51 protein-coding genes, 1 pseudogene and 1 riboswitch (2 of these 53 running past the window's edge) are annotated in these 57,671 nt (G+C 53.8%); of the genes and pseudogenes, 17 read left to right on the top strand and 35 right to left on the bottom strand.

Features of this window, described 5'->3' with window-relative positions; translation table 11 throughout:
- The 6 genes from IM700_RS15140 to IM700_RS15115 all read right to left on the bottom strand — a co-directional run.
- A protein-coding gene (locus IM700_RS15140; protein ID WP_193415357.1) for a carbohydrate ABC transporter permease crosses the window boundary here: on the bottom strand, positions 1-840 show its 5' portion. It extends 123 nt beyond the left edge of the window; only the first 840 of its 963 coding nucleotides appear in the window; it begins with the start codon at positions 838-840; its stop codon lies off the left edge, out of view.
- A 110-nt stretch (positions 841-950) separates the two neighbouring features.
- Positions 951-3,026: an alpha-glucuronidase family glycosyl hydrolase gene (locus tag IM700_RS15135; protein ID WP_193415356.1), complete on the bottom strand. Its 2,076-nt coding sequence runs from the start codon at positions 3,024-3,026 to the stop codon at positions 951-953.
- Positions 3,027-3,040: 14 nt separating this feature from the next.
- A complete protein-coding gene (locus IM700_RS15130; protein ID WP_193415355.1) occupies positions 3,041-3,823 on the bottom strand; it encodes a Nif3-like dinuclear metal center hexameric protein in 783 nt (260 codons plus the stop codon).
- Between the two features lie 80 nt (positions 3,824-3,903).
- Positions 3,904-5,217, bottom strand: a complete 1,314-nt coding sequence (locus IM700_RS15125; protein ID WP_193415354.1) for an ABC transporter substrate-binding protein — start codon at positions 5,215-5,217, stop codon at positions 3,904-3,906.
- Positions 5,218-5,363: 146 nt separating this feature from the next.
- Complete coding sequence (glsA, locus tag IM700_RS15120) at positions 5,364-6,128, bottom strand: glutaminase A (protein WP_239483927.1); 765 nt, start codon at positions 6,126-6,128, stop codon at positions 5,364-5,366.
- Positions 6,129-6,153: 25 nt separating this feature from the next.
- A complete protein-coding gene (locus tag IM700_RS15115; RefSeq protein WP_155608154.1) occupies positions 6,154-6,444 on the bottom strand; it encodes an alpha/beta-type small acid-soluble spore protein in 291 nt (96 codons plus the stop codon).
- 146 nt (positions 6,445-6,590) lie between these two features.
- Between IM700_RS15115 and IM700_RS15110 the strand changes: the two genes are divergently transcribed.
- The 4 genes from IM700_RS15110 to IM700_RS15095 all read left to right on the top strand — a co-directional run bounded on the left by IM700_RS15110 (position 6,591) and on the right by IM700_RS15095 (position 11,484).
- Entirely contained in the window at positions 6,591-7,700 is a 1,110-nt protein-coding gene (locus tag IM700_RS15110) for a GerAB/ArcD/ProY family transporter (protein ID WP_239483926.1), read from the top strand.
- Positions 7,701-7,718: 18 nt separating this feature from the next.
- Positions 7,719-9,266 (top strand): spore germination protein, encoded by a 1,548-nt coding sequence (locus tag IM700_RS15105; protein WP_193415352.1) that lies wholly within the window; start codon positions 7,719-7,721, stop codon positions 9,264-9,266.
- A gap of 4 nt (positions 9,267-9,270) precedes the next feature.
- Complete coding sequence (locus tag IM700_RS15100; RefSeq protein ID WP_193415351.1) at positions 9,271-10,491, top strand: Ger(x)C family spore germination protein; 1,221 nt, start codon at positions 9,271-9,273, stop codon at positions 10,489-10,491.
- 120 nt (positions 10,492-10,611) lie between these two features.
- A complete protein-coding gene (locus IM700_RS15095) occupies positions 10,612-11,484 on the top strand; it encodes a YitT family protein (protein ID WP_155608150.1) in 873 nt (290 codons plus the stop codon).
- Positions 11,485-11,490: 6 nt separating this feature from the next.
- Here IM700_RS15095 and IM700_RS15090 read toward each other — a convergent pair whose 3' ends face one another.
- Positions 11,491-12,531, bottom strand: coding sequence for an ABC transporter substrate-binding protein (locus tag IM700_RS15090; RefSeq protein WP_193415350.1), 1,041 nt, complete (start codon positions 12,529-12,531; stop codon positions 11,491-11,493).
- Positions 12,532-12,722: 191 nt separating this feature from the next.
- On the opposite strand from IM700_RS15090, the gene IM700_RS15085 reads away from it, so the two are divergent.
- Both IM700_RS15085 and IM700_RS15080 read left to right on the top strand, forming a co-directional pair.
- Positions 12,723-13,703, top strand: a complete 981-nt coding sequence (locus IM700_RS15085) for a FecCD family ABC transporter permease (protein WP_193415349.1) — start codon at positions 12,723-12,725, stop codon at positions 13,701-13,703.
- The gene (locus tag IM700_RS15080; RefSeq protein WP_193415348.1) at positions 13,703-14,752 is read left to right on the top strand and encodes a FecCD family ABC transporter permease; all 1,050 of its coding nucleotides are present in this window, start codon (positions 13,703-13,705) and stop codon (positions 14,750-14,752) included. Before IM700_RS15085 ends, IM700_RS15080 begins: the two co-directional genes overlap by 1 nt.
- A gap of 58 nt (positions 14,753-14,810) precedes the next feature.
- Here IM700_RS15080 and IM700_RS15075 read toward each other — a convergent pair whose 3' ends face one another.
- From IM700_RS15075 to IM700_RS15030, 10 genes are all read right to left on the bottom strand, one after another.
- Positions 14,811-15,596, bottom strand: coding sequence for an ABC transporter permease (locus IM700_RS15075; RefSeq protein WP_155608146.1), 786 nt, complete (start codon positions 15,594-15,596; stop codon positions 14,811-14,813).
- Between the two features lie 6 nt (positions 15,597-15,602).
- Positions 15,603-16,406 carry an ABC transporter permease gene (locus IM700_RS15070; RefSeq protein WP_155608145.1) on the bottom strand — a complete coding sequence of 268 codons (804 nt, stop codon included), beginning with the start codon at positions 16,404-16,406 and terminating at the stop codon, positions 15,603-15,605.
- Positions 16,399-17,451: an ABC transporter ATP-binding protein gene (locus IM700_RS15065; RefSeq protein ID WP_155608144.1), complete on the bottom strand. Its 1,053-nt coding sequence runs from the start codon at positions 17,449-17,451 to the stop codon at positions 16,399-16,401. Before IM700_RS15065 ends, IM700_RS15070 begins: the two co-directional genes overlap by 8 nt.
- A 216-nt stretch (positions 17,452-17,667) precedes the next feature.
- Entirely contained in the window at positions 17,668-18,360 is a 693-nt protein-coding gene (locus tag IM700_RS15060) for a response regulator transcription factor (RefSeq protein ID WP_155608143.1), read from the bottom strand.
- Positions 18,357-19,880, bottom strand: a complete 1,524-nt coding sequence (locus IM700_RS15055; protein ID WP_193415347.1) for a sensor histidine kinase — start codon at positions 19,878-19,880, stop codon at positions 18,357-18,359. The genes IM700_RS15060 and IM700_RS15055 overlap by 4 nt, the downstream gene beginning before the upstream one ends.
- Before the next feature lie 24 nt (positions 19,881-19,904).
- On the bottom strand, positions 19,905-20,654 hold the full coding sequence (locus IM700_RS15050) for an ABC transporter permease (RefSeq protein ID WP_193415346.1): 750 nt from the start codon (positions 20,652-20,654) through the stop codon (positions 19,905-19,907).
- Positions 20,635-21,384 (bottom strand): ATP-binding cassette domain-containing protein, encoded by a 750-nt coding sequence (locus IM700_RS15045; protein ID WP_193415345.1) that lies wholly within the window; start codon positions 21,382-21,384, stop codon positions 20,635-20,637. The genes IM700_RS15050 and IM700_RS15045 overlap by 20 nt, the downstream gene beginning before the upstream one ends.
- Positions 21,385-21,458: 74 nt before the next feature.
- Positions 21,459-22,403, bottom strand: a complete 945-nt coding sequence (locus IM700_RS15040) for a hypothetical protein (RefSeq protein ID WP_193415344.1) — start codon at positions 22,401-22,403, stop codon at positions 21,459-21,461.
- Positions 22,404-22,555: 152 nt separating this feature from the next.
- Positions 22,556-23,551, bottom strand: a complete 996-nt coding sequence (locus IM700_RS15035; protein WP_193415343.1) for a glycerophosphodiester phosphodiesterase family protein — start codon at positions 23,549-23,551, stop codon at positions 22,556-22,558.
- Positions 23,552-23,583: 32 nt separating this feature from the next.
- The gene (locus IM700_RS15030; RefSeq protein ID WP_239483925.1) at positions 23,584-24,294 is read right to left on the bottom strand and encodes an FHA domain-containing protein; all 711 of its coding nucleotides are present in this window, start codon (positions 24,292-24,294) and stop codon (positions 23,584-23,586) included.
- 175 nt (positions 24,295-24,469) lie between these two features.
- Between IM700_RS15030 and IM700_RS15025 the strand changes: the two genes are divergently transcribed.
- Positions 24,470-27,811 (top strand): DEAD/DEAH box helicase, encoded by a 3,342-nt coding sequence (locus tag IM700_RS15025; protein WP_193415342.1) that lies wholly within the window; start codon positions 24,470-24,472, stop codon positions 27,809-27,811.
- A gap of 62 nt (positions 27,812-27,873) precedes the next feature.
- Here the strand turns inward: IM700_RS15025 and IM700_RS23510 are convergent, their stop codons facing one another.
- Entirely contained in the window at positions 27,874-28,260 is a 387-nt protein-coding gene (locus IM700_RS23510; RefSeq protein WP_239483931.1) for a discoidin domain-containing protein, read from the bottom strand.
- 36 nt (positions 28,261-28,296) lie between these two features.
- Positions 28,297-29,454, bottom strand: a pseudogene (locus IM700_RS15020) (glycosyl hydrolase family 8); the annotation flags it as partial.
- 308 nt (positions 29,455-29,762) lie between these two features.
- Here IM700_RS15020 and IM700_RS15015 point away from each other — a divergent pair.
- Both IM700_RS15015 and IM700_RS15010 read left to right on the top strand, forming a co-directional pair.
- A complete protein-coding gene (locus IM700_RS15015; protein ID WP_167521278.1) occupies positions 29,763-29,939 on the top strand; it encodes a hypothetical protein in 177 nt (58 codons plus the stop codon).
- 145 nt (positions 29,940-30,084) lie between these two features.
- Positions 30,085-30,942 (top strand): SDR family oxidoreductase, encoded by an 858-nt coding sequence (locus tag IM700_RS15010; protein ID WP_193415405.1) that lies wholly within the window; start codon positions 30,085-30,087, stop codon positions 30,940-30,942.
- A gap of 41 nt (positions 30,943-30,983) precedes the next feature.
- On the opposite strand, the gene IM700_RS15005 is transcribed toward IM700_RS15010, so the two are convergent.
- From IM700_RS15005 to IM700_RS14985, 5 genes are all read right to left on the bottom strand, one after another.
- A complete protein-coding gene (locus IM700_RS15005; RefSeq protein ID WP_193415340.1) occupies positions 30,984-32,090 on the bottom strand; it encodes a GerAB/ArcD/ProY family transporter in 1,107 nt (368 codons plus the stop codon).
- 24 nt (positions 32,091-32,114) lie between these two features.
- Entirely contained in the window at positions 32,115-33,356 is a 1,242-nt protein-coding gene (locus IM700_RS15000) for a Ger(x)C family spore germination protein (protein WP_193415339.1), read from the bottom strand.
- A gap of 11 nt (positions 33,357-33,367) precedes the next feature.
- Positions 33,368-34,927 carry a spore germination protein gene (locus tag IM700_RS14995; protein ID WP_193415338.1) on the bottom strand — a complete coding sequence of 520 codons (1,560 nt, stop codon included), beginning with the start codon at positions 34,925-34,927 and terminating at the stop codon, positions 33,368-33,370.
- A 105-nt stretch (positions 34,928-35,032) separates the two neighbouring features.
- A complete protein-coding gene (locus IM700_RS14990) occupies positions 35,033-36,328 on the bottom strand; it encodes an MFS transporter (RefSeq protein ID WP_193415337.1) in 1,296 nt (431 codons plus the stop codon).
- A gap of 29 nt (positions 36,329-36,357) precedes the next feature.
- A complete protein-coding gene (locus IM700_RS14985) occupies positions 36,358-36,819 on the bottom strand; it encodes a MarR family winged helix-turn-helix transcriptional regulator (protein ID WP_155608130.1) in 462 nt (153 codons plus the stop codon).
- Positions 36,820-36,994: 175 nt separating this feature from the next.
- Here IM700_RS14985 and IM700_RS14980 point away from each other — a divergent pair, with 175 nt between their 5' ends.
- Positions 36,995-37,765 (top strand): YheC/YheD family protein, encoded by a 771-nt coding sequence (locus IM700_RS14980; RefSeq protein WP_155608129.1) that lies wholly within the window; start codon positions 36,995-36,997, stop codon positions 37,763-37,765.
- Positions 37,766-37,832: 67 nt separating this feature from the next.
- Here IM700_RS14980 and IM700_RS14975 read toward each other — a convergent pair whose 3' ends face one another.
- From IM700_RS14975 to IM700_RS14945, 7 genes are all read right to left on the bottom strand, one after another.
- The gene (locus tag IM700_RS14975) at positions 37,833-38,912 is read right to left on the bottom strand and encodes a glycosyltransferase family 4 protein (RefSeq protein WP_193415336.1); all 1,080 of its coding nucleotides are present in this window, start codon (positions 38,910-38,912) and stop codon (positions 37,833-37,835) included.
- A gap of 84 nt (positions 38,913-38,996) precedes the next feature.
- Positions 38,997-39,413: a PaaI family thioesterase gene (locus IM700_RS14970; RefSeq protein WP_155608127.1), complete on the bottom strand. Its 417-nt coding sequence runs from the start codon at positions 39,411-39,413 to the stop codon at positions 38,997-38,999.
- An 82-nt stretch (positions 39,414-39,495) separates the two neighbouring features.
- Positions 39,496-41,184 (bottom strand): AMP-binding protein, encoded by a 1,689-nt coding sequence (locus tag IM700_RS14965; RefSeq protein WP_193415335.1) that lies wholly within the window; start codon positions 41,182-41,184, stop codon positions 39,496-39,498.
- A 26-nt stretch (positions 41,185-41,210) separates the two neighbouring features.
- The gene (locus IM700_RS14960) at positions 41,211-42,995 is read right to left on the bottom strand and encodes an acyl-CoA dehydrogenase family protein (protein ID WP_155608125.1); all 1,785 of its coding nucleotides are present in this window, start codon (positions 42,993-42,995) and stop codon (positions 41,211-41,213) included.
- 17 nt (positions 42,996-43,012) lie between these two features.
- A complete protein-coding gene (locus IM700_RS14955) occupies positions 43,013-44,200 on the bottom strand; it encodes an acetyl-CoA C-acyltransferase (RefSeq protein WP_193415334.1) in 1,188 nt (395 codons plus the stop codon).
- A 23-nt stretch (positions 44,201-44,223) separates the two neighbouring features.
- Entirely contained in the window at positions 44,224-46,620 is a 2,397-nt protein-coding gene (locus IM700_RS14950; RefSeq protein ID WP_193415333.1) for a 3-hydroxyacyl-CoA dehydrogenase/enoyl-CoA hydratase family protein, read from the bottom strand.
- Between the two features lie 29 nt (positions 46,621-46,649).
- On the bottom strand, positions 46,650-48,836 hold the full coding sequence (locus tag IM700_RS14945) for a (Fe-S)-binding protein (RefSeq protein ID WP_193415332.1): 2,187 nt from the start codon (positions 48,834-48,836) through the stop codon (positions 46,650-46,652).
- A gap of 254 nt (positions 48,837-49,090) precedes the next feature.
- Between IM700_RS14945 and IM700_RS14940 the strand changes: the two genes are divergently transcribed.
- From IM700_RS14940 to IM700_RS14930, 3 genes are read left to right on the top strand one after another with little or no spacing between them, the layout of a single operon-like run.
- The gene (locus IM700_RS14940; RefSeq protein ID WP_155608121.1) at positions 49,091-49,675 is read left to right on the top strand and encodes a TetR/AcrR family transcriptional regulator; all 585 of its coding nucleotides are present in this window, start codon (positions 49,091-49,093) and stop codon (positions 49,673-49,675) included.
- Between the two features lie 45 nt (positions 49,676-49,720).
- Positions 49,721-50,488: an electron transfer flavoprotein subunit beta/FixA family protein gene (locus IM700_RS14935; RefSeq protein ID WP_193415331.1), complete on the top strand. Its 768-nt coding sequence runs from the start codon at positions 49,721-49,723 to the stop codon at positions 50,486-50,488.
- Positions 50,489-50,509: 21 nt separating this feature from the next.
- Positions 50,510-51,502, top strand: a complete 993-nt coding sequence (locus IM700_RS14930) for an electron transfer flavoprotein subunit alpha/FixB family protein (RefSeq protein WP_193415330.1) — start codon at positions 50,510-50,512, stop codon at positions 51,500-51,502.
- Positions 51,503-51,550: 48 nt separating this feature from the next.
- Here IM700_RS14930 and IM700_RS14925 read toward each other — a convergent pair whose 3' ends face one another.
- A complete protein-coding gene (locus IM700_RS14925; RefSeq protein ID WP_155608118.1) occupies positions 51,551-51,733 on the bottom strand; it encodes a hypothetical protein in 183 nt (60 codons plus the stop codon).
- A gap of 159 nt (positions 51,734-51,892) precedes the next feature.
- Here IM700_RS14925 and IM700_RS14920 point away from each other — a divergent pair, with 159 nt between their 5' ends.
- Entirely contained in the window at positions 51,893-53,692 is a 1,800-nt protein-coding gene (locus IM700_RS14920; RefSeq protein WP_193415329.1) for an ABC transporter substrate-binding protein, read from the top strand.
- A 100-nt stretch (positions 53,693-53,792) separates the two neighbouring features.
- Here IM700_RS14920 and IM700_RS14915 read toward each other — a convergent pair whose 3' ends face one another.
- The 3 genes from IM700_RS14915 to IM700_RS14905 form a co-directional block, all read right to left on the bottom strand.
- Positions 53,793-54,389, bottom strand: a complete 597-nt coding sequence (locus IM700_RS14915; protein WP_193415328.1) for a nitroreductase family protein — start codon at positions 54,387-54,389, stop codon at positions 53,793-53,795.
- Between the two features lie 101 nt (positions 54,390-54,490).
- Positions 54,491-54,808 carry a DMT family transporter gene (locus IM700_RS14910; RefSeq protein WP_155608512.1) on the bottom strand — a complete coding sequence of 106 codons (318 nt, stop codon included), beginning with the start codon at positions 54,806-54,808 and terminating at the stop codon, positions 54,491-54,493.
- Positions 54,808-55,152, bottom strand: a complete 345-nt coding sequence (locus IM700_RS14905; RefSeq protein ID WP_193415327.1) for a DMT family transporter — start codon at positions 55,150-55,152, stop codon at positions 54,808-54,810. The genes IM700_RS14910 and IM700_RS14905 overlap by 1 nt, the downstream gene beginning before the upstream one ends.
- Positions 55,153-55,209: 57 nt before the next feature.
- Positions 55,210-55,318: riboswitch (guanidine-I (ykkC/yxkD leader) on the bottom strand.
- 168 nt (positions 55,319-55,486) lie between these two features.
- Between IM700_RS14905 and namA the strand changes: the two genes are divergently transcribed.
- The 3 genes in view from namA to IM700_RS14890 are tightly spaced (at most 60 nt apart) and all read left to right on the top strand, a layout consistent with a single transcriptional unit that may run on beyond the window.
- A complete protein-coding gene (gene namA, locus IM700_RS14900; protein WP_193415326.1) occupies positions 55,487-56,497 on the top strand; it encodes an NADPH dehydrogenase NamA in 1,011 nt (336 codons plus the stop codon).
- Between the two features lie 60 nt (positions 56,498-56,557).
- Positions 56,558-57,238, top strand: a complete 681-nt coding sequence (locus tag IM700_RS14895) for a futalosine hydrolase (RefSeq protein ID WP_193415404.1) — start codon at positions 56,558-56,560, stop codon at positions 57,236-57,238.
- Positions 57,235-57,671, top strand: the 5' portion of a protein-coding gene (locus tag IM700_RS14890) for a 1,4-dihydroxy-6-naphthoate synthase (RefSeq protein WP_193415325.1). It continues 400 nt past the right edge of the window; 437 of the gene's 837 nt are visible here — the first part of the coding sequence; the start codon lies at positions 57,235-57,237; the stop codon falls past the right edge of the window. The genes IM700_RS14895 and IM700_RS14890 overlap by 4 nt, the downstream gene beginning before the upstream one ends.

Genomic DNA, 57,671 nt, shown 5'->3' with positions numbered 1-57,671 from the left:
ACCAAGCTGGTACCGGCTAAACGCCCGCTCGTACAAGTAGAGCGCATAAACATAAGTCGAGTTCATCGGGCCGCCGTTCGTGATGACAAACGCCGAAGTAAACATTTGGAACGCGTTGATGACGCCCATGACCAGGTTGAAGTACAGGACCGGGGACAGCATCGGCAGCGTGATGTTGAAGAACTGGCGAACCTTGCCGGCGCCGTCCACGGCGGAAGCCTCGTACAGATCGCCCGGGATTTGCTTGAGGCCTGCCAGGAAAATGACCATCGACGAACCAAATTGCCAGACCGTAAGCAGAACCAACGTGCTTAACGCCGTATCGGGACTGGTAATCCAGCCTTTCCCCTCAAGGCCAAACGCTCCGATGATTTTGTTGAAGATGCCGTCCACGCCAAAAATATTACGCCATAGCAACGATACGGCGATACTGCCTCCGATCAGCGACGGGAAGTAAATCGCCGTGCGGTACAACCCAATTCCCCGCACCGCCCGGTTCAGCACGATGGCGACAAGCAGCGCCGCGATCAGCTTTAATGGAACCGAAGCCAAAACGTACAGGAACGTAACCTTGACCGAGGTGACGAACTTGGAATCCGCCGTAAAGATCAGTTCGTAATTTTTGGTGCCTACCCAGTTGATCGGCTCCAACAGCGTGTAATCCGTAAACGAATAGTAAAGCGATAAAATCAGCGGGTACGCGGTCAACCCGAGAAAACCGAGCAACCACGGCGAAATAAATAAATAGCCGGCGACCGGGGCATTCCATCTTTTCAGGAATTGCCGGCGCTTCTTGATTCCTGGCGCGTCTTTGACGGCCAAGGCCGCGGAACTTTTCATGCTTGCTTCACCTCTGCAGTTTCTGAGTGCTTATAACTCAAGTATAGGGCGGGCCCGCGGCCGGTTGTAGAAGAGGAATCCTCGAAATCTTATAAAATATCACGAAAAAATCAATACATCCGTCGACCCTGCTGATCGGGAATGCCGCTTTTACGGTAGAAGTACGTGTTGATTTGATCTCTCCATTCCTTGGCATGCTCCGCCTGCTCCGCCAATCGCTCAGCGACCTGCCGATGCAGCGGTTCTTCGATCAGGCCGGACAATCCCGCCCACAGCTCCGCCAGCTTCCCGGCTTGCTCGACCCCTTCGAAATGGGTATCGTAAATATGCTGGATGACCGTCTTGCCGGATTGCAACACGTGGGTGTAGGGAACGTGATGGAAGAAGAGCAGCAGCTCGTCCGGACAAGTCTCCAGCGTTTCATAGCGGCTTTGATTCGGCTCCGCATATTGTGACGTGTAACCCGTTCCCGTCGCGATCGTCCGATCAACGCCGATACCGCGGCAATCTGCGAAATGATACGTCCCCCACATCGAGTATTCATAACCGTCCACATTAGGACCGTAATGGTGGTTCGGATTCACCATAAAGCCGATGCCCAGCGGGGCGGTATACTTTTCGTAAATGCTCCAGGAATCCATGAGGATGCCGCGAATGACCTGGATCACCCGCTCGTCGCTGCCGAATACCAGCCGAATCCATTCATCCGCAATGCCTTCGGCGCTAAGCTCCGGATTCCAAGCCAGCCGCCCGTACCCGTAAAGGTTGGCCTGTGCCAGTAAATGCCCGGTCCAGTTGGCGTCGCAGCCGATATTCGATACTGCGGCGAATCCGCTGTAACGGGAGGCGTGCAACGTACCGTCCACGATCCGTTTGACGGTCGATCCTTCGCCTTTCAGATGGCTGTCAAAGTCCAGTACTTCCTTCCACTGGGGTACGAGATAGCAGACATGGTGTTGCTGCCCGGTATATTCTTGGGTGACCTGAAACTCGATCATTTGGTTCGTCAACGGCATCGCGCCCAGCAGCGGCGATACCGGCTCGCGCACCTGAAAGTCGATCGGACCGTTTTTGACCTGCAAGATGACGTTCTCTTTGAATCGCCCGTCCAGCGGGACGAAATGATCGTAGGCGGCCCGTGCCCGATCCGTCTTGCGGTCTCTCCAGTCCTGCTTGCAGTTGTAAACGAAGCATCGCCAGATCACGAGCCCGCCGTAAGGCTCCAGCGCCTCGGCCAGCATATTGGCGCCGTCGGCATGATCCCGCCCATAGGTGAACGGTCCCGGCCGGTTCTCCGAATCCGCCTTCACCAAGAACCCGCCAAAGTCCGGGATCGTTCGGTAAATCTCCGCTGCGCGTTCGCGCCACCAGGCCGCAACCTCCGGTTCAAGCGGATCGGCGGTAGATAACCCGCCGATTTCCAGCGGGGCCGCGTAATTGATGCTGAGGAACAGCTTGATGCCGTACATGCGGAAGATTTCGGCCACCTTGGCTACCTCTGGCAATAACGCCTCTGTAATCAGCTCGGTTTCGATCCGGTGCACATTCACGTTGTTGATGGCAATCGCATTGATGCCCGTCGAGGCCAGCAACCGCGCGTAGTCGCGAAGGCGCTCCAGGTTCTGCGTGAATCGGTTTTTTTCGTAAAAAATCGAGGAACCGGCATACCCACGCTCAATGCTTCCGTCCATATTGTCCCATTGATTCAGCATCCGGAGCCCATTCACCGGACGTTCCACGATATTTAACCCTTTCAGCGATTGTCCGGTACCGATGCGGCGCAGCACATCAAATGCGCCATACAGCAAACCGGCGTCGCTATCTGCGCCGATGGCGATCCGCCCGGAACCGGGCTCATGCCGTAGAGCATACCCCTCCCGTCCCAGCCCCAAGCTAGCCTCCCCTTCCGGGAACATGCCATCGATGATCGGACTGCGTCCCAACCGCCCCAGCACAAAGCAAGGAGCATCCCCTGCGTGCTCCAGGACAGAGACCTCGCGCCCCAGCATCCCGCTTAATCCTCTGGACAACTCCCGGGCCGCAGTATGTGCCAACGGTTCATCGGTTCCCTCGACGACGATGCCGCTAAATCGGTTGAACTCTTCACGTCGCTCACCCGGTTCGATGCTTCGGTACCGTAGCCAAGCGTCATATCCATATTCCGCTTTTGCGGTTGTTTTGTTCATGGTTTCTCCCCCTGTCAGATCCAATGAAATAACGGTTCATTCTCGATCACATGAACCAGAAGGGATGGAAAGGCAACGCGGAGCACGCGGGCCAGCCGTTTCATTCCGGGCGTTTCGCTCGGACCATGGCCCAGGAAGATGATCGCTTTGCTCTTGCCTTGATAAACGGCGTCACGTACGTACTCCGGCGTTTCCCATTCCGGGCCTTCCCCGGCGATGATCAGGTCAACTTCCCTGAGCAGCGGGATCGCCAGTTCGCCGCCGCCCCGGTAACCGACCAGCACTCCCACCTTGCGGCACAGCATCAACGGATCGCCCGTGAACCGTACATATGGGAGGTTTAGCTTCACTTTCAGCAAGCGAGCGACCTCACCAAGCGTTGCGGCTTGGAGTTCCAGTACCGCGGAAGCTGGTTGGTATTCGCACACCGCGTCCTGCCAGCCGAGTTCCTCGATCAGCCCGGACGTGATGCCGTCCGGCGTCTCCCGGTGAATACCGTCATGGTACCGTAGCACCGCGAGACCCAGTTCCTCCAGCCGATGCTTCTTATGCCAGACGACAGGGTCCTCTTTCAACGTATTTCCGTCTGAGCGATGGCTGTAAAATACCCCCTCGTGCGAAATCAACAAGTTCGCTCCAAGCGAAACCGCCTGTTCAATGGCCGCCTGCGTCGCCATAAACGTGACGGCGATCCCTCGCACTTCCTCATCCGGCCTGCCGATAACGAGACCGTCGACGGTTTGCTCTATCGATTCCGCCGGCATCAGCCGATCCAGAATATCCTGAATCCGGTACATGATCTCCGCGCCCCCTTCCCCTCACCTCGGTAAAAATCAGCCCGGAACGGGAATCCGGTTCCGGGCTGGGATCGAACGTCTTATTCGTAAGCCGCAGCCGCTTCTTTCAGCTGCTTGTAGGCTTCTTCCGGCGTGATCTTGTTAAAGCTCAATTGATCGTGCACCAGCGGGAAATCCTTATCGATGTAATTCGTCCAACCACCTGCACCGGCAGTCCAGGTTTGACCGTCGATCTCGGTCGCGCGGAGCAGCCCCATGCCGACCTTGTCGACGTCGCTCATGCTGGATTCCAGCGCAGTTGCATTGTCCTTGTTGACCGGCAAGCCCCGAGATGTCTTCAGAATTTGCGCCACTTCAGGATCATTGACGAACCAATTGATGAACGCTTCCGCCTCGGCTTTATGCTCAGAGTTGTCGGAGACTGACAGATACATCGACGGTTTCAGCCAACCGCCGGCTTCTTCCGCCCGCGGCATCGTTACCAACGCGTAAGCGCCTTTCTTAATGCTGTCCCATGCGCTGTAGTTGTTGGAGAAGCTATAACGGAACAAGATTTTCCCTGCGACCATCAGGTCCATTTGCGGGTCAAACTCTTTGTCAGAAGAGTTGACGTCCGCTGGCGGTACCAGCCCTTCCTTGCGAAGCTCCTCGAAATGCTTGGTCCATTCCAGGAAGGACGTTTCATCGATGTTGAACTTCCCGTCTTCCGTAATGACCATGCCTTTGCCTTTACTGTACTGATAAGCCGAGTACATAAAGTAGTTGGCCGCATAATCCTTTGTGAAATATTGACCGTCTGGCAGCTTGCCTTTCAACTCTTTCGCCAGCGCGAAGAAATCATCCCAAGTCCAGCCGTTCTCCGGATTTTTGACGCCCAGCTTATCCAGCGCCGCTTTGTCGTAAATCATCCCGAAAGCAACGGAACCCAGAGGTACGGCGTATTGCGTGCCGTCCAGCTGTCCGCCGGCTAACAGTTTTGGGTCGATCTTCGACACATCAACCGCATCCAGTGGAGCGAGTTGCTTGCGGTTTGCCCAATCCGGCGCCCAACCTGGATCGAGCTGAACGATGTCCGGCGCGTTTTTCGCTGCCGCTTGTGTGGACAGCTTGTCCAAATAACCGTCCATACCGGAGTATTCCGGTTCGAACGTGATGTTCGGATTGTTTTTCGTATACAAATCAAGGGCAGCCAAAGTTGCTTCATGCCGTTCCTGAGACCCCCACCACATGATCCGTAGCTTGACGGGTTCATTCCCCGATCCTGTTGCCGCATTGCCTTCGGATTTTGCTCCCGTCGGCTCTGCCGCATTGTTGTTTCCGCCACCGCAGGCAGCCAGCGACCCGACCAGGGTAACTGCCACCAGCGCCGTCAGTAAACGCTTCCATTTGAACATTGATAACCCTCCCATTTGAATCGTAAGTATCTGCTTTACAACCTTTATAGTAACGACTCCGAATGGAAGTGGGTATGAGAGCAATGCACGATTTGTTTTAAAATTACCCGATAATGTCGATTCACCTAAACCTGCCCTTTCCTTATTTAAAATAAGCTCCAATCCAAGGTTCGCGACAGCCGCTCGATCAACTGCACCCCCGCGATGCTGTTGCCTTTGGGGTTTAAAGCCGGGCCTACGACTCCTATCCCGTATCGTCCGGGCACTAGCGTCAATATCCCGCCGGACACGCCGCTCTTGGCCGGCAGCCCCGCGCTGATGGCAAATTCGCCGGAGCCGTTGTACATCCCGCAGGTGACCATAAACGTTTTGGCAATCTGCACGTAACGCCGCGGGATCAGCGTCTTTCCCGTCAAAGGATCGGTTCCGTCTAATGCCAGCACCAGAGCCATCCGAGCCAGATCCTCGCAGCAGACCTTGATCGAGCAGTGGCGGAAGTAGATGTCCAGCACCTCTTCCACGCCGCAGCCCAAGATCCCTTTATCCAGCAAAAAATAAGCCATCGATCGGTTCAAATGTCCCGTCTCCGACTCTGAGCGGTAAACTTGTTCATCGTAATTCAAACCGGAATTTCCGGCCAATTCCCGAAAAAAATCCAGAATGCGCGCCGATTTCTCCTCCGCATTCGCCCCCTTGATCATCGAGGAGACCACGATCGCGCCGGCGTTGATCAACGGATTAAACGGTATCGCCGGCTGCGCCAGCTCCAGCTTCATGATCGAGTTGAAATGGTCGCCAGTTGGCTCCATCCCTACTTTGGAAAATACGGCGGCTTCCCCATGGTCCATGAGCGCTAGAATCAACGTAAACACCTTCGAAATGCTCTGCTTCAGTTGATCCCATTCGTTCATGACCATGGCGAACCCCCATTCTAAATTACGGCTGATCGTTCAAGCGTTGCTTCGCTAAGCGGATCATCTCCTTGACCATCGAACCGCCGATCGCGCCGCCTACCTTGCCGGCTTTCGCCGAAGTCAAATCGCCATTATCGCCTTCCCTGAGCGTCACGCCTAACGATTTGGCCACTTCATACTTCACGTCATCCGGCCGCTCCGGGTTGATGTTGTACCCCTCGCGCATCATCACTTCCGCCTTGAACCGGCTAAGTCGAACCGCCGGATCCGAATCCTGCTGGCCATTTCCGCCGTTCCCTTTTGTTTGTACCATGGATATCCCTCGCTTTCAAGTGAGAATTATCCAATAGGATTCCCTGTTTACTGGCCCCCCATCCGGTGAACCTTTCTTCATAAATTTAGCGGAATCTGGTAATAGTAGGATCATTGTTTATGAGTTGTGTAGGAGGTGGAGTTATTTTGCACGAAAAAATTAGCGTTGGCCAACTTGCTTCGATTGTCATCTTGTTTCAAATCGGTAGTTCCTCATTATTTCTGCTGGCCAGTGAAGCCAAACATGATGCGTGGATCTCTGTCGCCATTGCGATGATCCTTGGGATGGGCATCCTGATATTTATCACGATGCCGATTCAGAGTCGCGCCCCACATTGGGATCTGATTGAAATACTGACTCGTTATTTCGGCAAATACCTCGGTTTTACGGTAGGCTTGGCTTACGTCGGATATTTCATTTACAAATCGGTTCGTAACGTGAGGGAGTTCGGAGATTTGGTCATTTTGTACCTGCTGCCCGGAACCCCGCTGGACGTCGTGATGATTGTGCTGTTGGCCGTTGGGGCTTACGCCATTATCCAAGGCATCGAAGTATTCTTTCGGGTAGGACAATTAGTGCTTCCCTGGCTGCTGTTGATCTATCTTGTGTTGTTTGGCCTTATGATCGTCTCCGGTCTTGTTAATCTCAAGCAACTGTTGCCCCTAATCGAACAGGGATGGATGCCGATATGGAACGCCGCCGTCCCTGAAGTCATCTCTTTTCCTTTCGGGGAAATGGTCGTATTTCTTATCTTCTGGAAACATGTCACCCAGTTTAACGACTTCAAAAAGTTTACCCTGATTTCCTATACCTTCTCCGGCATTTTTATCGTTCTTACCAATGTGCTGATTATCGCCGTACTAGGTGATTTGTCAGGGGCCTATATCATCCCGTTCATGTTTGGGACCAGCTTGATCGAAATCGGCGGCATTCTGGAACGGATGGATCCGTTCGTTAGCTTGCTGCTCTTCGGAGGTGTTTTCTTCAAGCAGGCGACTTATTATTTGGCGGCGGTTCTGGCCGCGGCGCAGTTGTTCAAAGTAAAACGCCAAGTAATGGTCGTTCCCGTAGGTATAGCTATCTTTGCCGGAGCCAGAATGTTCAAAAGCTATATGGAGCAAATCCAATTTGGCTTTGAACACAACCTGAAATTTCATTTTCCGATTTTTCAGATCGTTTTGCCTATCCTCCTGTTGCTGGTCATGCTCCTTACACAAGGGTTCAAACGCAAACGGGACGCTCCTCAAAATGAATGAAAAGGAGAGAACGACGTAATGCAAAAGCGCAAGGAGAAACACGCCTCGCCTCATCCATTAGCTTTGCGGCTGGAAGATAATCTGGATAGCCTGCGGGCCGCTGCCACCAAACGTTCGGATCTTGTGATCCGTTCTTTTCATGTTCCTGGAAACAGGAACCAAATGGAATGCGCACTAGTATATATCGATGGACTTGTCGACCTCACATCGATCAACGAATCGCTGCTTCACCCACTCATGAACGTCCTATCCGCCCATGCCGGGGATTCGGCGGGAAGATTCGCTGCGATTCAAAACTGCGCTTCTGCTGCAGGGCCTGCTGTTATCGTGGAGGACATGGAATCGCTGTGGCAGCAAATCATGCAGGGGGATACCGTCATTCTCGTGAATGGGTATCCACAAGCCGTCGCGTCAGGCACATCCGGCGGTGAACGAAGAAGCATCACAGAGCCAACAACGCAAAATGTGATCCGCGGTCCAAAGGAAGCATTCACGGAAAGCCTGCGTACGAATACGTCTTTAATCAGCCGCAGGCTAAAATCGCCGAATCTCCGCATCCAAAACAAAGTTATCGGAGAGCAAACCCAAACCAACGTATCTGTTTTATATCTTGAAGGCATTGCGGACGAGTCCGTTGTCCGTGAAATTCAAGAACGCCTCGACCGGATCCAAACCGACGGTATCCTGGAGGGAGGATATATCGAAGAATTTATCGAAGATGCGGCGTTAAGCCCTTTCCCTACGATTTTTAACACGGAACGTCCCGATGCTGCGACGGCTGGCTTGTTGGAGGGACAAATCGCTATCGTCGTTGACGGTTCTCCGTTCGTGCTGCTTGCCCCCGTCACCTTCTTTACTTTTTTCGATTCCAGCGAGGATTATTATCAGCGGTTTTACATCGCTTCGTTCCTGCGTTTGCTCCGTTTCGGCGCTTTTTTCGTCTCTCTGTTGCTGCCCTCATTATATATCGCCGTGACGACGTATCACCCGGAAATGCTGCCCACAACCCTGCTGGTTAGTTTGGTCGCCCAAAGAGAAGGCGTTCCTCTCCCCGGCCTGATCGAGGCGTTCTTGATGGAAATTACGTTCGAAGTGCTAAGGGAGGCGGGAATTCGCATGCCGAAAGCGATCGGCTCAGCGATATCGATCGTGGGGGCGCTCGTACTGGGTCAGGCGGCTGTGGCGGCTGGCCTAATTTCCGCCGCTATGGTCATCATCGTCTCTTTTACGGCGATCTCGAATTTCGTGATCCCGTCCCCGAACCTGTCGGTCACCGTGGGACTTATCCGTTTCGCGTTGATGTTGCTGGCAGGAACCTTGGGACTGTACGGTGTCATGGTCGGGTTGATGCTGCTTTGCATTCACCTTGCTTCCCTACGCTCGTTTGGCGTGCCGTACCTCATGCCGGTCGCTCCCTTGATTTGGACGAATATGAAGGACGTATTCATTCGCTTTCCATTATGGAGCATGCGTACCCGTCCCGACGGCATTGCCGGTAACAACCGGCTACGGCAAAAGAAGTCTCTCAAACCCCAACCCCCCCGGCAGAAACCGGAAAAGGAGTGAAATCATGATTTTTCCACTCAACAGGTTGAAGATGATCTTCGCGTTTGTTATATGCCTTTTCCTTAGCGGATGCTGGAGTCACAAGGAACTGACGGATTTAGCGATCGTGTCGGCAACCGGCGTTGATCGAAAAAATAATCAATGGGAGTTGACCTACCAACTCGTTACTCCGGCTGCCTCCGCTTCAGGCACATCAGGGGGCAATGCGAACTCCGGTCCGCCGATCAGTGTGCTATCGATTCAAGGAGACACCTTGCGGAAGGCACTGGCTAACAATGAATTGGAGAACACGCGTCAGTTACATATCGGGAACAATCGCGTATTCGTAATCGGCGACGAAGCAGCTAAATATGGGCTTTATTCGCTGATTGACACGTACTTGCGGAATCCTCAAGCTAGGGAAACCGTCAACCTTTTCATAACCAAGGATAATCCCCGGATCGTTGTGTCCCAATTGATGTATCTTGAAAAGAACACCGGTGAAGGCATCCACAAGTTGATTGATAGAGAAACCAAAAACGACTCCATCCTTCCAAAAGTCAATATGTACAACTTAGCTTCTCAAACGGCGGGAGCGTCCAAATGTGCCGTGATCCCTGAACTGCTGGTCTCCGGAAAAGGCGAGCCAGGTTCAACAAAAACGCTCGAAAACACAATAACGGCCTCCAAAGTAAAATTGGGTGGGCTGGCTATTTTGAAGAAAGGCAAACTGGTCGGATGGGTCAACCAAAATGAGGCACTTGGAATCGCCTTTATTCGCAATCAGGTGAATAAGGCCGTAATTTCCTTCGAATTTAGCGGAGACAAGGAAGGTCACAAGTCGAAATCCACGTTTGAGATCTCGGACTCCTCCACCCGGCTAAAGATGATTCGCAAGGAAGGGCAGGTCATCGTGACCGCAAACCTGAAAGTGAAAGGCACGATCACGGATACCAACTCCCCATTCGATGCGATTGATCCGGGAGTGGTGAGAGAATTGGAACGTGCTATTGGAGACAAGTTGCTGCGTATCGTTCAGGAGGGGTGGCATGCCGTTAACCGCATGCAGGCGGATGTCGTTGGGTTCGCCGACATTTATCACCGCAAATATCCGCGGAGATGGCAAGCGATCAAAGAGGACTGGGCTGTTGAATTCGCTAAGATTCAATTCGAACCAACGATCAAGGTAACGATTGAACGCGTGGGATTGATGAATCAATCCTATCAGAAGCTAGTAGAGGAATAACGTTTGTTTGACATGAGGTTGACAAATGTCATAGTCCGGCAGACTGATAAAAAAGATAATTTAATCCGATAAATATATTTTATGAAACTTCCTACACTCAAATGAAAAGAAGGCATAGACATGAATTTGGATCAGTATCGCCCGATCATCGAAAAACCGCTTCGAGCTTCCTTGAAACCCGCACAGGAGGTTGGTGTCATCCTGCTATCAGCCTTGTTTGTCGCCGCTGGGCTCGACTTGTTCTTGATCCCACATAAATTGCTGTCCGGGGGGGTTACGGGCGTTGCCTCCATCATCAGTTACTTGACAGGGTGGAATATCTCGATCGTTTACTTTCTGCTTAACGTTCCATTGATATTATGGGGCTGGAAAGCGGTTGGGCGACGTTATATCGTGCTTAGCTGCATCTCCGTCGTCAGTACCACCTGGTTTATCTCAATCATCCCCGAGGTGCAAGTCACCCATGACCCGATTCTTGCGGCGGTATTCGGCGGTATTATTTCAGCGGCGGGCATCGGATTTTCGCTTCGCGTTGGGGGCTCTACCGGAGGCTTCGATATTCTCGGATCCATCGTAACGCGAAAAAGGGACGTTCCCATGGGGAACATCCTCTTTCTGCTCAACGGACTCGTCATTTTGGCGCTCGGCTTTTTTCAAAGCTGGGACTTAGCTCTGTATTCGATGTTATCCACCTTCGTGAAAGGCAAAGTCGTCGATATGATCCATGTTGGGCATATCAAGGTGACCTGCTTCATCATAACGAAGCGCAAGGAAGAGATGCTCTGCCAACTGCGCAAGCTGCATCACGGCATCACCTGCCTTCATTCCGAAGGTGGATACCGTGAAGAGCAGAACTATACGTTGATGACCGTAACGACCCGGTACGAACTGGCGGCCGTCCGAAAAGCCGTGGTTGACACCGACCCTCACGCATTCATGAATGTGGTCCAATCCATTGAGATTCTCGGACGGTTCGCCAGACCGGTCAAATAACTTGGCTTATTTATCTAGCTCATAGATTTGATAAAGTTCGTCAAGCATCAGATTAGCCGCTTTAATACCGCCTGCCGTGTTCCAGATGGCATCGTCGACTTTGTAGGTCTTTTCGTTCTTGACGACGTTCAAATTTTTCCACAAGGGGTCATTTGTCCAGTCCAGCTCGGTCTGATTCGCTTTCCCGTCGCCCGTTTCATAGGTGAAGTAGAACAACCGGTCAGCATCCACTTCCGGCAGCCGTTCCTTGGTGATCTCATCGACAAACGTATCTTTGGCGTTTAGCGTCATTGGATTTCTGGCAATCCCCAACTGTTCAAAAATAATGCCTGAGAACGTGTTCGTGTGGTATACGCGCGTTTTGCCATCCATAAACCGGACAACGGATACGGTATCTTTCAGCTTATCGCCGGCTTTGGACTTAAAGTCGTCAATCCGCGCGTCATAAGCGCTCAACAGCTCGTCGCCTTTGTCGCTCAAGCCCAAGGCTTCCGCATATAATTTGAAATTGTTCATCCAATTTCCCCGCAGGTCTTCGGACATCACCGTAGGAGCGATAGCCTGCAGCTGCTCGTAAACTTTCTCCTGGCGCATTTTGTTGCCGATAATGAGATCGGGCTGCAATCCGGCGATGAGCTCCAGGTTTGGCTGGCTTTCTTCGCCTACGACGGTAACCCCCTCCATTTCATCCTTGATATGGGGGTACCAGGGGTCCCCTGTCCAGGAACGAACCGCTCCAACCGGTTTAACGCCCAATGCGAGCAGCGCTTCCGTTCCTTCGTTGGTCAAAATCACGACCTTTTGCGGTGTCCCCACGATTTCGGTCTCGCCCATCGCATGTTTTACGATTCGTTTGCCATCAGCGGTCGCGTTACCGCTCCCTTTCGCGTTCTCCGCAGCCGCGTTCCCCTCTGTTCCGTTATTGCTAGACGGCCCTTGACTCCCGTTCTTCCCGCAGCCCGCAACTACGAGCGCAAGCACAAGTACAACAAAGGCCCACCAGATGGAACGACCGCGATAAGTGTAAGCCTTACGACTATGATTCATGATTCATTCTCCCCTTCAAAATGAGTCTATCTCTTATCACTGATAATGATTATCATCTTCAAAAATATAGGGCATTACCGTCCGATTGTCAATACATTAAGAATGATTCTCAACCTCATTGACAGTCTCCTCCCCATCTTCTAAGATTTAATGGACATGATCTATTCGATCGGAAAGTGGGAAAATGCCTCATGAAAGGTTTAGGCTTGTTGATTTGTGCTTTGATCTTGACCGCAGCCCTTGTATGCAGCATCAGCTTTGGCGTGACGGACATCCCTTTCCCTACCATTTGGGAATCCTTTGTCCATCCGAACGGCAGTAACGAACACTTGCTTGTTCAAACGGCCCGTGTGCCGCGCGCTTTTATCGCTGCAGCCGTCGGTGCCTGTCTCGCCGTGGCCGGTGCGCTGATGCAGGTGATCACACGTAACCCGATCGCTTCGCCCAGCACACTGGGCGTCAATTCCGGGGCGGCCTTCTTTATCATCCTGGCATCGGGATGGCTTGGCCTATCGGGCATGCAAGCCTTAACTTGGGTTGCTTTGGTTGGAGCGGCCCTTAGCGGTGCGGTGGTTTTCCTCTTAGGAAGCCTCGGACGAGACGGCATGACGCCGCTTAAGATTACGCTCGCTGGCGCTTCGATGGCGGCGTTCTTTTTCTCGTTGACCCAAGGCTTGATGCTGTCCGACGGCAAAATGTTCGATCAAGTGCTCGTCTGGTTAGTCGGTTCGGTAGCGGGACGAGGAACGGAGCAACTCCTTAACGTCTTACCTTATATGGGGGCTGGGTTTCTCCTTGCCCTTCTGCTGGCTCGACAACTTAACGTACTGGCGATGGGAGATACCGTGGCACAAGGGCTCGGCCAACGTACAGGCTTCATCAAGACGATGGCTGCAATCGCAGTCATCCTGCTTGCCGGAGCCTCTGTGGCCGTGGCCGGACCCATCGCATTTGTCGGAATTATCATTCCGCATATCGTTCGCCACTTCGTCGGCACGGATCACCGCTGGATTCTACCTTATTGCGCTGTATCCGGAGCTTTGCTGCTCGTTTCTGCCGACATCGGCTCCAGATACATTGCCATGCCGAAGGAAGTCCCGGTCGGCGTCATGACCGCGATTTTGGGCGTACCGTTCTTCGTATACATCGCCAGAAAAGGGGTGAAGAACTGATGGCCAAACCTGGTAAAACCTCATCAACCCACATCAATTCATCCCTGCAGGCGAAGAAAAAAAGAACCCTTTGGATTTGCCTGCTCCTGTCCGCCCTTTGTCTCGGTATGATGGTCATCAGTGTGGGGATCAGCAGCCACTATCTTCCTCCCCTGACCGTCATGAAAGCCTTGTTTGGCATGGCCGAACCCGGCGAACAAGTCATCGTCATGAATCTCCGCTTGCCGCGAATCTTGGTAGCCGTGCTGGTCGGGGCTTCCTTGGCTGTGGCCGGAGCCATTTTGCAAGGCGTCATCCGAAATCCGCTCGCTTCGCCAGACGTTGCCGGGATTACCGAGGGCGCCTCGTTGGGAGCAATCCTGTTTATTTACCTATTCCAGGGTTCCATCTCGATTCACTGGATGCCGCTCGCGTCGATCCTTGGCGCGTTTATCGTCACGGGGTTATTGTACGTGTTGGCCTGGAAGAACGGTGCGTCTCCGCTGCGAATCATCCTCATCGGGATCGGCGTCTCCGCTGCCATTAAATCGGTATCGTATATGCTGATCATTTCCGGTCCGATGCAGCTGGCGAACCAGTCCCTCACGTTCATGACCGGCAGCATCTACGGCGTCTCCTGGGAAAACGACGTGCTGACGCTTCTGCCTTGGACAGCCTTATTGCTGATCCTGACCTGGCTGCAGGCTCGCCAAGTCAACATTCAGGCTTTGGGCGACGATATCGCCACCAGCGTTGGCTCGCGCGTACAACTGCAGCGGCTGCTGCTGATCGTGCTCAGTGTTTCGCTCGCAGGCGCTGCGGTGGCCATTGGCGGCGCAATCGCCTTTATCGGCCTAATGGCCCCGCACATGGCCCGCAGGCTAACCGGGCCATCCTTCTCCAGCGTGCTCCCGGTCAGCGCGCTGCTTGGTGCATTGATCCTGCTTGTCGCGGATCTGGTTGCGCGGACCGCCTTTTTGCCGCGCGACGTTCCAGCCGGCGTGTTGACGGCGGCGATCGGAGCACCGTTCTTTATGGTACTGCTGTATCGCAACCGAAATCGCTTCTAACGAACGAAAGCCGGCGCCCCATTTAAGGGTCGCCGGCTTTCTTTTCATCCTATATGATTTACGATCCTGCACCCCGGTACCGCTTAACCCCGTAATTCCAGGCGGTCAGGCCGATCGCCAGAAATACGAGGCCTACCAACGGGGTCAGCCAAGCCATTTGCCGCATCTCCTCCCGCTCCAGGAACAGCGAAGCCGGATAGACCCCTACAAAGGCAAACGGTAAAATCCAGGTTAGAAGCACTTGAATCGCCCGGTTGTAAATCGTTACCGGGTACCGCCCATATCCCTGAACGTTATACATCAACGGCAAGATGCCGGTTGGCGCGTCGGAGTAAAACGACAACGAGGTTAGCGTCGTATAGATTCCGGTATATATTGCTACTGCACTGAGCGTAAACAGCAGCATTGCGGGAATCGTCCACCACTCGAAGCTGAGACCTAACTGTCCTCCGCTGATCGCCATGATGATACCTCCGATAATCGAGCCGACTAGCGCCGGTGGGTCCACGTTTTCCAGGAAGATCTGGAACAAGTTATACGCCGGACGTGTCATAATCCGGTCCATTTCGCCTTTGACGATATACCGTTCGCTGAAATTCCATAGATTGACGAAGCAGCTAAACACGCCGAACGGAACCATAAAGAAGCCGTAAACGAACACCACTTCGCTCTCGCTCCAACCGCCCAGGCTGTTGGTGTGCATAAAGATGACAAAGATAAAGATCAGGTTTGTTGCCTGAAAGAGTAAATCGGAGATCACCTCCACCCAGAAGTCGGCGCGGTAGGTCATTCGGGTTTTCATGTAATTTTTTAAGTATTCGCCCATGAGGCCCAAGTAGTACATGCTTCCTTAACCCCCTTGCACGAACAGGCGCTTCCGCGAGGCACGGTACAGCCCAATCATCGGTATGAGTAGGATGACGAACCAGATAACCTGAATACCAAGCACGTTCCAAATCGACGACCCTTGAATCCGACCTGTAAACACCGAACCCGGCAAATACGTGATCGCCTGGAACGGCAGGAACGACATGATGCCGCCAAGCCAAGCTGGGAACAGGCTAATCGGAATGATCAGGCCTGAGAACAAATCAACGACAACCCGTTTCATTCGCATAAAGCCTTCGTTATTTTCCACGAAAAAAGACATAAGCCCTGTAATCACGTTCAGCTGCGAGTTGATCAGAAAGCTGAAGAACAGCATCACGAGAAAACCGATCCAAGCACTGGACTCGGTCGGCAGCTTGACCGGAAATAACAGCATGGCGATCGCCATGCCGGGAACCATCAGCATGATGAAACGGAACATGCCTTCGCCGAGGCCTTGCATCATTTTGACGAGGATATAGTTATAAGGGCGAATAAATTGGATGGCGATGCTACCGTCGCGGATGTCCGTGGAGATTTCCCGATCCAGGTTGTTGAAATAGAACGCACGGGCCATCCACGAAACGGCTAAGTAAGTCGTCATCTGCGAGGCAGTAAAACCACCCAGCTCGCCGCCGCTCCCGTAGATCGCCTTCCACGTAAAATAGTAAACCCCGATGTTGAGCGAATAGATCAAGATACCCGAATAGTAGTTCACCCGATACGCCAGCATCGTCAAGAATCGGATGCGGATAAAATCGAGGTACGCCCCCCACTGGTTAGACATGGATGACCGCACCTTCCTTACTCTCCGTTTCCGCGTCCGCCGGTTTATCCGCCGAACCGGATTGGTAAATGCTACGGACGATTTCGTCGGTGTTGGTTTCGATGATTTTGATGTCGGTGATGTCCGCCTGGCCAACAACCTGTCCCAGCACCTCAGAGACACCAATATCCCGCGGGATCCAGACTTTGGCGTTCAGGTCGTTCTCCGCCGTCCAGATCACAGGCAGCGCTCCCGTCCAGCCCCGCAACTGCTCGAGTTTGGTAGCCGTCCCGAACTGGAACAGCACCTCCTTACCCGTACCCCAACGGTCCTTCAGCTCTTCGAGGCCGCCATCATAAATGATCCGTCCGTCGTCGAGCATAATAACCCGGGAGCACAGCGCCTCGATATCCTGCAGATCGTGAGTTGTCAACAGAATCGTCGTGCCGTACTCGCGGTTCATATCCTTCAGGAAATCGCGAATTTCCGATTTGACCACGATGTCTAAACCAATCGTCGGCTCGTCCAGAAAGACGATCGAAGGATTGTGCAGTAACGCCGCAACCAGCTCGCAACGCATCCGTTGCCCCAAGCTCAGCTTGCGTACCGGGCGGTTCAGAAGTTCCTGAAGCTGAAGGCGTTCCACCAGTTCGTCCAACCGTTTCTTGTACTCGGACTGCGGCACCCGGTAGACCTTGCGCAGCAGCTCGAACGACTCGATCACGCCGATGTCCCACCAGAGTTGACTGCGCTGTCCAAAGACGACCCCGATATGCTGCACGAACTTCTCGCGCTCGGCGTGCGGCACGAATCCGCCAACCTTCAAATGTCCCGATGTCGGTACCAAAATGCCGGTGAGCATTTTGATCGTCGTCGATTTGCCGGCCCCGTTCTCCCCGATATATCCGCAGATCTCCCCCTCCGGAATCTGAAACGAAATATCTTTCACGGCGGCCACTTCGTTGTATTCCCGCTTAAATAAATCAAGAAAGGCCCCTTTGAGGCCTTCGCGGTTTTTCTGCACCTTAAATGTCTTGCGCAAATCGCGCACTTCAATGGCAGCCATGGGTATCCCTCGCTTTGAATCAATTTATAGTCCGCTAAAAATTATATAGTAACTTCCATCAAAGCACCATACCCTCTTTCCACCATTATCCCTTTTGATCAGAGAACAAGAGTATGCCCGTACGCCCCTTGTCCTTGCTCCCTTAACGAAAGGGATAATCGTGCAAAACAGCAAATAGAAGCACTATGCGATGAACCTGGGCCTATCGCTTTACACTTATAGGTTGAAGCGATAACCGACGCCCCAGATCGTTTCGATATACTGTGGCTTTGACGGATCGCGCTCAATTTTCTCCCTTAATTTGCTTATGTAGACGGTGACGGAAGCCAGGTCGCCCAGCGAGTCCATCCCCCATATCCTTTCGAATAAATCATCCTTTGAAAATACCCGGTTCGGGTGCATCGCCATAAACAGCAGCAAATCGTATTCTTTTCCCGTTAGTGCAAGCTCTACGCCGTTCACCGACACCTTTCGCGACATTTTATCGATATACAAACCGCGAAGGCGAAGTTCGTCTTTGTCTGCCGGGCGTGAATGGTTCGTCAACCGCTCATACCGCGTTAAATGCGCCTTGATACGGGCCATGAGTTCACCTACGCTGAACGGCTTGCTCACGTAATCGTCAGCACCTAAGCCGAGACCGCGGATTTTATCGATGTCTTCCTTCTTGGCGGAAACCATCAGGATTGGGATTTCCTTGGCCTCGCGTACTTGCTTGCAGATTTCATAGCCGTCCACCCCCGGCAACATCAGGTCGAGCACAAGCAGGTCGTACGATTCCGAGAGTGCCAGCCGTAACCCCTCGTCTCCATTAGCGGCGATATCCGCCGCATATCCGCTCGCCTGCAAATAATCCCGCTCCACCTCTGCAATCACGGGATCGTCTTCAATAATCAAAATCCGTTTCATTTACGTTCACCGTCCGTCCGTGAATATGCCTGCCGTGGCAGCGTGAATGAGATCGAAGTTCCCACGCCGGTTTGGCTGTCTGCCCGCACGATGCCGCCGTGCGCTTCGATAATTTGTCGTACGATGGCAAGACCCAGACCGCTGCCGCCGCGACCGCTATGACTGCTCCGTGATGATTCGGCGCGGTAGAACCGCTCGAACACCTTCGGCAATGCCGCTTCATCGATGCCGGCTCCATTGTCCCGGATGCGAACGAGAGCTTCGCGAGGGCTAGCCTCGAGTTCCAGGGTCAAGCGTGGGTCGGGCTTATTCATATAATGCAAACTGTTTTCCGCAATATTCATGAGCACTCGCTTCAGTTTATCCCGATCTGCGACGACGTGAAGCGGGTGCTCGGCGGTGGAGATAAACTTGATCTGCACCTGTGCGAATCGGGGGTCGGTCTTCATTTCTTCACTGAAGCTCTGCAGAAAACCAACTACATCCATCTGCTCGAAGTCAAACGGCAGGCGCTTCAAATCCAGCTTGGAAAAGAGGAAGAGCTCCTCGATCATCCGGTCCATATCATTCGCTTTCTGTCCGATCATCGCGATGTATTTGTCGCGTTTCTCCTCCGTATCGGCCACGCGGTCTTGAAGTCCCTCAACGCAAGCCTTGATCCCGGTGATCGGGGTTTTCAGATCATGTGAAATATTAGACAACATTTCCTTGCGGTTCTCCTCGTACTGGAGTTGTAAATGGATCGAATGTTTCAAACGCTCGCGCATTTCCTCGAAAGCTTCCCCCACTTCGCCAAACTCATCCTTGCGCTGCATCAAAAGCGGATAGTCCAGCTGGCCTTCTTTGATGCGTTCCGCCGCCCGTTTAAGCGTGTACAAGGGGCGTAAAATGCTGCGGGACACGAAAAACGTCAGCAGCAAGTTGGTGAGCGCGACGATAAGCAGAAGCGAAATAAACATCATCGGCATAAACCACGACATTTTGCCGAGCAATGGATTTAAATCCGATAAGAGATATAGGGTTCCGGTGCTCTGATCGCCAAATACGAAGTCTACGCGCTCCGCCTTGTAGCGGCCGCCTATTTCAGGACCCCGGCTCATCATCCATCGAGATCGTCCTTCCTGATCCGTATCGACCCGAGCCAATTCGTCTTCTAAGCCTTTATGATCCACATCGGAGGAGGCATAAGTCACTACGCCGTTCCGGACGATCACGAGACCCGCTTGAAGTCCCTGCAACGTCTCCCCCGTACCCGCCACGAATTTCGGGTCGGCCAATAGCTCGGGATCCTGCTCGGCAACGAACTTGACCCCGTTCATCAGCTGTTCGCGTTCATTGATCTTCTCCCAAAATTCCGACAATGCATGCCCGTGGAACTGAAAGCCGTCTCCACCCCGGCCAGAGGTGTCTCCGGCGCCGAAGAAGACGCGCGTTAGCACCAGGGCAGTGATCAGCGTCAAAAATATGGGAATCAACACCATCGCAATGTAGGATAAAATCAATCTTAGTCGGATCGTCATCAGAGGCGGTTCCTTTCAAGGAGATCAGAATGACTTGCGCTCAAATCGGGTGACGCTGCTTACATATGCCATCATACTATAAGCGAGCAAAATGAAAAACGATTGCAGCAATTTGCCGGTCCCGGCTCCGTTACCCATCCATGACGCGTACCAATCTGTGTAGGCAAACGGCGACCAGATCGCAATCGCCGGGAACAGAATCGGCAGCAGCTTCGCGGCGGCGAATACGACAATCATGGAGCCCAGAGCAGCGGCGCTATTTGAGAAGAACATCGCAATCCATACCGCGATGAGACTAAGTACCGCCATAGGAACAACGGACACCGCATAGGCGATCAGGTTATCCGTCCATTCCAGCATGGATGATGATGAGAACGTCAGCAGACCGCAGACCGCGGAAGTCACTCCGGCTGCGGCTAAGATCGCTGCTGCAGCCGAGCAGAGCGCCAACGCCTTGGCCGCGAACAGCTTGGCGCGAGTCACGGGGCGCACCAGTGTTAATTTCATCGTTCGAGCGGCTGTCTCGCCGGGAAACAAATCGGCAGCCGAGATAAACAAATAGAGCGGGAGCAAGAACCCGGTTAGCAGATTCAGGGTGATTATGGAGACCTGCCCCCCGAGCGCGGCAGTCAGCCCCATCATACGGCCAAGAGATGAGATGCCCAGCGTTAAAACCACCGGAACTAGGATGGCCAGCGCCAGAACCGCCTTGGTTCTTTTTCGCAACCACAGTTTCTCCACCTCGTTACGCCAGCTAGCCAGCAGTGCGTTCATGTAGATCTTCTCCTTTCCCTGATTGGATCGCATCCAAATAGTAATCTTCCAACGTCACGTCCGGCGGCACCAATTCAAAACGGAGGCCAAAACGAATCAAATCCCCGCGGTGAAGGATTCCAACCGTAGTCACGATCGGTTCAAGATGGCTTAGCATATGGCTGGAGATCACAAAAGCAATCCCCTCTTCACGTGCCAACCTGGAAATCGTTCCGCGAAGCTCCACCATTCCTTCAATATCCAGCCCGTTCGTCGGTTCATCGAGGATCACAAGCCGCGGCTCAGGCAGCAAGGCTGCCGCTAGCGCCAGACGCTGCTTCATCCCTAACGAATAGTGCTTCGCCCGTTCGTTCTGATAAGGCGCCAACCCCGTCATTTCCAGTACTTCCTCGATTCGCGAAGCCGGCACATTCGGATAGTAGCGAGCGGCCTGACGAAGGTTCTGCTTCCCCGTCATATAGTCGTACGCATCTGCCGCCTCGATCACGCAACCTACTCGGGTCATCGCCTGCTCGAAGTGGTTATTCAAATCGTAGCCGAATAGCCGAATGGTTCCTTCGTCGAGACGGCAAAGGCCCGTCATCGCCTTAAGCAGGGTTGTTTTGCCAGCCCCATTTTGCCCGAACAGCCCAACGATGTCCCCAGCTTTGACGTTCAGACTTACCTGGCCGATTCCGCGTCCGTTGCCGAAACGTTTACTAACCCCTAGTGCCTCCAAAATCGTCTCCACATCCACCAACTCCTATCGATCCATTCTAGAAAACGATGCCGGGCCGCCTGGCCCGACACCCGGTAACTCCATGATTATCGATGCCAACGCGGCATATGTTCCTGGCGTTCGATCGTTTCGACCTGCTTCCCGGTCAAGTCCACGGTATCCGGCGTTGTTTGTCCAAACCCGGACAGATCAAAGCTGGCTTTGACGACGAGTTCATGCGTTTGTCCTGCGTCGTCTGTTCCCCGCACGAGTATTTGTCCTTGCTGGTGTTCTACATATTGTTCTTTGTTGATCTCCGCGTCAAAACGGATATCCTCAACCTTCACGTCCTTCGTTAACACCGGAAAATCGAAATCCGTCAGAGAAGGATGCATCGACATCATCCCTGTAGAAGCCGCTCCGGTCATCCCGTGTCCCCTGTGTGCATTCTGGCCGTCTTCAGCCATCATTTTGTCGGCCGTTGCCATATGTCCGGCTGCGAGGGAGCCTACCGCTTGCACGATCGCTGGAATTTGGCTGCCGGTTAAATGCAGCGAGGTTTGTTTGCCGCCGGATGGCAGTTCCTGCACCGTAGCCAAATCCGTGATGTTGCCCACTAAAGCTTCCATCAATTGTTCTGCATGCTGCGGAGGATCAAAGTCCCCGTCACCGAATCGCTTCTCCTCTTCTGCAAGGGGCAGAACTCGATAAATGTCGGCATCGTCGCCGCCGACGAACACCATTTTTCCGTCTTGCTTATACGCTTGGAACGTCTGGGTTCCCGAAGTCCCGGTTACCTCAATGTTAGCACTCAGGGTGTCCTTCTCCTTGTTCAGCTTGACCTCCAACTTCGCGTTCGCAATGGTCTTGCCGTTGTCGGTCACGACAATGCTTCCTTGGTTGGTCAAGCTTGACGCGGTATACGTCTGTTTGATCGCGGACTTATATGTTTCGTACCCCGACGTTCCCGCCATGGCAGACAATCCGCTGCCGAGCAGCAGGGCGGCCCCGATTCCGAATACCGCTCCACGCTTCATCCATTTTTGGTTCATCTTCTTCTTCCTTTCCGTATGGTTTTGTCTTTCCTTTATAAGCTTAGCCCCCGGCTCTAAAGCGCTTCTAAACGAAATCTAAAAAAAGTATAAAAAAGCCGTCCCAAAGTCGAGTTACAGACTTTGGGACGGCCATTCACTTGTTGTGATCTTCAGTCGGGAGGATCTCTTCGGACCGTTGCGGCAATCCGGTCGATTCGGTTCGTCCAAATCCAACCGGTATACCCCGCCGGCAGCCGCTTGACATCCTCCGGCGTATCGAAGCCGCTGGAGAAGTCGCTGCCGTCGCCGCCAACCAGGATGACGCGCGTGTTCGCCCGTTCCATGCGGCTCAGGAATTTATCCGGCCATCCCCACAGCCAAGGCGCGATTTTCTCAGGGATGTGCAGCTCGGTGTTTCGACAAGCGTCGGGGATGTATCCCGACCATCCGGAAGCTTCGTAAGACAATAGACACTGTTTCAACGTCGCTTTGGACATGACCCGTGTATCCGGCAGCAGTTCCTTTAAGACGGCAATCGGTTGGTCACCGCCGTAAACAGTCAGCAAGTCCCGCTCTTCCTTCTTTAGGGTAGAGAGGTAAGCGGCAAGTTGCCTACCTTCCTCGGGGTCGTCGCTCTTGATGTGCAACAATAGAGCTTTACCCGAAAAATGCTCCACAACCTCGGGCAACGAGGGCATCAGCCCAACGCCCTTGCCACGGAACGGATACGTCTTGCCTTGATCGGCCGTATATCCGTAACCGATGTCCAGCATTTTCAGCTCGGCCATCGTGTAGTCCTTGGTTGTTCCTTCGGCATTCGTCCGGCAATCCAAAGTCCAGTCGTGGAACACGGCGAATTGCTCATCCTTGGTCGGCTTTAGATCCAGCTCCACCATGTCCGCGCCTGCCGCAAACGCCGCTTCCATGGAAGGCAGCGTGTTCTCCAGATACTCATGCTCCGGCTCGTAAATCCGCTCGGCTGTACACGTATCGTTCTCAATCCCTTCCATCGGGAAGGTTTGCGCCAGCCCGCGGTGGGCTAACAGCTTCGCCTCACCGTCGCGGGCGGCGATCAAATGCGGCGTATTGTTCAAATAAACGAATGCGATAAAGAGAAGCACAATCCAAAACGTTCTAGTTCTAAAGATATTCCTGATCTTACGCAAACCGATTCCCCCCGATCCTCCCCATCCAAATCTTACTCTGTCTCTAATATATATCCGCTTCCTCGGATCGCATTGATCTGGAACGTGTCTCGGCCAAACTTCTTGCGAATCCGATAGATCAGCGTCGTCAGCTCGTCGATCGTCACATCCGGCAGCCCGTCAGGGCCGGGATTGCGGTCGTACCACACCTTTTGCTTGATGTCGTGAATCGTCACCAGGCGGTTCGGGTGCTCATGTAGCAGTCTGAGCAGTAAATATTCTTTTTCGGACATCGAGAATTTGACCCCATCCACGATACACTCGCGTTTCTCCCAATGGATCGTAACCGGTCCCTCCAGCGCCTCCGGATGTGCCGAGCTAACCACCGGCTCAAACTCCAGCGTCTGTTCCCCGGGCGAATAGGAAAAATGCAGTACACTCGTACCCCGCGCTAATTTCAGGATGTCGTTCGTTTCAAGCACGTACGGGGCATGCGCGATCATACGTACCCCGTTCAGCTCCGTACCATGGCGGCTTCCCATATCGTAAGCAACCGCCCGGTCCCCTTCCTTCCGAATCAATAAATGCTTGCGGGAAATAAAAATGTTCGTGAACGCCATATCCGGAAAGTTATCCGAAGAAGTGCGCCCGATTTCCGTCACCTCTTGATCCAGATATAAGCAGGTCCCGGGACGAAACGGGTCGCCGCGAAGAATATAAATACAGGCAAAGGTATCCACACCTAGTCCCCTCCAATTGGTCATCCATCATCATCTTATCTTAAGGGACGGGCAAAGAATATGGCAACCGTAGTGATATTATCCTCACAGCTGGCTGATAGAACCCCTCGTTTTTCACCGGGCGTTTTTCTGTTATCATAAGAGGAGAACAAAAGGCGAACACCTGACGAACGGAAATGACCGAGAGAGGAATCAATCCATGAGCTTACAATTAACGCAGCGCGTCATCAAATTGTTATGCGGCCGGATCGCTTACGAGCGCGGAGAGGCTTATTACCGAACCGGCAAGGTAACCTTCCTCCGAATGGACCACGGCTCCCGCGTTTATGAAGCGGCGGTGTCCGGGACCGGCCACTATCATGTTGCGCTGCAGATCGATCAACACGGCGACGTGCATGCGGAATGCAATTGCCCCGCCTTCTACTCTTATAATAACTACTGCAAACATATTGCCGCCGTCTTGCTCGGAGTGCACGACATGCTGCAGGGCGGCAAGGCACCGGTTCGTCCCTCCCGGTCATTACTGCAAGAGGACTGGACGCAGGGCGACGACCTGAATTTCGCAGGGGAGGCTTGGAACGAATCTTTAAGCATGATGCAGAAGAAACAACCCGGCGACATCCCCTCCCGCGATATCTGGATCGCACGAGATATGATGCGCTTGTTCGAAGAGAACGCCCAGCCGCCGCTTCGGACAGGAGTGAGGTTCGACCAGCGGACGCCGCTGGAGGCCGAATTTACGCTCCGACCGGTGCCTTACGGATATCGTAAATACTTGCTCGGACTGGAGCTAAAGATCGGCGAGAAGCGGCTTTACATCGTCAAGAACATTCGTGATTTTCTCGATAAAATCTCGCGGCGCGAGCCGTACAGCTTCTCCAAGCATTTTAATTACGATCCGGAACGTTACGCCTTCAGGCCGGAGGATGAAGCGATCCTGCAGAAACTAGCGGAGATCCAGCGTAATGAGCAGATGTACCAGGAAAGCTTAGGGGGATACACCGCCAAATCCTACGGTCACACCGATCGATTGCTGCCGGTGCCGCCGTTTTTTTGGGACGGTCTTCTTCCCCTGCTAACTCAGGCACCACTCGTGCATTTGGAACATGACGGCCAAATATGGCCGGGCCTAACGGTGACGAACGAAACCTTGCCGTTAAGTTTTGAGCTTGGTCAGTCCGGTGACGAAAGCTATCAATTTTCCGCACAGGGCCTCGATGAGGTGACGGTGTTGGATGCCTACGGCGTCATTCTGTCGGAAGGCAAGCTTATCCGGCGACCGCCGGCGCAAACCCGTCGTCTCGCCGAGATGAAGCATATGCTCGCAACCGCCCGGAAGCAGCATATCCTGATCTCGCCCGATCAAATTGAGCCTTTCGTAGAACGGGTGCTGCCTGGTCTGATGAAGCTTGGATCGGTAAACGTTGAGCAAAAAGTCGCTTCTCGTATGGTACGAACTCAGTTAAAAGCCCGGGTGTATCTCGACCGGGTCAAAGATCGATTGCTGGCCGGCTTGGAATTCCAATACGGGGATGTTGTGTTCAACCCTTTGGAAGAGCCTGGCTCAAAGAGAGGGACCGATTTGATTCTCCTTCGCGATGGTGAACGGGAGCGGGAAATCCTCGATTTGATGGAGTCCGGCTTGTTTGCGCGAACGGAAAGCGCCTATTTTCTCGACAATGAGGAGGCGGAATACGAGTTCCTGTACCATGTCATGCCGGAACTCGAGAAGCTGGCGGAGATCTATGCGACCTCGGCTGTCAAAACACGGCTGATTCCTGATCTTCGTCCGCCAAAAATTTCCGTTGAAGTGGACGAGCGAACGGATTGGTTGGAGTTCCGCTTCAGCATGACGGGCATCGGTGAATCGGAAATCCGCGGCCTGCTAGAAGCTCTGGAGGAGAAACGTCGCTATTACCGGATGCCCAATGGAGCGCTCATGCCGCTGGAAAGCGAGGAGTTTCAGGACATTGTTCGCTTCTTAAACGAATTCGGTTTGCGCCAAAGCGAGATCCACGGACCGGAGTTCCGGCTGCCGGTACTTCGTGGATTACACATCCGGGATGACCAAGGACAAGGCGGGACGGTGAAGCTCGGCAAAGCTTACCGTGAGCTGCTGCATAACCTGCAGCATCCCGACAATCTGGATTTTCCGGTACCGCCGCAGCTTTCCGACGTACTTCGAGATTACCAGGCCTATGGCTACCAATGGCTGAAAACGATGGCCCACTACCGCTTTGGCGGCATTCTCGCCGACGATATGGGACTAGGAAAGACGCTGCAAAGCATCGCTTTCCTAGTCTCGGTACTGCCGGAAATCACCGAGTCCGGTCAGCCGGCGCTGATTGTGTCCCCTGCTTCGTTGGTATATAACTGGCGTAATGAGCTGACGAAATTCGCTCCGGATATCAAGGCGGTCATCGCCGATGGGAGCAAAGCTGAACGGGTGCGGACGCTGCGTGAAGCGTCGCAGGCGGATGTGATCATCACCTCCTACCCGTTACTGCGCCGCGATATCGAACAGTTTGCCGAACTATCCTTTCATACGTTGATTTTGGACGAAGCCCAAAGCTTCAAAAATTACGCCAGCCAAACGGCCCAAGCGGTGAAGAGCTTACAGGCAAAATATCGGTTCGCCTTGACCGGTACCCCGGTGGAAAATTCGCTGGAAGAATTGTGGTCGATCTTCAGCGCCGTGTTTCCCGAATTGTTCCCAAGCCGGCAAGCGTTTAACGATCTATCCCGGGAGACGGTGGCGAAACGAATTCGCCCCTTCCTCTTGCGGCGGTTGAAAATCGACGTGCTGAAGGAGCTTCCGGAGAAGATCGAGTCCCTCCAGGCTTCGGAGTTGCTCCCGGAACAAAAGAAGCTGTACCTTGCCTATTTGGCCAAGCTGCAGCAGGAGACACTCAAACATTTGGACGAGGACACTTTCGGTCAAAACCGCATTCGTATTTTAGCCGGGTTGACCCGGCTGCGGCAGCTTTGCTGTCACCCGTCGCTGTTCGTCGACGGGTATGACGGAGGTTCGGCGAAGTTCGATCAGTTGATGGAAATGATTGAGGAATGCCAAAGCGCCGGCAAGCGCGTGCTGATTTTCTCCCAATTTACGGAGATGCTTGGGCTTATCGGCCGTGAGCTGGGTTATCGGGGGCAACCTTTCTTTTATCTCGACGGAAAAACCCCAGCGGCCGAACGGGTGGAGCTCTGCAACCGATTTAACGACGGAGAACGCGACATGTTCCTGATCTCGCTGAAGGCCGGCGGCACCGGCTTAAACCTGACCGGCGCGGATACGGTCATTCTCTACGATTTATGGTGGAATCCCGCGGTCGAGCAACAGGCCGCAGACCGAGCCCATCGGATCGGACAGAAAAATATCGTTCAGGTCATCCGTCTGGTCGCGCAAGGCACCGTGGAGGATAAAATGTACGAGCTGCAGCAAAAGAAAAAAAACCTCGTCGAAGAGGTACTAAAGCCAGGACAGGAGACGTTATCCGCGCTAACTGAGCGGGAAATTCGCGAAATTCTGATGATTTAGCCCCATCACAAATAAGGGTTCGGGACCGCCATACCGTATTGGCGTTCCCGAACCCTCTTAATTTACTGCCCCGTAACTTCGAACTCGTAAAGCGAATAGCCGTAAGGTGTCCCCCGCTCGATGCCGTACATGCGGACATACCTCGCCGCCTGCGGAGCCAGTGGAATTTCGTCGAGTCCCCCATCCCCGCTTGAGGTCGAATACACCTCTTGCCAATGCTCGGGCGACCCGCTGTCGCTAGAGATTTCGATTTTATATCGCTTGGCGTAAGCTACCTCCCAGCGCAATTTGACGCCGGTGATTTGCTGCACCGAACCCAGATCAACGTAAATCCATTCCGGGTCATTGCCTTCTCGGCTAGCCCATCTCGTCATCTGGTTACCGTCCACCGCTTTTCCCGATTCGAATCCAACCCCTTCAACCGTGCTGGAGACGGTCGTTTTATTCAGGGCTAGGTTAGGTGCTTCCGGTACCGGTGAGCCTCCAGGTTTCCACCAGTTGCCTGTAAGGAACAGCATATTCAATAAATTGTAGCTGTCACTGAAATAATCCTCTTTTTTGTTCTTCATCCAATCCCAGCCGGCGTTCACCCATGCCTGGTTCGCGGGGTTCGCCGTTCCCGCTGAGATGAAGGGAGAGACGAACACCGCGGTGGCATAATCGCCAAAAGCCGTACCGTCAAGTTTATATCCGTTTTTGATGTTAGCCGGAGATCCGCCGGTTTTCCCTTTGATCCAGCCGGCCATTTTATCGGCTAGCGCTTTCGCTCGTGGATCGCCGTAGAAAGCGTAATCCATGACGATGCGCAGCGGCACCCGGCTGGCGTTATAAGCATATTGATTTGTTTCCTTGAACTCGTCCAGATACCATTCCGGAGCCGGCTTCGGCGGATCACCCACCACAAAGTCGGAAATAAGTCCCGTATTCGGCGAATAAGTTGATGTAAACTGCTGGTACACGTCATATAGATTGTCAATTACACGAATCCACGTCTCATCTCCGGTCACCTCGTAAAAGGCTCGCAGATGACTAAGCATCCAATCCGATGGGCGCGTATTCAGGGCGTCTTTGCCGTCCCAATCGCCCAGGTTCAAGCGGTAACCGGACGTCACGTAGCTGGCTTTAATGCCGTCAGTGATCATTTTCTTCGCTTCCTGCAAGTAATTGACGGACCCGCCCGACCCCCATTGATTATGCGCCAAAATCAACGAGTACGCGATATCGAGGTCCCCGTCGGTGGCCGAGCCAAAATGCCCTTGGGCTGCTTTGCTGTCGGCCACAACCCAACCCATCAAGTTCGGGTTGCCGCTGCTTTTGTACGCGCGAGCCGTCTTGAACAGCCCGTCGTAAATCGCCTTGGCGTTCGGATCATATCCGGCCATCAGTACGGTTATAATCATGCCGTAGCCTTGGCCTTCTGAGGAACCGAGCGCCGTAAATCCATCAGGATCGCCGGTGATGTCTCCCTTCACGTAATAACCGCCAGGCAAAGAAGTTAAATTACTTTTGAGATAAGTCGCTTTCCAATAGTCATAGTAGGCTGTAACCGCCTGATTCATCGCGGCCTGGGTCACTTGGCTGGGCTTCAAAATGCCCGGATAGCTGACCTGCTGCGGGAACGGCTTCAGTTCGCCAACTGCGGAAGCCGGAGAAGCCGGACCTACCGCCCCCACGGAGGCCGTAACGAACAGGCATAACAAGAAAAGACAAACCTTTTGGAGCATCATCTCATTCCTCCTCAAATCGAAAGTGTAAACCTAATCTTTCGTTAAGCGTCTTCGGAATTGCTTATCATGAAGCAGCAAGGATGTCTTACTTGTATTTTATTACAAATCCCAACGATAATAAACCGGACAACTCCTTCCGAAACATGATGTTTGTAAATGCGGCGATCGGGATACCCTAAGGAAGGGTAATGCCACCAATGCAGACCGACATAAGGAGGATCAACATGGAACATCAGAATGAACAGGCACGCGATGAGGCCGAGTTGCGGAATAAACTGGACCAACAAGGCGACTCGTTAGCCGAGAAGAAGAAAATGGAGAACGGCGTGGATATCGAACCGGAAGCGGATGAATGGGTCGCCAAGCCGGTGCCGTTTACCGACACGGATTCCGCGAAATAATGGCTGCTTCCACGAACTGTCCGCAGGGCCCGCTTGGGTTCCTGCTTTTTTTATGCCTTTCTTTGCTCCCCGTGAACAGGATAACAGGCTTAGCAGGCGAATATCTTTGTATCAGAAGCAAAAATCGATCAAGGAGCGTGGATTTATGGAAGCGTTTGCGAAGGGTCTGCTAGAGGGAAAGACAATCCTGATTACCGGCGGCGGCACAGGACTAGGCCGGGCCATGGCGGAACGGTTCCTGCAGCTCGGGGCGAAGGTCGCCATCTGCGGACGTCGCGAGGAAGTATTGCGCAGCGCGGCTGAGGAGATGACAGCCTGCTGCGGTGGCGAGGTGCTCACACAGCGCTGCGATGTGCGCGATCCCGAACAGGTACGCGCCTGTGTCGACACCGTCTGGCAACATTTCGGCAGCATCGACGCGCTGGTCAATAACGCGGCCGGCAATTTCATTAGTCCGACGGAACGCTTGTCGCCGCGCGCCGTCGACGCCGTGCTGGGCATTGTGCTGCACGGCACGTTTTATATGACGCTGGAGGTCGGGAAACGTTGGATTGAGCAGGAACGAACAGGGACAATGCTGAATATCGCCACCACCTACGCTTCGACCGGCTCGGGTTACGTCGTACCCTCCGCGGCAGCCAAAGCCGGCGTCTTGGCCCTGACCCGCTCGCTGGCCGTCGAATGGGCCCCTTACGGCATCCGCCAGGTAGCAATTGCTCCCGGTCCGTTTCCGACCGAGGGAGCCTGGTCCCGCCTCTCACCGACGCCAAAACTTGCGGAGAAGATGCTGGGACGCGTCCCGCTTGGCCGAACCGGCCGCCCTGAGGAATTGGCGGACCTAGCCGCCTTTCTACTATCGGACGCCGCAGCCTATATCAATGGGGAGGTCATCACAATTGACGGCGGCGAATGGTTGCGTGGCGCCGGCCAATTCAACGATCTTGCCGAGGTCACGGACGAGGAGTGGGATCGTCTCTCCGAGCTGACGCGCAAGGGGAAATAGCCGGCTGCTTGGGGAGGGGACAGCAAGAGGCAGGAGTAAAACTAGACCATTTGCTGCTCTTCCTCCCCTCCCCTTTTATTTTTGCGAACCAGCATGAGGATCATCAGGATCACCGGCAACCCTATTTGGATGATGGGGTACCACTTCAGGACGACGTCGATTCCTACCCACAGGTGGTGCGTAAAATTGGGAGAGATAAACGACATCCCGAGAATCGCGATCGCAAACGGGATTACCCACTTTTTATAAGGCGTGCCAGTGATCCGCGAGCCCCCTGCCACCGCCCCGATATAGAAGAGAACCAGCTTGGTTCCCAGTCCGATAAACAGGACGAGCACGAAGAGAATATCCATTCTTTCGAATACCTCAACCAATTCGATCTGCTGTACGACCTGCAATAAAGGGAAAGTGAGCGTCTCCGCCAGCTTTGGGCCTAACACCAGAACATTGATCTGATTGACAAGGATCAGGAATAACGCGGTTAATCCGTATGTGACCAGAATGGACCTGCGAAGCTTCTTTTCATCATGGATCATCGGAAAAAAGACCAGAAACAGCACGGTCTGCCCAAACGGGAATGATATGACGTCTAGAACGTTTTTCATCACGGGCTGAAGTCCGTTCTCCAATACGGGGAGCATGTTCTCGACATGGATCAAGCCAACCCCCGCAATCATCGAGATGAGGATAAAATAACTGACCATGATGAATGGGATCATGACCAGACAGGTCAGAAACACGGCATGAGGTCCATATCGGACGCTGTTGGCGATCACCAGGGTGGCGATCAGGATTATGATCCCAATAGGAGTTCGGTTTAATAGCATATAAGAGGCAAGTTCACCTAAATCCCTCAGGTTGCGCGAAGCCTCATAGGCGAAATACGCCGCAAAAACACTACCGAAGACCGTACCGGCAACCTTGCCGAAATAGGTTCGGCATAACTCGAATAAGTCCCGCTTCGGGTCGAGGCGGTGAATGGCCAGATGCATCAGGAGCAGCAGCAACCCGGCCAGCGCCCCCAGGAGCATCACCAGCCAGGCATCCTGCTTCGCTTCGGCGCCGATCTGAAATAAGGTGGTGCTTCCGACCTCGAACAACGCGAAGCTGGAGATAAACTCCGGCAGTCTACTCTTCTTAAAGCCCATGAGGCACGCCTTCCTTCCTCCGGTTCATTTCTGCTCCGAGTCCTGATTCAACAAAGTATCGAACGATTTTTTGGTTAAGCCGGGACGCTGCAACTTCACTTTTACGCGGATGTCCAATTCGATCCGGGTTAACTCCTCGCTCCAGTCGTTTTGCAGCTTCTTCCATGTCTTCGGATCTTTGCGATGGATTTTATCGGCGAATCCGGGCAAGTCGACCCGCAGTTTACGGCTCGCTTCCCATCCCAATTCGATTTTGCTCCTTATCTCCTCCGCCACCGCCTTTTCGATTACTTTAATGCTCTGCGGCTTGGACAAATCCTCTGCACACATAAATTCCATCAGCAAATCGCCGCTCGCTTCCGTATCCACCTGCATGTTGTAATGCTGCTCCCCGGACCGGATCGGCGTCACCTTGGTTTTGGCGCTGGTAATCCGAACTGTTCCATCTTTTTTCTTGGTCTGAGCTCCCGAGCAGGAGAAGGATAGAGTGCTGCCCTTGACTTGATTCGTCAGCCACGAGATTCCGTAACTCTCGTTGCGGGATAGGTACCCGACGAGCCGGTTTTGATGAAACACACCCAACCGTTCAACCTTCATCTTAACGGGTGGCGAAGTGGTTTTATTGACGTCCAGCGATTCCAACGCTTTGGCGTTTCCTTTCGTGACGATGATCTCCGGTACACCGACCGTCTGTGCGTCGGAAACCAGCTTCTGAGCCATTTGAAATACATTAACGACTGGAAAATAAGAAGAGGAGCTGTTTTGCTTCCGCAAAATCTCGGCCAGAGCCGTACCCGGAATTTTTTCCGGAGGGACCATTTTACGTAATATTTCTCTTGCCTTGCCATCCGTCACGGCAACGAGCACGGTTTCGCGAGCATCAATGTTGCGAAAATACAAATCGAGGATTTGCTCAATGCCCGTTTCGGCGACCTCCCTCCCGATCACGATGATGTCGGTATGACCGAAATACAACCGGCGCGGGTTTTCCGTATATCCTCGGTCGGCGGCCTCGCGAATCGTATTTCCCTTCGTCGTGAACACGTACACGCTCGGCTGAGAGCCGCCGCCGGCGCTTCCTCCGCCTTGGCTTGCCCCGCTAGCCGACGGGACGATCACCTGATAAGTCATCTCCCATTCATCTCCGCTGCGATCAAAGCCGTTGGCTACGGTAATGCCCAATTCGTCCAACTCCGTGCGGTTCCAGCAGCCTGCCGTCGCCATGCACACAAGGACGGCAGCGCAGCACAACAAGATTCGGCGCATCTCGCACTCTCCTAGGATTTATTTGGGTCCTCTTTCGGACCGTTCCCTTGTCTCACCTGATTTTGGATACTGATATATTCCGGACGCTTATTCATTCTGGGCCAAGGCAAACGGATAAACACATCCTTAATGTTGGACCAGCTTAGCGGAGCGACCGGCAGGAAATAAGGAACTCCAAAAGATTGAAGCGAGACCAAATGCATCAGCAAGGGGATTATGCCGGACAAGATCCCATATAGACCAAAACTCCCTGCCAAAATCATGAGACCGAAGCGAATCAGCCGCACAGCTGACGACATGGCAAACGTAGGAATGACGAAATTAGCAATGGCCGTAAACGACACGATAATGACCATAACGGCAGAGACAAGTCCGGCTTGAACTGCGGCTTGTCCCAATACCAGCGCTCCCACGATCGAAATCGCAGGACCCACTACCCGCGGCATTCGAACGCCGGCTTCCCGAATCACCTCGAAGGTAATTTCCATCAGCATCGCTTCCAGGAGCGCCGGAAGCGGCGTGCCTTCACGCTGGGCCGCGATGCTAATTAGCATCGTGGTGGGGAGCATCTCCGGATGAAACGTCGTAACCGCAATATACAGGGATGGGAGCAGCATCGCGACCAAAAAGGAAAACAAACGAATATTCCGCAGAAAAGAAGAAATATCGTACCTTTGGTAATAGTCTTCGCTGGATAGGAAAAACTTAAAAAACGTCACCGGACAAACCAACGCGAAAGGAGTACCGTCAATAAGGATGGAGACCTGTCCATCCAATAAAGAACCGGCTACGGTATCGGGACGCTCGGTATTTATAATCGTCGGAAACGGGGTGAAGGCACGGTCTTGAATAAACTCTTCGATATAACCGCTCTCCAGAATGCTGTCGGTATCGATGGCATCCAACCGCTTCAAGACTTCCTCCACTACGGAAGCCTGGGCGATTCCCCGGATATAAGCCACGACTACCCGAGTTTGGGTATATGTGCCGATGACACGATTTTCAAGGCGCAAATCCGGCGTTCTCAGCCGTTTGCGGATGAGTGATAAGTTCGTCGAGATGTCTTCCGTAAAACCTTCTTTCGGTCCGCGAATCACGGTCTGGGAGGACGGCTCTTCGACGGATCGTCGCGATCCGCCGGGGATGGATACAAGCAGGGCGCCTTCCACTCCCTCAACAAGGACTGCCGCTGCTCCGGTTAGCATGCCGGATAGCATCTCGCGCTCTGTGCTTGCCAGCTTTACGCTTCCCGCGCTAATGGAATCCGCGAACTGCTCCTTCGAACTGGCCTCTCCCCCTTCTTGAATCATGTCTTCGAGGTTACTCATCAGCTCGCTTAACAGCTTAGGATCAGTCAAGCTGTCGATATAACTGACGACAAATTTCTCATTCGCCATTTTGCGGATGTGGACATCCGGGCTGTTTCCTAAAGCTTCCTGGATCATAACGACCGTATCGCTTGGGGGCCCGACTATTGGACGGCTAGCCGCTTCATTGGGTCCCTCCGTGATCGATTCCGCCTTGTCCTTCCGCCGGATATGGGGCGGCCGATTTCGGTTGATTCTTCTCATTCCGTGCCTCCGGATCTAAGCTGTTGTAATTTGTAATATGTGCCAAATCCAAATTAGGTATGCGTTCGGAGGGGAGGGGTTCACATCCCAACAAAAAAACTCCGGCTAAATGCCGGAGCTTTGCATGATGTAATCAGCCTGATTATCGCTAGGGTCCAAGGAAGCCTCCCGCTGCATGCGGCGCATACGCTTCGTCCACTCAACCACGAGATAAAACACTAGGAACAATCCCATAAATCCTGCGGAATATCGGTACATTACGGCATAGTTGGTTCCGGAAGCGATAGCTCCCAAAATAACGGCGCCAACAGCGACGCCAAAATCCATGGAGTTATAAAACATGCTGTTAGCGCTCCCGTATTGCTCGGGCTTGCAAGTACGAAGCATCCAGGCTTGAATCGTCGGCTGGATCGCACCGAAACCTAGTCCGTACAGCAGCGACGATAGGATTAACATTGGCAGGTTCGTTGTGTAGGAAAGGATGAACATACTTGCGATCACGAGTAGCGCGGATGGGATCAGAACGGCGGCATGACCTCTGGCGTCAAAGATCCGCCCGGAGATCGGACGAATGAGGACGACCGTCACCGCGTTAAACAGGAAAAACAATCCGACCTGATCCAAGTGGATAAACTCGCCGAACAGCGCTATAAAACTCAAGAGCCCGCTGTAGGTAACAGCTAGAATCATATTTAGCAGAGCAGGAAACACAAGCCCACGGTTAAACGCCGGACGTTGTTTCGCGTTGGTATCTTCTTCGCCCTGCGTCGCTCTGGGCTGCCGCTGCTCCTTCTCTTTCATCGGCCGAATCGCGGGAAGCGCCCGAGTTAGCAGCAACAACGGAAACATTAGCAGCACGGCAGTTGTCCCTATCAGCGTGAGTGTTCCAAAACCTAACTCCCGCATGACATTCAAGCCGATCATCGGACCGATCGACATGGCCAGGCTACTGGATAACCCGAAGTATCCAATACCTTCCCCCATGCGTTGGAGCGGAATGATCCGCGAGGCAAAGGTTGGCAGCAGCGTACTACCAATACCGAAGCCGATCCCGTAAACGGCCCTGACCAGCAGAAGAGTGCCTACCGATCCGGCAGCGCTGTTGAGGACCGTCGCCACCGCCGCAATAATTAACCCGATGAACAATAGCACATTGGGCGATAGTTTGCGCAGCAGCCCCGCCGCCAGAAACCGCGTTAGGATGGCCGACCCGGCAAATACGCTGGTCACAAGACTAACCTGAAGATCGCTTGCGGCAAACTCGCTTTTTACATAAGCCGAAAACGTCGACAATAGCATATGCAAATTTAAGAACAACAAAAAAGCAGAGATCGTTAATGAAATAAACGATCTCGTCCAAAGCCGTTCCGATTCAGGTTGTTGATTCGATGGTAAGCTCATATAATCTCTCTCTCTCCTTCTCCTTGCCCTTATTTCTCTACTTCGTCAAATTGGGAGTCGCTGAAATGAACATGAATGCGTTGAAGCAAATCCATCAACAATTCGTACTCCTCACCGCTCATCATCCGCTTGACCTCATCGGTCACGCTTTGCTCGATCGGCGCCGTTTCCCGGATGATCTCCTTCCCCCGCTCCGTACTGTAGACAAAAAAGGATCTACGGTCCTGCCGCCCCGGTTCCTTGAATACCAACCCCTTACTCTCCAGAAGGTCGATAATACGGGTTGTCGTCGGCTTGTCTTTCCCGGTGCGATCCGCGATCTCCTTCTGAATCAAGCCGTTTGCTCTATCGATCTGGTTCAGCACGGACCACTGCTCCGCCGTGATATCATAGCCCTTCAGCCGATGCTGGAGCAAAGCTACGATTTTTCGGTAAGAGACGCCCATGATAAATCCCACCGCCAGTTCGCTTTGCGATTGATCCGTCGTCATACGAATTTCGCCCTCTCATATAGTTGTCATAACAATTATATGTCATTGAACTAATTACGTCAAAGTACGACAAAACTGCTAATGTCTATTTTCCGGTACACTAGGTGATCATCTTCTCCCTTTGCGAGACAGAAGAATACACTACCCTATATGAAATTGAAGGGGATATTCACTTATGAAATCTTCACGGCACTCACGTCATGTCACAAGTAAATGGAAAAAGAACGCGGTCTTAATGCAAAGCAGCAAGCTGCGGGCCTACCTACCCGAAACTCGCCGATTCAGTAAAGAACATCTATCAAATATGCTAATGAAGCATAAAATGGTCTACGTTAAACCCGTGAACGGCACTTGGGGAAATGGGGTCATGCGAGTGGAATACCGACCTCACCAACGGCAGGGAAGCTACCAATTCCAGCTTGAGAAAATCGTTCGATCCTACGGTTCGATTGACGAGTTATACGCTTCAATCAAGAAGCATAAATTTCGAGGCAGTTACCTCATTCAGCAAGGCATCGATCTTCTCAAATACGACCAACGTCGATTTGACCTGCGCGTTATGGTTCAACGCACCCCGCAGAAAGTCTGGACAACGACAGGGATCATCGGCAGATTAGCTCATCCGAAGAAGATCGTCACCAACTATCACAGCGACGGAAAGCTCGTGGCTGCAGAGAAGTTGCTCACTCCGTATCTGAAGGGTCCTCGCCTCAAGTCATACATGAGTACGCTGCAGGATTTTGGCGAGGATATAGCCGATCACTTGAAGATCACGTTTCCCGGGCTGAGAGAAATCGGGGTAGATGTGGCAATTGACCAAAAGCTGCGTCCCTGGATCCTGGAGGTCAATACTTCCCCTGACCCCTTCATCTTCCGGAAACTGAAGGACAAGAGTATCTTCCGCACGATCATGAAATATGCCCGGGCTTATGGAAAATATAAATAAACACAAACAAACGAAACCGGACGGAAATGGCAATCCTACTGATGCCTTCCGTCCGGTTTTCGTTTGTTCAAGAGCCAAACTGCTTGTAGATTCCCATCAGCTTCCCGGCGGTTTGCTTCCAGCTAAACCGCTCAACGGCATCCTTCCGCGCTTGCCTGGACAACTTCGCAGCCAGCTCGCGATCTCGCGCCAGCTTCAGAATCCACTTGGCATGATCTGCCGGTTTAGCATACGCGTCTACCAGATAACCGTTCGCCCCATGCTTAATGATCTCCCCGATCCCTCCAATATTAGAAGCAACGACGGGAAGCCCAGAAGCCATCGCTTCAACGTTTACGAGTCCAAACGCTTCATGCTCTTGGGAGGGGCATGCGAACAAGTCGGCCTCGCGGAACTTGCGGTGAATGGCGCGATGCGGAACTTTTCCGGTGAACCTCACCGGAACCCCTCTTGCTCGTGCCAACCGTTTTAGTTCCTTTATATAACCTGGCCGGCCGCCTCCGATGACCGTGAGGTCGATCGCTCCATATTCTTGACGAGCGAGTCCGACCGCCCGAATCAGCACCGGGACCCCTTTCCGCGGGATCACCCGGCCGGCGAACAACACGCGGAACCGGCCCCCCGAACGGCTGGCTCTCCCCTCCGCCGGTCTGAACCGGCCGGTATCGACGCCGAGATGGACCTTGCGTAATTTCCCCGCTTGGCGAGGGAAACGCGCGGCCAAACTCGCTTTAAGCGAGTCGCTGTTAGCGATGATCAGATCCGCTTTACCCAGACTTTCGTTCACCCGCGCCGTAGATTTTACGAAAGTTAGTGAATGCAGAAATAGGGTAACTGGAGTATGAGGAAACATGGCCTTGATTTTGGCCATGTAATGCGGGCGATTATCGACCTGGATCAAATCGTAGCGCCGTCCCCGGATGTATCGCAGGACCGATGCGATATAGCGGCTTGGGCTGCCGGTGTTTACACGGACGATCGTGAGTCTCCCCATCCTGCTGACATGTGGCAGACCACGGCCTGTTCTGCTGATTAAGGTTACCGTGTGGTTAAGCGCCAGCTGTCTGGCGATAGCCAGCATGCTGATTTCCACGGAACCGCTGCCGGGAACCGGTATTTGCTCGGGCGCCACCATTAATAGGTTCATAGGCTCCTCCTTGTGCATATGGCTTGCATCTATTTACCATATGCACAGATCAAGCCTCCCGCGCCGAGGCAATCACCCAAGCTGTCAGGTCACGCGGAACGTTCCCGTCCCAAAGGCGCAGATTTCCCCCTGGTCCAGCCGGGCATACGCCATCGTCGTCACCGATTTGCGCGATACGTGGACCATCTCCGCAGTCACGGTTATCCGTCCCTGTTCGGCTTTTGCCACATAATTCAAGTTCAAATTCGTTGTGACGACGCTTGCTTCGGGCTTAGCGATCATCGCTAGCAGTCCCATGGCCGAATCGATCAGCGTCGCGTGAACGCCGCCATGCACGATGCCAATCAAATTGAGATGTTGCGGACGGATGTCCAAGGTCATAACTACCCTGCGTTCGTCCGCTTCTTCCACCTGGCAGCCAAGGTAATCGACGAACGAACCGACCGCGGCTTGATTCCAAAGCTCCAGGCGCTGCCGCAGTTCTTCTGAATCCGCTTTCATTTCTTACGACCTCCCGTTCTTGTCGCCGCGTATTTTTCTCGTCCTCGGTTGACTGACCTTTCAAGTCTCCCAAGACCTCCGCTTAATTCGCTCGCGGCGGTTGCTGTCGTTCCGCTTCCTCTTCTACGAGCTTGCGGCGCAGCACTTTACCGGCAAGCGTCTTGGGCAGACTGTCACGGAACTCATAAACCTTCGGCACTTTGTAGGCGGCCAGCTTTTCCTTGCACCAACGCTTGATGGCGTCCGCATCCGGAGGAGTACCTTCCTTTAAGACAATGTAGGCTTTGACAGTCTCTCCCCGATACGGATCGTAAATACCGGCGACGATCGCCTCCTCCACATCCGGATGCTCAAACAGTACCTCTTCAACTTCACGCGGATAGATGTTATAACCGCCGGCAATAATCAAATCCTTGCGTCGGTCCAGGATATAGAAGTAACCATCCTCATCCATCCGTCCCAAGTCGCCGGTCAGCAACCAACCGTCGCGCAGGGTCTTGTACGTCTCCTCCGGACGGTTCCAATACCCGCGCATCACCTGGGGACCATATACGGCGAGCTCCCCGATTTCACCGACCGGAACTTCCTCGAGCGTGTCCGGATGCACGATCATGGCGTCGGTGTCGGGAAAAGGAATGCCGATCGACCCGCTCTTCCGTGTCTCCCAGATGTTGTTGGCATGGGTGACGGGCGAAGCTTCAGTCAATCCGTAACCTTCGATCAGTTTCCCTCCGGTCACCTCCTCGAACCGGGTCTGCACCTCTAACGGCAGCGGTGCCGCACCGCTTACGCACACATTGATCGAGGATAAATCGTACCCCGCGATGTCTTTGTGGTTAATAATAGCCACGTACATCGTCGGCGCACCTGGGAATACCGTAGGTTTCTTGTTATGGATCGTCTGAAGTACCTGATTGATGTCAAAGCGCGGCAGCAGCATCAAAGTACCACCCAAAGCGACCGATTGATTTAACAACACCGTCATCCCGAACACATGAAAAAAAGGAAGCGCGGCCAAATATTTCTCTTTTCCCAGACGGGAACGGTAGAACCAAAGCTGATTCTGTATCGTGTTAGCTACCAAATTCATATGCGTCAGCATGACGCCTTTGGCAAACCCCGTCGTCCCGCCAGTATACTGCAATAAGGCCAAATCCTGTTCAGGATCAAGCTCGACACGGCAGGGCTCAGAGCTTCCGTCGGTAAGAAATGCGGGGAACGCGAGCAGCCGGTCATTGTAGTTTAAATGGACGGCCATTCCGTCTTTCTTTGCCTTGATCGGATAAAGGAGGTTCTTGGGAAAAGGCAAATAATCCTTGATCGAAGTCGCAATGATGTATTCCAGCGGGCGCAGCTTTGTCGCTGTCCTCACGCGTTCGACAAGTGGATCGAGCGTGACCATGACGCGGGCACCGGCATCGTTAAGCTGATGTTCCAGTTCCCTAGGCATGTAAAGCGGGTTCGTCATCACCGCAATGCCGCCCATCATCAAGGTTCCGTAATAAGCAATCACTGCCTGCGGGCAATTTGGCAGCATGATGGCTACCCGGTCGCCCTTGCGAATGCCCAGCTTCCGCAGGGCATTCGCAAACCGGTACGTCTGTTCCAACAAAACACGGTACGTCATTTTCTTTCCCATGAATTCCAGAGCCGTTACTTCGGGATACCGATCGGCGGAAAGTTCCAGGAAATGCGCGAGATTTTGCTTTGGATAATCATAGGTGGGCGGTACTTCAGCGGGATAAAACTTCAGCCAAGGTTTCCTTGTCATACGCCTGCCTCCCAACCTCGCAAATTTTACAAAACGTATTTCTCTGCTTCAATCACTTTGGCGGCGATTTGCCGTTTTAATGACAGCGTATTCATCGCCGAACGCTTTGTCAATTTCTTGAGGATGGACAGCTGGGTGCGCAACAGGTCCCCTTGTTCCATGTAGCTTAACGCTTCTTTGGCCCAAGCTTCGATCTTGCCGAATTCTTCGTGGATGAACACACTCGTCATCGCAATTGGCAGCGCCGCTTTGTCTTCACCGGCACTCGCAATGAGCTTCTGTGTGCGGAGCAGCGCACTTTCCATCGCATAAATGGCGATCATGATATCCGCCAAGTGGCTCAGTACCTCTTGCTCACGCTCCAGCTTCAACTGATATTTCTGCACGGCCTGAGCTCCGGCCATCAGGAAGATCTTTTTGGACATGGACAGCAGATGCGCTTCCTCCTCCAGCGTCCCTTCGAAAGTCCGGCTTGGCATCGGCTCCATCAGCTCCAATTGCAGTTTCTGTGCAGCAGGGAGCAGCGGCAGTTCACCTTTCATCGCGCGTTTCACCAAGCTGCCAGGGATCAGAAGGCGGTTGATTTCGTTTGTGCCTTCAAAAATCCGGTTGATCCGCGAGTCGCGGTAAATCCGCTCGATCCGATACTCCTGCGTAAATCCGTAACCGCCGTGGATTTGCACTCCTTCGTCCGCAACGAAATCCAACACCTCTGAGCCGAATACTTTGTTGATTGAGCATTCCAATTGATATTCGGCGATCGCCTTGGCCGATTGATATCCCACGTCGGTACTGCTATGATCCACTTCAGCCAACCCGATATCAAACAGGCCGGCGGTACGGTACACCATGCTTTCCAGCACGAACGTACGCGTATTCATCTCCGCCAACTTTTTGCCGACCAGCGGGAAGGACGAGATTTTTTGCCCGAATTGGGTCCGCTCGTTGGCGTATTTCGAAGCATATTCGATCGCATCTTTAGAGGAACCCAAGCAGCCGGCAGCCAATTTGAATCGTCCGATGTTCAGGATGTTAAAGGCGATTAAATGGCCTTTGCCGACTTCCCATAGAAGATTGTCAACCGGCACCTTCACGTCTTCCAGAATCAACGGGCATGTGGAGGAGCCCTTAATCCCCATCTTCTTCTCTTCCGGTCCGATGCTGACCCCCTCCATGCTCCGCTCCACAATAAACGTGCTGAAGTCCGTGCCGTTCACTTTGGCGTAGACGATGAACACGTCGGCGAAACCGGCATTGGTAATAAACTGCTTAGTGCCGTTCAAAACATAATGCGTGCCATCCTCCGACAACACGGCCGTCGTTTTTGCGCCTAACGCATCGGAGCCCGAGGAAGGCTCCGTCAGGCAATAAGCCGCGAGCAGCTCGCCCGTCGCCAGCTTCGGCAAATATTTCTGCTTCTGCGCTTCGGTCCCAAAATACACGATCGGCAGCGTCCCGATCCCAACATGGGCCCCGGCTGAAAGCGCGAACGAAGAAGCTTTGGTCAGCCTTTCGCTGATCAACGTCGTGCTGACTTTATCGAGCCCCATGCCTCCGTAAGCCTCGGGAACATCAGCGCCGAGCAACCCTACCTCGCCTGCTTTGCGCAGCAAATCAGCGGTCAGCTCGTAATTCAAATGCTCGATCTCCTCGTCCCTCGGGAGGATTTCCGCCTTCACAAATTCCTCCGTCGTCTCCCCAATCATCCGCTGCTCTTCGCTGAAGTCCTCCGGCGTCACAACCCGGTTGCAGTCAATGTCCGCGATGACGAAGCTTCCGCCTGCGATTTTTTCCATCGTTTCGTTGCTCATGCGATCCTCTCCTTCATTTAATTAATGGGATGAACTTCTAATACACCAGCCGCACCCATGCCGCCGCCGATACACATGGACACAACCCCATACCCGCCGCCGCGGCGGCGCAGCTCATGAATCAGCGAGATCGACAACTTCGTGCCCGTACAGCCCAGCGGATGCCCCAACGCGATTGCGCCGCCATTTACGTTCACTTTGTCCTCATCCAAGCCCAACTCGCGGATCACGTGCAGGCATTGGGAGGCGAACGCTTCGTTGATTTCAAACAGATCGACATCCTTCACGGTGATGCCGGCTGCGGAAAGCGCCTTCGGAATCGCCTTCACCGGACCAACGCCCATCAGCTCCGGCTCTACGCCGGCTACCGCAAAAGAACGGAACGTCGCCAGCGGCTGAAGTCCAAGCGATTCCGCTTTCTCCCGGCTCATCACGACGACGGCCGCCGCCCCATCGTTCATCGGGGAAGAGTTCCCCGCAGTCACGGTACCGCCTTGCTTAAAGCTGGGTTTCAGCTTGGCTAGCGCCTCCGCGGTCGTGTCGCCGCGTACGCTTTCGTCGGTGTCGAAGACAAAGCGCTTCGCTTTCACTTTCCCGCGCTCATCCAGGCTGCGATGCTCTGCCTCAAATGGAACGATTTCTTCCTTAAACTTGCCTTCGGCGATCGCTCGTGCCGCCTTCAAATGCGAGTTCAAAGCGAAACGATCCTGGTCCTCGCGGGAGACGCCAAACCGCTCCGCGACGCGTTCCGCCGTATGGCCCATCGCCATATAGGCCTCGGGCATCTCGGCAACGATCCGCGGATTCGGCGACACCTTAAACCCGGTCATCGGAACATGGCTCATGCTTTCTACTCCGCCGGCAATCAGCACATCGGCCTGCCCGAGCATGATCCGTTCCGCCGCGAAAGCGATCGCCTGCAGTCCGGACGAACAAAAGCGATTGATGGTTAAAGCCGGCACCGTCACCGGAAACCCGGCGTATAAGGACATGATGCGCGCGAAGTTTAGCCCCTGTTCCCCTTCCGGCATCGCGCATCCGATGATGATGTCCTCAACATCCGCTTTGCTAAGGCCGGGAGCGCGCTCCACCGCGGCTTCCAACACGATCTTACCCAAATCATCGGCGCGCGTTTGGGTCAAGCTGCCTTTCTTGGCTCTGCCCACCGCCGTCCGAGCTGTCGATACGATTACAGCCTCTTTCATCGTCTATTCACTCTCCCCCTCATTTAGTTCCGCAACGGTTTTCCTTTGCTCAGCATGTGCTGCATCCGCTGGCGTGTCTTCGGCTCCCCGCACAAGCTCAGGAACGCTTCGCGTTCCAAATCAAGCATGTATTGCTCCGTCACATACGTTCCCGCCGGCACGTCGCCACCAGCAAGCACATGGGCCAGTTTGTTTGCGATCAGTAGATCGTGGTCGCTGATGTACCCGCCCTCGTGCATGCCAAGTGCACCCACCTGGAGCACCGCTTTCCCTTCGGAACCGACGACGCGGAACTTCGTTTCGGGAATCGGCTCATACCCGCTTCCCGCCAGCTTCAGCACAGCCTGCTTCGCCTCATAGATCGTATGGTCGGGATTCAGCACGATCCGGTCGGAAGGTTTAAGCAGCCCCAGTCGTTTGGCATCATGGCCACTGGTTGAGACGGTGGCAGTGCCCACCGTTTGGAAGTAATGATTGAGATAAGGCTGTATGTCGGCTTCGGCGATGGATGCTTGCTGGCTGGCACGTAGCGCCAGTTCCTTGCAGCCTCCGCCCGCCGGAATCAGTCCAACGCCGACCTCAACGAGCCCGTAATAGGTTTCGGCGGTGGCAATGACCTGATCGGCCGGCATGCAGGCCTCCACTCCGCCGCCCAGCGTCATGCGATGCGGAGCAGCGATCACCGGCTTCTCGAATCGTTTCAAGCGGTACATTGTGTTCTGAAACAGACGAATAATGTCGTCGACTTCATCCCATTCCTCGTCCTGCGCTTCCATCAGGAGCAGCATAAGATTGGCGCCTACGCAGAAATTACGCCCTTGATTGGCAATGACAAGGCCTTCGAAGTTATCCCTTACTTCGTCCATGCTTTGCGAGATCATCTGCAAAATATCCGCACCGATCGCATTGTTCGGCGAATGGAACTCCAGGCAGGCCACGCCGTCACCGAGATCGATCAGACTCGCGCCGCTGTTGCTGCGAACAACCTTGTTCTGCGACTTCAGATCGCGAAGCGTAATTTGTTCTGGCGGGAGCTCAACGGGGGTATACCCGCCAACTGCGGCTTGGAATAGAGAGCCGCCGTCTTTTTTGTAGAACGAGGTATTCCCTTCTGCGATCCAATTCTTGACCCAGGCCGGTACCGCCAGCCCTTCGGCCTCCATTTTCTCAACCGAGCGGACTAACCCGATGGCATCCCATGTTTCGAACGGGCCCAACTCCCAGTTGAAGCCCCACTTCATCGCCTCGTCGATTTCGCGGATGCTGTCTGCGATTTCCCCCCGTTTGGCGGCGGAGTAGATTAACACCTGCTTGAGTACATCCCAGGCTAACTGCGAGTAACGATCCTGAGCACTGAGCAGCGCTTTCGTCTTGGCAGCCGCGCCTTTCGCCAGCTTGGCGGCTTCCAAGGAAGCGGACGTTATCTTGCGTTGCGGGCCGTAGTCCATCGTCTGGAGGTTCAGGGACAAAATCTCGCTCCCCCGTTCCCCCTTAATTTTCCGATAGAAACCCTGCCCGCTCTTCTCCCCAAGCCAGCCCCGAGACACCATATCTTTGAGCGTAGCCGGTGCAGCAAACACCACTTTCTCCGCTTCGTCTGTCACATTTGCGAATACGTTATCGGCCACATGCAGAAACGTATCCAATCCAACTAAATCCAAGGTGCGAAAAGTAGCGCTCTTCGGACGGCCCATCGCCGGTCCGGTGACCGCATCCACCTCTTCGACGGTGTAACCCTTCTCCTCCATCTCACGCAGAGTAACCAGCAGCCCATAAGTGCCGATCCGGTTGGCGATGAAGTTTGGCGTATCTTTCGCGAGCACGACCGTTTTGCCAAGCGTGCGCTCGCAGACACGGCGTATATCAGCGACCAACTCCGGGTCGGTCGTTTGTCCGGGGATGATCTCTAGCAGCTTCATATACCGCGGCGGGTTAAAGAAATGCGTGCCTAGAAAATGCTTCCGAAATTCCTCGGATCTCCCTTCAGCCATCGCGTTGATCGAAATGCCCGACGTGTTCGAGCTGACGATCGTTCCCGGCTTCCAGTGACGTTCCACCTGGGCTAGCAGTTGCTGCTTCACCTCGAGATTCTCGACAACGACCTCGATGACCCAGTCCACCTCGGCAATAAGTGCTAGGTGATCTTCCAAGTTACCAGGCGTGATCCGCTCAGCAAAAAAGTTGTCATAAAGCGGGGCGGGTTTCGTCTTAGCCAGCCCGGCGATGGCCGCCGTAGCCAGTCGATTGCGCACGGAAGGATGGTCGAGCGTAAGTCCAGCAGCCATCTCCGCGTCAGTTAACCGCGGAGGGACGATGTCAAGAAGCAGGCAAGGGATCCCTGCGTTTGCCAGTTGGGCAGCAATGCCGGAGCCCATAATGCCGGAGCCGATAACGGCTGCTTTGCGGATCGGTTTGTTCATTTGATCTACCTCCTATTTCAATGGAATTTTCATTGGGATAACACGGGAACCGGTTCGTTTGCCTGTTCGCCAAACACCGATAACTCTAAGATTTCGGCGATGTCCAGTGCCTTCACCTGATCGTCCACTTCCTTGAGTTTCGTGCCATCCTCCAGCATCGTCAGACAGTAAGGGCACGCGCTGCTGATGATACTTGGTCGAACCTCCAGCGCTTGTTCGGTACGGGCCAGGTTGATCCGTTTGCCATCGCTTTCCTCCATCCACATCAGCCCGCCGCCAGCACCGCAACACATCCCGTTCTCCCGCGACCGTGCCATCTCGACCAGCTCCACGCCGGGAACGGCTCGCAGCACCTCCCGCGGCGCGTCGTAGACGCCGTTGTATCGACCGAGATAACAAGAATCATGGTAGGTGACCACCTCATTCACCCGATAGGACGGTTTTAACCGACCCTCTCGGATCAGTTGCTCCAGCAGTTGCGTATGGTGAAGCACTTCCACCTCCTCCAAACCGAATTCGGGATATTCATTTTTCAGCGTATTAAACGTATGAGGGCAAGCGGTGACGATCTTGCGTACGCCATATCGTTGAAACGTCGCAATGTTCTCCAGGCATAGCTGCTGAAACAAGAGCTCATTGCCCATTCGGCGAGGCGTGTCCCCAGAGTTTCGCTCCTCGTTGCCGAGGATGGCGAAATTGACACCGGCTTCGTTCAGCAGCCGGACGAACGCCCGTGTGATTTTGCGGCTGCGTAAATCGTAGGAGCCCATCGACCCAACGAAGAACAAAATGTCGAAAGCCGGATTATCCTTGACTGTTGGCACGGGGATCCCCTCCAGCTCGCCGGTCCAGGCGGCGCGGTCATTGCGGCTAATCCCCCAAGGATTGCTTTGGCGCTCGATGTTTTGCATCGCGCGCTGCCCTTCCGCGGGTACGCTGCCCTGCATCAACACCAGATGGCGGCGCAGGTCTACGATTTTGTCAACGTGTTCATTGCCAACCGGGCATTGATCTTCGCAGTTGCGGCAAGTCGTACAAGCCCAGATCTCCTCCTCGGTCATGACGTCGCCGATAAGTTCAAGGTCGGTTACGGCTTTGCCTTGGGCGGCCACCTGCCAAGTCGCCTTCTGCCAATCCAGCGTCGGACGAATGTCGGTCACGCCCGAAGCATCACCCCAAGCCGGTGCCGCGTCCCCGGCACATACCGCTAAGGCATGAACGCTAGCGGAGCCGAACACATTCGCCGGCACCCACGGCGATTTACCTGTCACCGCGGCTCCTTTCTCGGTGAGATGATCCCGCAGCTTCGTGATCAGATGCATCGGCGACAGCGTTTTGCCGGTGCTTGCCGCGGGGCATACATTGGTACAGCGGCCGCATTCCACGCAAGCGTAGAAGTCGAGCATTTGCTTTTGCGTGAAGTCCTCGATGTTGCCAACGCCAAAGCTTTCCGCTTCTTCGTCTTCGAGGTTTAGACTTTGCAGCCGGCCATGAGGTTCACGGCGGCGCAACCAGATGTTGATCGGTGCGGTGATCAGATGAAAGTGCTTCGACTGAGGAACATAAACAAGAAAGGATAGCAGGATTAACAGGTGCAGCCACCAGAACACATAGAAGACGGCTTCAGCCACGGTGGAAGGCAGCCCGGCGAATACGGCGGCGATAGCTGACGATACGGGAGCGTACCATGAAAACTCGAGTCCCATCCCGACGCGTTCGAAAGCTAGCGATAACAGTACCGAAACCATTAGCGAGTAAATAAATATCACGACGATGCCCGGTTTCCAACCTTTCTTCAATCGCGGAAGCTTCTCGATATAACGGCGGTAAGCAGCGTAGCCCATGGCGAGCAGAATGGCCAGTGCGGTAAATTCCTGAAACCACCCGAACATCTCATAAGCGGGCAACGGTAAATGGCCTCCGCGCGATAGCCCTTTTACGATTAAATCGATCGCCCCGAACTGCAGCACGATAAATCCGTAGAACAAGACAAGGTGCATCAAACCGCTTTTGCGGTCCTTAAGCAGCTTCTTCTGCCCAAACACCTGCGACCAGAACTCGCCTTGGGCGCCTTCTCGCCTTGCGCGGAAATCAATCGGTCGGCCGAGCCGCAGATAAAGGAAGCGGCGGAATACCGCCTGATAGAACAGAAACACGGCGTATCCTGTGACAGCGGCGAATAGCAAAGCGTTTAGCGTTAGCCAAAACGTGACCATGATTCGCACGTCCCTCCTTTTTGGCATTTCATTTCATTGGAAAGATTTCGTTGTTGGATGGTTCATTGGTGGGTTCGTTTGTCGCGGTTGAGATGGGCGCTAGAGTAGGACAACTTCGGTAAGCGTTTACAAAGTGGAGTTTAATTAAAATCTTAAGGATTCAACCTTGACAACCGATGTGTTGTTCCCCTAAGATTAAGAAAATGAATGACGGTTCATTCAGCTGTTTTAAATTTTAACATTGAGGTGGCCCGATGACAAGTAGGAAACAGGAAAAATTTGAAATGATTTTGGATGGCGCGGAAAAAGTCATTGCGGAGAACGGATTTCACGGCTCCCAGGTGTCTAAAATCGCCAAAGAGGCCGGAGTCGCAGACGGTACGATTTATTTATATTTCAAAAATAAGGAGGATATCCTGATCTCCCTCTTTCAAGATCGGTTGGGGAAGCTCGTCGAGCTGTTCCATCAGAGTATCCGCGAAACGAACACGGCCGAGGAAGCACTACGTAAGGTGTGCGAAATCCACTTCACCCATCTGGAGCAGAACGTGAATTTTGCTTATGTCACCCAAATCGAATTGCGCCAAAGCTCACTAGAGCTGCGCAAGGCCATCGGCCTTGCCGTGAAGCCCTATATCACCTTGATCGAGCATATCTTGAAAAGGGGGATCGAGGAAGGTGCATTCCGTACCGACCTAGATACAAAGCTGTCACGGCAGTTGATTTTCGGAGCGCTGGACGAGGTCGTCACTTCCTGGCTCATTTCAGGCATGAAGTATTCTCTCACTGGCCAGGTGGAGAACACCGTAGACTTTTTTCTGCGTGCGATTAAGAAGTAAATTTCATGCCTAATTCTATTTTTATTTTGAAAGGAGTTGGCAAGCATGCATGTGGTCGTCATCTTGAAACAAACCTTCGACACGGAGGAAAAAATCGTCATTACCGACGGAAAAGTTAGTGAAGATGGGGTTAAGTTCGTCATCAATCCTTATGATGAATACGCAGTGGAAGAAGCACTGCGCTTGAAAGAGACATACGGCGGTACGGTGACGGTCGTATCGGCCGGGCCGGAAAGAACGGCGGAAGCGCTGCGCACCGCGTTGGCGATGGGCGCTGACGAAGCCGTACGAATCGCCACAGAGACGCTGGATACGGACGAATATGGGATCTCTCGCCTGCTCGCCGCCTTCCTGCAAACCCTGAACTATGACCTCATTTTAGGCGGCAACTTCTCGGTTGATAACGGGGCGGGTCAAGTCGCTGTGCGGCTCGCCAAACTGCTCGCTCTCCCCCACGTCTCGTCGATCACCGAGTTGATCGTGAGCGGAGACCGCGCAACGGTCGTCCGAGACGCGGAAGGCGACGCTGAAACGCTAGAGGTGACGCTACCCGCCGTATTGACCGCGCAACAAGGATTAAACGAGCCGCGTTATCCTTCCCTTCCCGGGATCATGAAAGCCAAGAAGAAGCCGTTCCGCGAACTGGCACTGACCGATCTGGAGCTAAGCGAAGGTGATATTAAAGCGAAAACGCAGCGACTTAACCTCTCCTTGCCCCCGGCACGTCAAGCTGGTAAGCTGCTGGCCGGCTCACCCGCCGAGCAAGCGGCGGAATTGGTTCGGTTGCTGCACTCCGAGGCTAAGGTTATTTAAATCAAAAGGAGGCGTTAACTCATGAGCAAAACATACGTGGTGATCGTCGAATCGAAGGACGGAAAACTTCGTCAGGTTTCCTTGGAAGCGCTTCACGCCGCCAATCTGCTGCGGGAGGATGGCGATAACCTCACGGCTGTGCTGCTGGGTCACCAAATGGATGATACGGCAGCCGAACTGGCTCGTCATGTCAACGGCCAAGTATTGGTGGTGGATCATCCCGAGCTCCAAGCCTATCAGCCGGAGTTAGCCTTCGAAGCGGCGATGCAAGCACTGGCCGCCTTGCCGGACGAACCAAGACTGATTCTGCTCGGGCATACGGCCATTGGCCGCGATCTCGCCCCCCAGCTTGCCGCACGGCTTGCCTGCGGGCAAATCTCCGACGTTACCGCCATCACCAAGGACGGCGACGGCATTTCTTTTACACGTCCGCTATATGCGGGCAAAGCCTTTGAGCAAACCAGGCTGTCAGACGGCACCGGAATCGTAACCCTTCGTCCGAACAACCTTCCTCCCGCTGACCCAGCCTCTGCCGCAGGCACAATCGTTCCATTGGAGTTCACTCCGCCTACACCGCTGAGTATCATCCTCAAAGACGTGGTGCGCAAGGTGTCCGGCAAGGTAGATCTCACCGAAGCGAAGATCGTCGTATCCGGAGGACGCGGTGTCAAAAGCGCCGACGGCTTTAAGGTGCTGGAAGAACTGGCAGACAGCCTCGGCGGAGCCGTCGGCGCCTCTCGCGGCGCCTGCGATGCCGGTTACTGCGACTATGCGCTGCAAATCGGCCAAACCGGCAAGGTGGTCACGCCGGAAATTTATATCGCTTGCGGGATCAGCGGTGCGATCCAGCATCTAGCCGGCATGAGCCAATCGCGGATCATTATTGCGATTAACAAAGACCCCGAAGCGCCAATCTTCAAGGTCGCCGACTACGGGATCGTCGGAGATTTATTCGAGGTCGTCCCTTTGTTAACCGAGCAATTCAAGCAAGTTTTCGCTGAACGCACCTCTTAGGAAACGAATGCCTGCATCTTCCGATGCAGGCATTTTCAGCATTTGGAGTTATTGGAACATTTGAAAAAACGACCGCAGCACCTTGCCAAAGCTGCCCATTCTTGTACGGACTTTTCGCGGACGTTCAGAAACGCCTCTCACCGCAAAGCATTGGGGTCCGCCAGGTCTTTTCAATAACTGATGGAACTCCTGGATCTCTCTTTCCCTCCGGTAAAATTCCTCATAATTCATAGGACAACCTCCCTGCCTGTAGGACTGGTTACGCCCACCCCTCTGGATATTTCCATTATCTTCTTCAAAAGCAGGAAGAAAAAGAGTATACTATTCCAAAGTCATTTCCCCTTTTTTTGTCGACAAGTGAGCGATGGGAGCTAATGGAGGTGTATTGGTGTGTTGACCGCAGAACGTTATATGGCACTGTTGGATCATTATGCCGAGTCAAGAGGCGATTCGGCGGAACCCCGCGAAGTTGAGGTGGCGTTGGATGATTTAACAAAGCTGTTTCACTGTACGGAGCGAAACGTGAAGCTGATTATCCGCAAGCTGCAGGAGGAAGGTCTGATCGAATGGTCTCCTGGGCGGGGGCGCGGGAATCGCTCACGTTTGGTTTTTCGGGCTAACCGGGAAAATTTCATCATTGAACTTGCCCAAAGGCTAGCGGAAAAAGGGGAATATCGATCGGCGTTTGAATTCCTGCACCAGCACGAGGAAGACATCCATGCACGGGAGCGGTTCATTCAATGGCTGAATGACCAGTTTGGGGCGGAAAAACAGCTGGCCGCGGGCCAAAGCTGTAGGGACATCTTCCGCTTACCGGTGTATAAAGCCCCGCTAACATTGGATCCGGCGCATCTGTTTTACGGCTTCGATTCCCATCTCGTGCGGCAAATCTTCGACCGACTGGTTCAGTACGATCAAACGAAGGGCCAGGTCGCCGGCATGATCGCTCATCACTGGGAACATGACGAGACCGGTAAGTCTTGGACGTTCCATCTGCGTAAAGGCATCCGTTTCCATCATGGAAAAGAGCTCACCGCCGAGGACGTCGTTTTCACCTTTTCTCGGCTGCGGGAGAATTCGACGAATAGCTGGTTGATGACGACTGTACAGCGAATCGAAGCCCTTGATACGCGAACCGTCTTATTCACATTGCATCAACCGAATTGGCTGCTTCCCCGTCTGCTCTGCTCCTCCTGCGCTTCCGTCCTTCCCGCCGATTTACTCGGTAAGGACGAAAATGCGTTTTGGCAGTTTCCAAGCGGCACGGGCCCTTTCCGGCTCACGCATTGGAGCCCGAACCGGATGGAACTGGAGGTGCATGCAGGATATTTTCTCGGTCGCCCTTATTTGGACGGCGTAACCTTAGTTTTTCTGCCCGACGATATCCCGAATTCCTCCAAGTTGAAGTGGGAGCAGTTGATTGTAAACGATTCGCGAGTTCCCGCCCGGGCCGGTGACGATTGGAAACGCATCGAGACCTTAAGTCGGGGCTCTAGCATGATTTCCTGGAACCGCAATCGACTTGGACCGCAGCAATCGCTCGCTTTTCGACAGGCCGTGAACTTAGTGATCGACCGCCCCGGGATGATTCAGGCCACGGGCAAATCCGGTTATCCGGCGCGTAGCTTCCAACCGACCAATGATACGACTCTGGGCATCCACCGACACGACCCGGCGGCCGCCCGTCAGTTGCTGGAGGAATCGGGATATACAGGCGAGCCTTTCCGCCTGGCAGCCCATCATCTTGAACGAGAGGAAGCAGAATGGATCAAATCGCAATGCGCTGCGATCGGGATCCCAGTCGAAGTTGTGTACCATAGCAAATCCGAGATGGCAAAATCGGCTGCACGGGAATCCGATGCTATTTTAATGTGCCTCATTTTCGCCGAGGACGAGGTGTGCGAACTGGAGAGCTATTTGCAGGAAGACAGCTTCATCCGTCTGCATATGCCGCCGGAGTTAAGCCGCTGGGTGTTTGGCATGGTGGACGAGGTTTTTGCGTCCGACAACCCCGAGAAGCGTCGGGCTTTGCTGCAGCAGATCGAATTACGGCTTCAGGAGGAGGCGCAGGTCACCTTCCTGATCCATAGCATGTTGAACACTTACGTCCACCCGTCCATCCGCGGACTTGTGATCAACAATCTGGGCTGGATGGACTTCAAGGATATTTGGCTCACCTCCATAAGCTAAATTCACTATGGAATTTCGAGGGTTACATGGAAATACGATAAGAAGCGTTTGGTCGATTGACCAAACGCTTCTTTTTTTCGCAACATAACTGCTCGGCTCCCTATTTGAACACCTTCATGCGGCTCTCGATCGGGGTAAATTCTTTGTCGCCCGCCGGAGCTTCAATCTTGCCAAACGGCATTTGCGCGATCAGCTTCCAGCTTTCCGGAACGGCCCATTCCTTACGCACCTCATCGTCGATTAACGGATTGTAATGCTGCAGGGACGCGCCAATGCCTTCATCCGACAGGGCTGTCCAGACCACATACTGCAGGAGGCCGTTGGATTGCTGTGACCAGACCGGGAAGTTGTCCGCATATAGAGCGAATTGCTTCTGCAGCCCTTCGATTACCGCCTGATCCTCATAGAACAATACGGTACCGCGGCCGGCGCGGAAGGCAGCCATTTTGTCTTCCGTCGGACCAAAACTGTCCGCCGGAACCACTTTGCGCAACGACTCTTTCGTAATGTCCCAAAGTTTATCATGTTGCTCGCCGAACAATACGACAACCCTGCCGCTTTGCGAGTTAAACGAGGATGGCGAATAAAGCACCGCGTTTTTCACGATCTCCTCGATCCGATCCTCGGAAATCGGAATGTCTTTGCCTATGGCATATATGCTTCTTCTCGTTTTGACGGCATTCCAAAAATCGCTCATTTGTTTCATATCGCTCCGTTTCTGCCTGGTTTAATGGGAATGGAACCCCCCTTAATGTGTCCCATCTTACGACAAACCAATCCGCTCCGAAGCAGTTCCTTTTACTCGCTAATTAACTTTAACCCCATCGCTGCACCTAAGATAAATGCGATAAACAATAATCGCCGCCACTCCCGGGATTCCCCGTAAAGGATCATCCCTGCGACGGCGCTTCCCGCCGTGCCAATCCCTGTCCATACCGCATAAGCTGTCCCCATGGAGATAGTTCGCATCGCTAAGGTCAGGAACAAGAAGCTGAGCAAAAAACCGCCCGCCATCCAGGCATATGCTCCAAAGCTCTTCCGGGTATTGATTTTATTTATCCCAATCACGCCCAGCACCTCGCCAAATCCGGCAACAACAAGCAGAATCCAATCCATCAGTTAGGCCTCCCTTCCTGTTGCGACTCCCCATCGGTTACCAGCTTCAGCCCGACTACGCCGACAAGCAGCAGCAGAATGAGCAACAGCTTGATCCAGCGGAACGGTTCCCCAAACAAGGTCATTTCGGCGATCACCGTACCGGCTGTACCAATCCCCGTAAAAACGGCATATACCGTGCCGATCGGAAGCCGGCGTCCGGACAAAATAAGGAGATACATACTCATCACAATGCAGACCGCCGTACCGCTCCAACTTAGCACATCCCCGGCATGCTTTAGACCGATCACCCATCCGATTTCAAATAAGCCGGCGATCCCGACTAACCCCCAATCGCGCTTCATGCTGCAAGACCCTCTCCTTCTGAAAAAAATAAAGCCCGAAAGATATCAAAAAGCGATATCTCCCGGGCTTTTGTCCCTCCGTGTCCACGGCACTTCAACTGCCGCGCGTTCCCTCTTGGACCAGTCCGGCAGTTTGATCCGCCGCGGAACCCTAGGTAACGATTCGAAAGCTATCTTAACCGATTCCCGGTGCGGGGTCAAGCAAAGTTCATATTTTATGTATCAAAATTGCTACTCCAACAAAATGCTGCGTACTTGTAAGTTGTAATCCCATCGACTAACATGGATATTGACAGTTTATTGATGACTTTGATACTGCTAAGGAGTGAAGTAGATGAGTGCCCAACTCTTTTCCCCGTTTACCATCAAACAGGTGACGTTTAATAACCGGATCGTTATGTCTCCCATGTGCCAATATTCTTCCCCTAATCCTGACGGAAAAATCGACGATTGGCACCGGATCCATTATGCGTCCCGCGCCGTCGGCGGCGTTGGCTTGATCCTAATCGAAGCGACGGCCGTCGTACCGGAAGGTCGGATCACCTATCGGGATCTTGGCATCTGGAGCGATGAACACATCGCCGGGCTGAAGCAGCTCGTAGACCTAGCCCATCAAAATGGCGCTAAGATCGGCATCCAGCTAGCTCATGCCGGACGGAAAGCTGAGCTCGAAGAGACGATCATCGCCCCTTCCGCCATACCGTTCCCGGAGAAGAAAACGCCGAAAGCCGCGGATGCCGAGGATATTCGTCGGATTATCGAAGGCTTCCGCGAAGGAGCCCGCCGCGCCAAAGAGGCCGGTTTTGATGTCATTGAAATCCACGGAGCCCATGGCTATTTGCTGAACGAATTCCTTTCCCCGCTTACCAACCACCGGGAGGACGAATACGGCGGCAATGCCGACGGCCGATACCGGCTTCTGCATGAAGTGATCGAGGCGGTCAATTCGGTTTGGACCGGCCCGTTGTTTGTACGTGTTTCCGCGAACGAGTACGATCCCGAAGGCAACTCGCTGGAGCAATATATCGATTATGCCCGCCGCATGAAGGCGCAAGGCGTCGATTTGATCGATTGCAGCTCTGGCGGATTGGTTCCCGCACAAATTCACGCGTTTCCGGGATATCAAGTGAACCTGGCCGAACAAATTCGCCGCCAGGCGGACATCGCCACCGGTGCCGTTGGCCTCATCAGCGAGCCGAGCCATGCCGAAGAGATTCTCGGCAACGGTCGGGCGGACCTGGTGTTCCTCGGCCGCGAGCTGCTGCGTAACCCTTATTGGGCCTATGATGCCGCCAAAGCACTGCGCACGACGCTTGAGCGTCCGGCACCGTACCAAAGAGCCTAAGTTTCATCCTTCAGTAAAGTGAATTTGTCCATCGAACCGAGGAGTTGTTCTTGAGATATGATGAATCACCGTTCCCCTTCTAGAATTCTGATCATGACGGCCGTAGAAGCCGAGCAACAGGCCGTCCTTCGCGGTCTCGGCAGCTATGATGGCGCCGATGTACAGTTGGCCGGTGTCGGCCCGGCATCGGCCGCGGCGGCAACAGCGGCCGCGCTCGCTCGTGCTGGCCAAGTCGCTGATGGCGCGTACAGTCTCGTCGTCAGCGCCGGGATCGGCGGCGGATTCGCCGAGGTTGCCGGCATGGGTTCGCTCGTCGTTGCGAGCGAAATCATCGCCGCCGACCTCGGCGCGGAAACGCCGGACGGCTTCGCCGGCGTGGACAAGCTGGGCTTCGGCTCGCCCCGGATCGCCGTGGCGGACAAGCTCTCGGCTCGCTGGGCGGAGGCGCTTCGGACCACCGGACTGTCGGTACACTACGGTCCGATATTGACGTTGTCCACCGTGACAGGAACGGTGGATACGGCACGCTCGCTCATCGAGCGTTACCCCGGCGCCGGTGCCGAAGCGATGGAAGGCTTTGGCGTCGCCGAAGCCGCTCGCCAATTTGGCATTCCCGTGCTGGAGCTGCGCGCCATTTCCAACGCTATTGGTCCGCGTCAGCGGGAATTGTGGAAAATAGGCGATGCCCTGCAGGCTTTAGAGCAAGCTTGTGCAAAACTACCGGAGGTGTTGCTATCATGAAAATCGCTTTTTCTCCCTGTCCAAATGATACCTTTGTGTTCCATGCCTGGGTTCATGGCTTGATCCCGGGTGCGCCTAAACTGGACGTGACCTATGCTGATATTGATATCACGAACGGGTGGGCAGCTTCCGGTACTGGACCTGAAGTGCTGAAAATTTCTTATGCTGCCCTTCCTTGGGTGCTGGACGAGTACGCGTTGCTTCCTTGTGGCGGGGCACTGGGCCGGGGCTGCGGACCGCTGGTTTTGACGGCAGGCGCAGCCTCACCTTCCGCCCTGTCGGGTCGCCGCGTCGCGGTTCCCAGCGAACGGTCCACCGCCTATCTGCTGTTCCGGCTATGGGCAGCGAAGCATGTTCCCGGCGGCATCGGCGAGATCATCGTTATGCCGTTCGATGAGATCATGCCCGCTGTTAAGCGCGGCGACATCGACGC

This window comes from Paenibacillus rhizolycopersici (assembly GCF_014947195.2).
In the GTDB taxonomy this organism is placed as follows: Bacteria; Bacillota; Bacilli; order Paenibacillales; family Paenibacillaceae; genus Fontibacillus; species Fontibacillus rhizolycopersici.
The sequence above is the reverse complement of the archived record's forward strand: the minus strand, read 5'-3'. Positions and strand labels throughout refer to the sequence as shown.

What these genes read in the sequence shown, in the direction of transcription:
- IM700_RS15060 (WP_155608143.1), bottom strand. Translation starts at nt 18,360, where the DNA reads ATGAAACGGATTTTGATTATTGAAGACGATCCCGTGATTGCAGAGGTG.
- IM700_RS14910 (WP_155608512.1), bottom strand. Translation starts at nt 54,808, where the DNA reads ATGGATTGGATTCTGCTTGTTGTTGCCGGATTTGGCGAGGTGCTGGGC.
- IM700_RS14935 (WP_193415331.1), top strand. Translation starts at nt 49,721, where the DNA reads ATGCATGTGGTCGTCATCTTGAAACAAACCTTCGACACGGAGGAAAAA.
- IM700_RS15015 (WP_167521278.1), top strand. Translation starts at nt 29,763, where the DNA reads ATGGAACATCAGAATGAACAGGCACGCGATGAGGCCGAGTTGCGGAAT.
- IM700_RS15115 (WP_155608154.1), bottom strand. Translation starts at nt 6,444, where the DNA reads ATGGTACAAACAAAAGGGAACGGCGGAAATGGCCAGCAGGATTCGGAT.
- IM700_RS14985 (WP_155608130.1), bottom strand. Translation starts at nt 36,819, where the DNA reads ATGACGACGGATCAATCGCAAAGCGAACTGGCGGTGGGATTTATCATG.
- IM700_RS14980 (WP_155608129.1), top strand. Translation starts at nt 36,995, where the DNA reads ATGAAATCTTCACGGCACTCACGTCATGTCACAAGTAAATGGAAAAAG.
- IM700_RS14975 (WP_193415336.1), bottom strand. Translation starts at nt 38,912, where the DNA reads ATGAACCTATTAATGGTGGCGCCCGAGCAAATACCGGTTCCCGGCAGC.
- IM700_RS14995 (WP_193415338.1), bottom strand. Translation starts at nt 34,927, where the DNA reads ATGAGAAGAATCAACCGAAATCGGCCGCCCCATATCCGGCGGAAGGAC.
- IM700_RS14960 (WP_155608125.1), bottom strand. Translation starts at nt 42,995, where the DNA reads ATGAGCAACGAAACGATGGAAAAAATCGCAGGCGGAAGCTTCGTCATC.
- IM700_RS15040 (WP_193415344.1), bottom strand. Translation starts at nt 22,403, where the DNA reads ATGAACCAAAAATGGATGAAGCGTGGAGCGGTATTCGGAATCGGGGCC.
- IM700_RS14905 (WP_193415327.1), bottom strand. Translation starts at nt 55,152, where the DNA reads ATGAAGCGCGATTGGGGGTTAGTCGGGATCGCCGGCTTATTTGAAATC.
- IM700_RS15010 (WP_193415405.1), top strand. Translation starts at nt 30,085, where the DNA reads ATGGAAGCGTTTGCGAAGGGTCTGCTAGAGGGAAAGACAATCCTGATT.
- IM700_RS15000 (WP_193415339.1), bottom strand. Translation starts at nt 33,356, where the DNA reads ATGCGCCGAATCTTGTTGTGCTGCGCTGCCGTCCTTGTGTGCATGGCG.
- IM700_RS15005 (WP_193415340.1), bottom strand. Translation starts at nt 32,090, where the DNA reads ATGGGCTTTAAGAAGAGTAGACTGCCGGAGTTTATCTCCAGCTTCGCG.
- IM700_RS15025 (WP_193415342.1), top strand. Translation starts at nt 24,470, where the DNA reads ATGAGCTTACAATTAACGCAGCGCGTCATCAAATTGTTATGCGGCCGG.
- IM700_RS15055 (WP_193415347.1), bottom strand. Translation starts at nt 19,880, where the DNA reads ATGACGATCCGACTAAGATTGATTTTATCCTACATTGCGATGGTGTTG.
- IM700_RS14955 (WP_193415334.1), bottom strand. Translation starts at nt 44,200, where the DNA reads ATGAAAGAGGCTGTAATCGTATCGACAGCTCGGACGGCGGTGGGCAGA.
- IM700_RS14940 (WP_155608121.1), top strand. Translation starts at nt 49,091, where the DNA reads ATGACAAGTAGGAAACAGGAAAAATTTGAAATGATTTTGGATGGCGCG.
- namA (WP_193415326.1), top strand. Translation starts at nt 55,487, where the DNA reads ATGAGTGCCCAACTCTTTTCCCCGTTTACCATCAAACAGGTGACGTTT.
- IM700_RS15030 (WP_239483925.1), bottom strand. Translation starts at nt 24,294, where the DNA reads ATGACCAATTGGAGGGGACTAGGTGTGGATACCTTTGCCTGTATTTAT.
- IM700_RS15100 (WP_193415351.1), top strand. Translation starts at nt 9,271, where the DNA reads ATGATTTTTCCACTCAACAGGTTGAAGATGATCTTCGCGTTTGTTATA.
- IM700_RS15105 (WP_193415352.1), top strand. Translation starts at nt 7,719, where the DNA reads ATGCAAAAGCGCAAGGAGAAACACGCCTCGCCTCATCCATTAGCTTTG.
- IM700_RS14965 (WP_193415335.1), bottom strand. Translation starts at nt 41,184, where the DNA reads ATGACAAGGAAACCTTGGCTGAAGTTTTATCCCGCTGAAGTACCGCCC.
- IM700_RS14930 (WP_193415330.1), top strand. Translation starts at nt 50,510, where the DNA reads ATGAGCAAAACATACGTGGTGATCGTCGAATCGAAGGACGGAAAACTT.
- IM700_RS15135 (WP_193415356.1), bottom strand. Translation starts at nt 3,026, where the DNA reads ATGAACAAAACAACCGCAAAAGCGGAATATGGATATGACGCTTGGCTA.
- IM700_RS15050 (WP_193415346.1), bottom strand. Translation starts at nt 20,654, where the DNA reads ATGAACGCACTGCTGGCTAGCTGGCGTAACGAGGTGGAGAAACTGTGG.
- IM700_RS15080 (WP_193415348.1), top strand. Translation starts at nt 13,703, where the DNA reads ATGGCCAAACCTGGTAAAACCTCATCAACCCACATCAATTCATCCCTG.
- IM700_RS14915 (WP_193415328.1), bottom strand. Translation starts at nt 54,389, where the DNA reads ATGAGCGATTTTTGGAATGCCGTCAAAACGAGAAGAAGCATATATGCC.
- IM700_RS15130 (WP_193415355.1), bottom strand. Translation starts at nt 3,823, where the DNA reads ATGTACCGGATTCAGGATATTCTGGATCGGCTGATGCCGGCGGAATCG.
- IM700_RS15070 (WP_155608145.1), bottom strand. Translation starts at nt 16,406, where the DNA reads ATGTCTAACCAGTGGGGGGCGTACCTCGATTTTATCCGCATCCGATTC.
- IM700_RS14950 (WP_193415333.1), bottom strand. Translation starts at nt 46,620, where the DNA reads ATGAACAAACCGATCCGCAAAGCAGCCGTTATCGGCTCCGGCATTATG.
- glsA (WP_239483927.1), bottom strand. Translation starts at nt 6,128, where the DNA reads ATGAACGAATGGGATCAACTGAAGCAGAGCATTTCGAAGGTGTTTACG.
- IM700_RS15065 (WP_155608144.1), bottom strand. Translation starts at nt 17,451, where the DNA reads ATGGCTGCCATTGAAGTGCGCGATTTGCGCAAGACATTTAAGGTGCAG.
- IM700_RS14970 (WP_155608127.1), bottom strand. Translation starts at nt 39,413, where the DNA reads ATGAAAGCGGATTCAGAAGAACTGCGGCAGCGCCTGGAGCTTTGGAAT.
- IM700_RS15125 (WP_193415354.1), bottom strand. Translation starts at nt 5,217, where the DNA reads ATGTTCAAATGGAAGCGTTTACTGACGGCGCTGGTGGCAGTTACCCTG.
- IM700_RS14990 (WP_193415337.1), bottom strand. Translation starts at nt 36,328, where the DNA reads ATGAGCTTACCATCGAATCAACAACCTGAATCGGAACGGCTTTGGACG.
- IM700_RS15085 (WP_193415349.1), top strand. Translation starts at nt 12,723, where the DNA reads ATGAAAGGTTTAGGCTTGTTGATTTGTGCTTTGATCTTGACCGCAGCC.
- IM700_RS15095 (WP_155608150.1), top strand. Translation starts at nt 10,612, where the DNA reads ATGAATTTGGATCAGTATCGCCCGATCATCGAAAAACCGCTTCGAGCT.
- IM700_RS15075 (WP_155608146.1), bottom strand. Translation starts at nt 15,596, where the DNA reads ATGTACTACTTGGGCCTCATGGGCGAATACTTAAAAAATTACATGAAA.
- IM700_RS14895 (WP_193415404.1), top strand. Translation starts at nt 56,558, where the DNA reads ATGAATCACCGTTCCCCTTCTAGAATTCTGATCATGACGGCCGTAGAA.
- IM700_RS15090 (WP_193415350.1), bottom strand. Translation starts at nt 12,531, where the DNA reads ATGAATCATAGTCGTAAGGCTTACACTTATCGCGGTCGTTCCATCTGG.
- IM700_RS14945 (WP_193415332.1), bottom strand. Translation starts at nt 48,836, where the DNA reads ATGGTCACGTTTTGGCTAACGCTAAACGCTTTGCTATTCGCCGCTGTC.
- IM700_RS14925 (WP_155608118.1), bottom strand. Translation starts at nt 51,733, where the DNA reads ATGAATTATGAGGAATTTTACCGGAGGGAAAGAGAGATCCAGGAGTTC.